The sequence below is a fragment of the Mediannikoviicoccus vaginalis genome (genome assembly GCF_928097925.1).
Taxonomy (GTDB): Bacteria; Bacillota; Clostridia; order Tissierellales; family Peptoniphilaceae; genus Mediannikoviicoccus; species Mediannikoviicoccus vaginalis.
On sequence record NZ_CAKMRI010000001.1, the window covers coordinates 1,268,770 to 1,326,440 of the forward strand.

At 29.1% G+C, this 57,671-nt stretch carries 38 protein-coding genes and 1 pseudogene (1 of these 39 running past the window's edge); 37 read left to right on the top strand and 2 right to left on the bottom strand.

Annotation, left to right across the window (positions count from 1 at the left end):
- Window positions 1–634: 634 nt before the first annotated feature.
- From L6651_RS09510 to L6651_RS05965, 9 genes are all read left to right on the top strand, one after another.
- Entirely contained in the window at window positions 635–2,026 is a 1,392-nt protein-coding gene (locus L6651_RS09510) for a C40 family peptidase (RefSeq protein WP_465221314.1), read from the top strand.
- 20 nt (window positions 2,027–2,046) lie between these two features.
- Entirely contained in the window at window positions 2,047–2,304 is a 258-nt protein-coding gene (locus L6651_RS05935; protein WP_040397461.1) for a hypothetical protein, read from the top strand.
- Window positions 2,301–4,655 carry a leucine-rich repeat protein gene (locus tag L6651_RS05940; RefSeq protein ID WP_237037061.1) on the top strand — a complete coding sequence of 785 codons (2,355 nt, stop codon included), beginning with the start codon at window positions 2,301–2,303 and terminating at the stop codon, window positions 4,653–4,655. Before L6651_RS05935 ends, L6651_RS05940 begins: the two co-directional genes overlap by 4 nt.
- 15 nt (window positions 4,656–4,670) lie before the next feature.
- Window positions 4,671–5,549: a CD1107 family mobile element protein gene (locus L6651_RS05945; protein ID WP_237037062.1), complete on the top strand. Its 879-nt coding sequence runs from the start codon at window positions 4,671–4,673 to the stop codon at window positions 5,547–5,549.
- A 426-nt stretch (window positions 5,550–5,975) separates the two neighbouring features.
- Complete coding sequence (locus L6651_RS05950) at window positions 5,976–7,682, top strand: DNA topoisomerase 3 (RefSeq protein WP_237037063.1); 1,707 nt, start codon at window positions 5,976–5,978, stop codon at window positions 7,680–7,682.
- 329 nt (window positions 7,683–8,011) lie between these two features.
- The gene (locus L6651_RS05955) at window positions 8,012–8,350 is read left to right on the top strand and encodes a type III toxin-antitoxin system ToxN/AbiQ family toxin (RefSeq protein WP_237037064.1); all 339 of its coding nucleotides are present in this window, start codon (window positions 8,012–8,014) and stop codon (window positions 8,348–8,350) included.
- Between the two features lie 1,179 nt (window positions 8,351–9,529).
- Complete coding sequence (locus L6651_RS09485) at window positions 9,530–9,838, top strand: TnpV protein (RefSeq protein WP_350310033.1); 309 nt, start codon at window positions 9,530–9,532, stop codon at window positions 9,836–9,838.
- A 1,262-nt stretch (window positions 9,839–11,100) separates the two neighbouring features.
- The gene (locus L6651_RS05960; protein ID WP_416389102.1) at window positions 11,101–19,467 is read left to right on the top strand and encodes an SNF2-related protein; all 8,367 of its coding nucleotides are present in this window, start codon (window positions 11,101–11,103) and stop codon (window positions 19,465–19,467) included.
- A gap of 33 nt (window positions 19,468–19,500) precedes the next feature.
- Window positions 19,501–20,643 carry a single-stranded DNA-binding protein gene (locus L6651_RS05965; protein ID WP_237037066.1) on the top strand — a complete coding sequence of 381 codons (1,143 nt, stop codon included), beginning with the start codon at window positions 19,501–19,503 and terminating at the stop codon, window positions 20,641–20,643.
- A gap of 130 nt (window positions 20,644–20,773) precedes the next feature.
- On the opposite strand, the gene L6651_RS05970 is transcribed toward L6651_RS05965, so the two are convergent.
- Together L6651_RS05970 and L6651_RS05975 are read right to left on the bottom strand one after the other, a co-directional pair.
- Window positions 20,774–22,144, bottom strand: a complete 1,371-nt coding sequence (locus tag L6651_RS05970; protein ID WP_237037067.1) for a relaxase/mobilization nuclease domain-containing protein — start codon at window positions 22,142–22,144, stop codon at window positions 20,774–20,776.
- Window positions 22,144–22,512 carry a plasmid mobilization protein gene (locus L6651_RS05975; protein ID WP_060801413.1) on the bottom strand — a complete coding sequence of 123 codons (369 nt, stop codon included), beginning with the start codon at window positions 22,510–22,512 and terminating at the stop codon, window positions 22,144–22,146. The genes L6651_RS05970 and L6651_RS05975 overlap by 1 nt, the downstream gene beginning before the upstream one ends.
- A gap of 799 nt (window positions 22,513–23,311) precedes the next feature.
- Between L6651_RS05975 and L6651_RS05980 the strand changes: the two genes are divergently transcribed.
- The 28 genes and pseudogenes from L6651_RS05980 to L6651_RS09380 form a co-directional block, all read left to right on the top strand.
- Window positions 23,312–23,683, top strand: coding sequence for a metal-dependent transcriptional regulator (locus tag L6651_RS05980; RefSeq protein ID WP_142954987.1), 372 nt, complete (start codon window positions 23,312–23,314; stop codon window positions 23,681–23,683).
- Window positions 23,684–23,845: 162 nt separating this feature from the next.
- Window positions 23,846–24,598 carry a thioesterase II family protein gene (locus tag L6651_RS05985; RefSeq protein ID WP_237037069.1) on the top strand — a complete coding sequence of 251 codons (753 nt, stop codon included), beginning with the start codon at window positions 23,846–23,848 and terminating at the stop codon, window positions 24,596–24,598.
- The gene (locus L6651_RS05990; protein ID WP_237037070.1) at window positions 24,588–25,280 is read left to right on the top strand and encodes a 4'-phosphopantetheinyl transferase family protein; all 693 of its coding nucleotides are present in this window, start codon (window positions 24,588–24,590) and stop codon (window positions 25,278–25,280) included. The genes L6651_RS05985 and L6651_RS05990 overlap by 11 nt, the downstream gene beginning before the upstream one ends.
- Window positions 25,280–26,866: a (2,3-dihydroxybenzoyl)adenylate synthase gene (locus tag L6651_RS05995; RefSeq protein ID WP_237037071.1), complete on the top strand. Its 1,587-nt coding sequence runs from the start codon at window positions 25,280–25,282 to the stop codon at window positions 26,864–26,866. The genes L6651_RS05990 and L6651_RS05995 overlap by 1 nt, the downstream gene beginning before the upstream one ends.
- Window positions 26,867–26,878: 12 nt before the next feature.
- Window positions 26,879–28,819 carry a condensation domain-containing protein gene (locus L6651_RS06000; RefSeq protein WP_237037072.1) on the top strand — a complete coding sequence of 647 codons (1,941 nt, stop codon included), beginning with the start codon at window positions 26,879–26,881 and terminating at the stop codon, window positions 28,817–28,819.
- 20 nt (window positions 28,820–28,839) lie between these two features.
- On the top strand, window positions 28,840–34,359 hold the full coding sequence (locus L6651_RS06005; protein ID WP_237037073.1) for a non-ribosomal peptide synthetase: 5,520 nt from the start codon (window positions 28,840–28,842) through the stop codon (window positions 34,357–34,359).
- 89 nt (window positions 34,360–34,448) lie between these two features.
- Window positions 34,449–35,504, top strand: coding sequence for a saccharopine dehydrogenase family protein (locus tag L6651_RS06010; protein ID WP_048951824.1), 1,056 nt, complete (start codon window positions 34,449–34,451; stop codon window positions 35,502–35,504).
- Window positions 35,505–36,257: a hypothetical protein gene (locus L6651_RS06015; protein WP_048951823.1), complete on the top strand. Its 753-nt coding sequence runs from the start codon at window positions 35,505–35,507 to the stop codon at window positions 36,255–36,257. It abuts the gene before it with no gap.
- An 85-nt stretch (window positions 36,258–36,342) separates the two neighbouring features.
- On the top strand, window positions 36,343–36,915 hold the full coding sequence (locus L6651_RS06020; protein ID WP_080350853.1) for a TetR/AcrR family transcriptional regulator: 573 nt from the start codon (window positions 36,343–36,345) through the stop codon (window positions 36,913–36,915).
- Between the two features lie 44 nt (window positions 36,916–36,959).
- Window positions 36,960–37,538, top strand: a complete 579-nt coding sequence (locus L6651_RS06025) for an MptD family putative ECF transporter S component (RefSeq protein WP_002838928.1) — start codon at window positions 36,960–36,962, stop codon at window positions 37,536–37,538.
- Window positions 37,538–38,218, top strand: a complete 681-nt coding sequence (locus L6651_RS06030) for an energy-coupling factor transporter transmembrane component T family protein (protein WP_237037074.1) — start codon at window positions 37,538–37,540, stop codon at window positions 38,216–38,218. Before L6651_RS06025 ends, L6651_RS06030 begins: the two co-directional genes overlap by 1 nt.
- The gene (locus L6651_RS06035) at window positions 38,215–39,663 is read left to right on the top strand and encodes an ABC transporter ATP-binding protein (protein ID WP_237037075.1); all 1,449 of its coding nucleotides are present in this window, start codon (window positions 38,215–38,217) and stop codon (window positions 39,661–39,663) included. Before L6651_RS06030 ends, L6651_RS06035 begins: the two co-directional genes overlap by 4 nt.
- Before the next feature lie 12 nt (window positions 39,664–39,675).
- Window positions 39,676–41,028, top strand: coding sequence for an MATE family efflux transporter (locus L6651_RS06040; RefSeq protein WP_237037076.1), 1,353 nt, complete (start codon window positions 39,676–39,678; stop codon window positions 41,026–41,028).
- Window positions 41,029–41,065: 37 nt separating this feature from the next.
- Window positions 41,066–42,787 carry an ABC transporter ATP-binding protein gene (locus tag L6651_RS06045; protein ID WP_237037077.1) on the top strand — a complete coding sequence of 574 codons (1,722 nt, stop codon included), beginning with the start codon at window positions 41,066–41,068 and terminating at the stop codon, window positions 42,785–42,787.
- Window positions 42,780–44,516 carry an ABC transporter ATP-binding protein gene (locus L6651_RS06050; RefSeq protein WP_130820200.1) on the top strand — a complete coding sequence of 579 codons (1,737 nt, stop codon included), beginning with the start codon at window positions 42,780–42,782 and terminating at the stop codon, window positions 44,514–44,516. Before L6651_RS06045 ends, L6651_RS06050 begins: the two co-directional genes overlap by 8 nt.
- A 283-nt stretch (window positions 44,517–44,799) precedes the next feature.
- A complete protein-coding gene (locus tag L6651_RS06055; RefSeq protein ID WP_237037078.1) occupies window positions 44,800–45,210 on the top strand; it encodes a sigma factor-like helix-turn-helix DNA-binding protein in 411 nt (136 codons plus the stop codon).
- A 416-nt stretch (window positions 45,211–45,626) separates the two neighbouring features.
- A complete protein-coding gene (locus L6651_RS06060; RefSeq protein WP_004838473.1) occupies window positions 45,627–45,794 on the top strand; it encodes a hypothetical protein in 168 nt (55 codons plus the stop codon).
- 98 nt (window positions 45,795–45,892) lie between these two features.
- On the top strand, window positions 45,893–47,611 hold the full coding sequence (locus tag L6651_RS06065; RefSeq protein WP_237037079.1) for a recombinase family protein: 1,719 nt from the start codon (window positions 45,893–45,895) through the stop codon (window positions 47,609–47,611).
- Window positions 47,604–49,346, top strand: a complete 1,743-nt coding sequence (locus L6651_RS06070; protein WP_022620609.1) for a recombinase family protein — start codon at window positions 47,604–47,606, stop codon at window positions 49,344–49,346. The genes L6651_RS06065 and L6651_RS06070 overlap by 8 nt, the downstream gene beginning before the upstream one ends.
- On the top strand, window positions 49,339–50,859 hold the full coding sequence (locus tag L6651_RS06075) for a recombinase family protein (RefSeq protein ID WP_237037080.1): 1,521 nt from the start codon (window positions 49,339–49,341) through the stop codon (window positions 50,857–50,859). The genes L6651_RS06070 and L6651_RS06075 overlap by 8 nt, the downstream gene beginning before the upstream one ends.
- A 189-nt stretch (window positions 50,860–51,048) precedes the next feature.
- Window positions 51,049–51,852: a KilA-N domain-containing protein gene (locus tag L6651_RS06080; RefSeq protein WP_002842397.1), complete on the top strand. Its 804-nt coding sequence runs from the start codon at window positions 51,049–51,051 to the stop codon at window positions 51,850–51,852.
- Window positions 51,853–51,921: 69 nt separating this feature from the next.
- Window positions 51,922–52,542, top strand: a pseudogene (locus tag L6651_RS06085) (ABC transporter ATP-binding protein); the annotation flags it as partial.
- A 9-nt stretch (window positions 52,543–52,551) separates the two neighbouring features.
- On the top strand, window positions 52,552–53,136 hold the full coding sequence (locus L6651_RS06090; RefSeq protein ID WP_237037081.1) for an MptD family putative ECF transporter S component: 585 nt from the start codon (window positions 52,552–52,554) through the stop codon (window positions 53,134–53,136).
- Window positions 53,136–53,825: an energy-coupling factor transporter transmembrane component T family protein gene (locus L6651_RS06095; RefSeq protein ID WP_237037082.1), complete on the top strand. Its 690-nt coding sequence runs from the start codon at window positions 53,136–53,138 to the stop codon at window positions 53,823–53,825. The genes L6651_RS06090 and L6651_RS06095 overlap by 1 nt, the downstream gene beginning before the upstream one ends.
- Window positions 53,819–55,183: an ABC transporter ATP-binding protein gene (locus tag L6651_RS06100; protein WP_237037083.1), complete on the top strand. Its 1,365-nt coding sequence runs from the start codon at window positions 53,819–53,821 to the stop codon at window positions 55,181–55,183. The genes L6651_RS06095 and L6651_RS06100 overlap by 7 nt, the downstream gene beginning before the upstream one ends.
- A 345-nt stretch (window positions 55,184–55,528) precedes the next feature.
- Window positions 55,529–56,155, top strand: a complete 627-nt coding sequence (locus L6651_RS06105) for a DUF6796 family protein (protein ID WP_237037084.1) — start codon at window positions 55,529–55,531, stop codon at window positions 56,153–56,155.
- Window positions 56,156–56,175: 20 nt separating this feature from the next.
- The gene (locus L6651_RS09375) at window positions 56,176–57,522 is read left to right on the top strand and encodes an MBL fold metallo-hydrolase (protein ID WP_255784658.1); all 1,347 of its coding nucleotides are present in this window, start codon (window positions 56,176–56,178) and stop codon (window positions 57,520–57,522) included.
- A gap of 75 nt (window positions 57,523–57,597) precedes the next feature.
- Window positions 57,598–57,671: the 5' portion of a hypothetical protein gene (locus L6651_RS09380; RefSeq protein WP_255784659.1), read on the top strand. The gene runs 94 nt beyond the window's last position; the window shows 74 of its 168 coding nt (coding positions 1–74); its start codon is at window positions 57,598–57,600; the stop codon falls past the right edge of the window.

Sequence of the window (57,671 nt, forward strand, 5' to 3'; positions counted from 1 at the left end):
AATAATTCAAGACCTGAATACTAATAAAAAACAAAATAGCAAATATTTCAAAGGCAAAGTTAGAAATTTAGAAGAAAAAGATATGCTAATGGGTAAGGTTTCTAGTGGGAAATTTAGACAGGATAGCCTATCTGAAGGATTCAAAAGTGAATCTGAAAAAAATAAAGATAAATATAATATAAATAAAAAGAATCAAGAAAAAATAGGCACGAAAAAAGAAATCTTCAAACAGGAAAAAAACGTAATAAAAAATGAGAATCTTGAAGTAGATGAACTTGATTTAAATCATAGTGGAATTTCTAATAAAAACAAGGGAAAGAAAAGACAAATAAAAGACGCTTTTGATAATACTATAAAGAAAAGCAACTTTGATCCAAAGAAAGAATACACCAGGACAAAAAAAGAAGTACAGGATTCTAAAAATGTATCTGAAGAAAATAAGGTAGATACAAAAAATAAAACTAAATTCCATTCTAAAAAAGATAACAAAAGTGAAAAAGATAAGTTTTATAAAAAGGAAGATAAAATATCAAAACTATATGAGAAAAAGAATAAAAAAGAAAAAGAGTTAATTAAGTATAAGAAAAAGTCAAAAAAAGCGGGTTTAGAAAAACCTATTACTTTTGCGAGTGCTATGACGGCAAACTATCTATATAGTGGGAAAGATGATAATGCAGGTGTTAACGCTGCTTATAAGCTTAGTAGAACTACCGAAGTTGTAGGTAGAGAAATTAGCCATTTTAGAAGAAAAAAACCTTTAAAAACTCAAAGAAAAATAAAATCTTTAGAAGGAAAAATTTATAAGAAAGAAAGTAAACTTCTATTTCAAAGAAATTTTGAAGAATTGAAGAAGACTAAAGCTTATCAAAACTCTAATAAACTGAATCGATTTTTTATGAAAAAGAAGTTTCAGAGAGATTTTAGGAAGAAACACGGGGAAGGTTTAGTAAATAGAGTAAAGAAATCTTTCGCTAATATTGGAAAGAAAACATTGGAAGCTTTAAAAAACAAAGGATATAAGCAAATTTTAATTGCCCTTTGTATTTTAGGACTTTTTTTTATGCTATTTCAAGGAATTAGCAATGTTGGCAGTCTTACTTCAGGATTAACAAGTAATGTTATAGCTACAAGCTATCTATCAAAAGAAGAAGTTTTAATGGATATTAATAATGAATTTACAAGTTATGAATATGCATTACAAGATGAAATAGATAGTATTAAAGAAAATTATCCAAATTATGATGAATATCATATAAAAGGAGATTCTGTTGGTCATGATCTACACGAGCTTTTTAGCTATTTAACAGCAAGATATGGAGAGATTAAGTCAGCTGAAGAGATACAAAAGGAATTAAAAAAACTATTTAATCAAATGTATGAGAAAAAATATACTTCAAAGTCTATTACAAAATATGACAGTGAAGGAAATCCATATACCTATAGAATTCTAACCTTAACTATAAAAAAGAAAAGCATTGATGAAATAGCAAGAGAAGAATTTGCAAACTATGAAACAAATATGGCTCATTATTTAGCTTTACTTGATAGTCAGGGAAATATGAGTGGATATTTTGGATCAAGCTATGGGAACTTGGGAGAGATTATAGACAATCCAAACTTTGGAAATCCCGGTCTTGCTTTTGATTCTGAAACTGCCAAAGCCTTATTTAATGAAGCAGAAAAACACATAGGCAAAAGATATGTGTTTGGAGCAAGCGGACCTAGTAATTTTGACTGTTCAGGATTTGTATGTTGGTCTTATACAAAGTCTGGTGTAAAAAGAATGCCAAGGACAACAGCTTGGCAAATTTATAAAAATTATTGTAATCCAATATCTCCAAGCGAGGCAAAACCTGGGGATATTATTTTCTTTAAAGGCACATATAATTCCGGTACGCCAATTTCTCACGTAGGGATATATGCCGGAAATGGAATGATGCTCCATGCAGGAGATCCTATCCAATATACCAGTATAAACTCAAGATATTGGAAAAATCACTTTTATTCCTTTGGTAGACCAAAATAAGGGGGAAGGAGTAAAAATCTATGAATAAAAAATTAATCAGAAACATAGAAAAACAGAAGAATTTAAGAAAGAAAAAAGAAGAAATTGAAATAGAACTTCAGTTATTAGTAGAGGAACAAGAAGAAATAGAAAATTTAGAGGTCATCAAGGAATTTCGAAGTCGAAAAATATCTCTTGATGAATTTTTATTTATTGTTAGAAAAAATAAGGAAGAAGAAAATAGAGAAAGACAAGAACTTAAAAGAGAAGATACAAATGAAAGTGAGGAAAATTTATGAAAAAAATAACCAGTGGAATTTTAGCTGTGATAATGCTACTTGTAAGTTTAGTGAATATATTGGCTGTAAGTCCTGTATATGCAAGTACAGATTATAAGGTAGAGTGGACGGAAGATGATTTTATGTATTCCTCTGAGGGAAATATAATTGCCTTTAGTGATAAGGGCTTAGAAAAGAAAGAAAAGACAAATATTCTAGTATTTCCTGAAGGAACGGAATCTATAAATGGAAATTATTCTTTAAGTCATTCAAATGATGAACTTAGATATAAAAGAGAATTTGGACGTGGTAAACATTGGGATAAAGTAATTATTCCTGATTCTGTTAAGCATTTAGGTTATGCTGCCTTTTACGAAGCAAGTATAAATGAAGTAAAACTATCAAATAGTCTAACTTATCTTGGTGGTTTAGCATTTTTCAATTGTGGACTTAGAAAAGTGACTTTACCTGATACTTTGGTAAATATTGAACATAATGCTTTTGAAAGAAATAACCTCCAAGAATTAACTATACCTAAGTCTGTGAAGACAATTGAACAATATGCTTTTTCAAGAAATAAATTGCACACTGTAAAAGTATTAGGCAATCCAAATATTAACAGTAAGGGAGTATTCCATAATCAAGAAGTTGAATATAGACCAAAACAGAATCCATTTTACGAAAATCATTTTGGTTTCAATGGAAATCAAGGATTTAAATCTATTCCTAATGGATTAAAATATGAAAATGGAGAGTTTGTCTTTGATAAGAATGTAGATAGTGTAGAACTTGAATTTGATTATAACAATGATATGTATCAAGGGAAGATGACTATATACAATCCGAATAAATATTCCATTGATACTCAAACAGATTTAACAGGGCAAGATATTGATGAAAAGGACAATAAGATTGATGATTTAACTAAAACCATTAAGGACTTAGAAAATCAGATCAAAGACTTAAATGATAAGAAACAAGAAGATCAATCAAAGATAGATGAGTTAAAGGAAAAGTTAGAATCTTGCAAAGATAATGGAGAGAAACTAAAACAAGAAAAAGCTAGGCTAGAAGAAGAAATTAGAGATAAAGACAATAAGATTGCTCAATTGAATAAAGAAATTGAGGATCTTAAAAATTCTAACAATGATGAACTAATAGCAGAAATTACTCAGCTTAAAGATGAACTAAAAAGATTACAAGATGAAAATGCAAAACTAAAAGAAGATTATTCATCTACAAAATGGGAGTTAGAAGCTGAGAAAGAAAAGACCGATAAAAACGAAAATAAAATCAAAGAAATGCAAGAAAAGCTCGAGTCTTTAGAAGGAGAACTAGCAAAGAAGACTAAAGAAATTGAGGATAAAGATAATAAAATTAAGGACTTAGAAAAAGCTCTTGATGAAAAAGATACTAAGATAAAAGACCTCGAGTCTAAAAAGAAAGAAACAGAAAATTCTAAGTCAGAATGTTGTAAGAAAATTGAAGAGCTTCAAAAGGCTATTGATAGTTTAAAAGAATCTTCTGAAAATACAAAAAAAGAATTAGAAGAGAAGATTAAAGGGTTAGAAGAAAAACAAAAAGCTTCTGAAGAAGAAATTAAAAAGCTAAAAGAAGAGTTAGATAAGAAAATTGAAGAAGCAAAGAAGTTAATCGAGGAAGCAAATAAAAAAGCAAAAGAAGAACTTGAGAAACAAGCTAAAGATGAAAAAGACAAAAATTTAAACCAAGACTTATCCAAGAAATTAGATGAAATTCTAAAACTCCAAAAAGAAAATAAAGAGAAGAAAGAAGACAAGAAATCTCAAGATAAAAAGTTGGACGAACTTTTGAAAGCTGATGACAAGAATATCCTAAATCAATTTGATCTTAACAAAATGAAAGAGCAAGAAAACCAACAAGGCAAAAAACAAGTTAAAGATGAAAAAGAATTTGCAGTTTTCCAAGTAGACAAAAACTTTTATAACATTATAAAAGATGGAAAGAAAACTACTGTGTATATGGATGTAAAAGCATATATTAAGGATAATCGCATTATGCTACCTGTTAGATATGCAGCTTATACTCTTGGGTTTAATGTAGAATATGATGATAGTAAGAGAGAGGCTATCTTTTCAAATAAAGAAAATACAGCCTTACCTAAAAAAACTCTAAGATTAAATATAGATACTGGTGTTATGAAAGATAGTCAAGGAAACATTTATCATTCTGACACTAAACCTGTAATTATAAATGGAAGAATTCACGCATCTATTTCCAATATAGCTAAAGCTTTTAATGCAAGCTGTGGGGATATAAGAGATGAAAAAGATCAAAGTATAGAATGGGATAATAGCAGAAAGGCAGTTTATGTCTTCAAGAATATAAAGTAAGAAAAGGAGAGAATTATGAAGAAAAAAAGATTAGGGGTAGCCTTAGTGCTACTCCTTTTACTATTCAGTATGCCAAGCATATCCATAGCTAAGAGCAATGAAAATGAAATAAAAAATCAGTCAAATGATATTTATTTGCCAGAAAAAAGTAAAGAATTAGAAAGCTTATTTGATGAAGATGTATATGAACCATCTAATGAGAGTCAAAAAATTCCTTATCAGGAAGTGCCGAAAATACAAGAAAATAACATAAAAAATGAGCAAGTAGATAAAAAAGAAAAGCCATCTAAACTTGTTAAAGGTGGCAATACTAAAGCAATTAATCCATTAGCTACAAAAGAAAATAAGGCAAGAGGAACAGTTATAGAAAATGTAGATAAAAATGGACAGGATATTACACCGAAAGTAGAAGATCAAACATCAAGAGATGAAAAAAAGGAAAATCCAATAGATGTTAGACAATTTTTAACCTTTCAAACAAAGAGTGGAAAAACTATGCACCTCATTGTAGATCATTCGGAAAATCAAGAAAATGTACAATTACTAACAGAAGTTGGAGAACAAGATCTACTAAATATGATTGAAGGAGAAAGTGAAGTAAAGCCAAAAGAAGAAGTAGTGAAAAAAGAAGAACCGGTGGAGGAAAAACCGAAGAAAGAGGAGAAAGAAGAAAAGAAATCAGGAGTAGGACTTTATTTATTTATGGGTTTAATTATTGTTGGTGTAATGGGTGCAGGATATTACTTCAAAATCTATAAAAAAAATGAAGAAGAAAGTTTTGAAGAGGAGCAAGATTATAATGAATTAGAAGATGATTATGAATCTGAAGGGGAGGATTATGATCTTGAAGATAAGGAAGATACAGAAATTATTCCAGATGAAGATGAATTTTAATCTTCTCAATGATTTAAGCAGTAGATTAAGGACAACAATAAAATTAATTATCGTGTAAATTTATAAACATACGATAGAAAAGGACAATTAGAATTCTGGAACTTTAATAAAAAACGATGAACAAAACGACAGCACAAACTTAATATATAAGGGAAGCTAAGTTGAAATGATTGATTGTATAATTAAGAATTTGATATAGATAAAATCATAAGTTTAATGAGAATGCTAAAAACGGATCAAGCTTTTTTATACAGATGGAATTCTTATTCGAAGAAAAATCTTTATGCTAGAGACATAAAGTTTGAAGATGTAATAGATAATGGAATAAATATTATAGAAAAAATAAAAAATCAGTAGAGCTATAAAAAGATGAGGGATTGAAAATTTAATCTCTCATTTTTTTATTAAAAAATTAAAGGAGGAAAAATGAAATTAGTAATCGCAGAAAAACCAAGTGTTGCAGCATCAATAGCAAAAGTTATAGGAGCAAAAAATAGAAATAATGGATATTATGAGGGGAATGGATACATTGTTTCATGGTGTGTTGGGCATTTAGTACAAATGGCAAATCCTGATGTGTATGATGAAAGATATAAGAAGTGGAGAATTGAAGATTTACCTATTATCCCAAAAGAATACAAGTATGAGGTAACGAAGACAACTAAAAAACAGTTTAATATTCTTAAAAGACTAATGAATAGTAATGAAGTTGACACCATTATTAATGCTTGTGATGCTGGTAGAGAAGGAGAAGCTATCTTTAGACTTGTATATATGATGGCAAATTGTAAGAAGAAAATGAAACGTCTTTGGATTTCCTCAATGGAAGACTCTTCCATAAAAGAAGGATTTAGCAACTTAAAAGATGGAAGTAATTATGATAATCTTTTTGATTCAGCTAAGGCTCGTGCCATAGCTGATTGGCTTGTTGGAATGAACATAAGTAGACTTTACTCCTGTCTATATAATGAAAATTATAGTGTAGGCAGAGTACAAACACCAACTTTATCAATGATTGTGAATAGAGATGATGAGATAAATAGTTTTAAAAAAGAAAAATATTATACAGTGGAGATTTCTATGAATGGATTTACACTGTCGACAGATAGAATTGATGATAAGATAGTGGCAGAACAGCTTAAAAATTTAATCGGAGAAAAAATTGAAATAACCGATGTAATTAAAAAAGAAAAGATTACAAAGCCTAATCTGCCCTTTGATCTAACAACACTTCAAAGAGAATGTAATAAGTATTTTGGATACAGTGCAAAACAAACCCTAGATTATGCCCAAAGCCTGTATGAAAAGAAGTATATTACCTATCCACGAACAGATTCAAGATATTTGACAGTAGACATGATAGAAAGCACTGTAAATAATATTATAGGAAAAAATGATTTTGACACAGAAAGAATTAAGGTAGTTTTTAATTCTGAAAAAGTTACAGATCATCATGCAATAATTCCAACGATAAGTTCATTAAATAAGGATATTTCAAATCTCCCGGAAAGCGAAGCCAAAGTATATAGACTTATAACAAATAAACTCTATGCAAGTTTTGGATATCCACTTGTAGAAAATACAACAAAGATAGTGGCTGAATTTGACGGGTTTGAATTTATAAACACTTATAAAATAATTGCAGAAGAAGGGTTTACAAAATATTTAGAAGAATATACATCAAAGAAGAAAGAAGATATACAACTTCCCGATGTAAAAATAGGAGATCTTTTATATATTGAAAATAAAGATATAAAAGAGAAATATACAAAACCACCTAAACACTTCACTGAAGACACACTCTTAAAAGCTATGGAAATAGCTGGAAATGATGAATTAGTTAAGGATGTCGAAGTTGAAAGAAAAGGACTTGGTACTCCTGCTACAAGAGCGGGAATAATAGAAAATTTGATATACAAAGGTTATATAAAAAGAGAAAAGAAAAACCTAATATCAACTAGGAAGGGATTAAATCTAGTTACTATAGTTATAGATGAGTTTAAATCTCCAAAGACAACAGCAAAATGGGAAATGAGATTAAGTGATATAGCAAAGGGTAAGGAATATAAAGAGAATTTTTTAAAAGAAATTGAAGAAGAAATAGAAAATACTATAGGTAAATATTATAAGTAAATTGATTATAAAAACTTGAATATAATTATAGGAATGAAGAAAGGAATGATTTATGAAAGAAATAGGGTATAATATAAGTGATAAAAGAGTAGGCATTAGGAAATTTGCTTATTTGACATTACTATAAATATACGTTATACTCTTATCAGATAAAGATGGTGTCCCGCTACCGTTAAAGGTGGAGCATTAAAGAAGGTGTATCACTACCTACATCCCAAAGGTAAAATATTAAAGCAAACAGAGAGGTTAAAACCTTTCTATTTTTTTATTCCAATTTCTTCTGCAAAGGAAAACGCAAAAAATGAAAGAATGTTTCTGATGAGCATTTTTTGATTTATGAAGTGATCGATAATAGTATTACTATAGATGGAGATATCTACAAATATTATTCTGATAGAGAAAAAATGCACATATTATCTATATTGGATATTAAGAAAATGATTCCTGTACCGACTGATTGTTATGAAAGAATTGATTTTAACGAACTTGAGGATATTAGATATAAAGACTTATTTCAAAAAGAATATGCTTTTTGTTTGAAAATAAAAACAAAGGTCTTGATAAAGGTGGAAAAAATATACAAAAAGCAAAAGAAAACAGGAATTATAAGAAGAGCAAATTGTAATTTTTCAAAGTTAGAAAAAGCAATGTTGGATTGGAAGCAATAGGATAAAGGCAGTTAAAGCGATTTGAAAAGTAAAAAATTCTAAGCGTTTTTTTATTGCAATAAAAAGATAGAGTAAATGACATGTTAAAGTTATCTTTTGCTTACAGAAATTTAAAAAATAGAAAGAAATAAAGTTTAATAAATAAATATATAAAAATTTAGTTCATTTTTATCACTATAATGAGGAGGGATAAAATGCCAAGATATGATATAGTAGATTTAAGTAGAACAATCTATCTTGCAAAAGAAGAATTTAAGAAAGATATAAAAAAATATGAGGAATATTTAAAGGTATCAGGCAATAACTATAAGTATCCATATATACATCAAATATCTATATACAATATGGATCCAAAAGCAACAGCCTGTGCAGAATTTGATTATTGGAAAAGTATAGGTAGAAGCGTTAAAAGAGGCGAAAAAGGAATACCACTTTTAGATATAGATAGTGGAAGGATAAAATATATCTTCGACATAAGGCAAACAGTAAGTATTAATCATAATATTTCTGAGGTAAAGTTATGGAAATATGATAGCAAAAAGCATTTAAACTTAATAGATGAACTGATAGATAAGTTTAAAGAAAAAGATAGTAAGCTTCTATTAAGCCAAGAAGATAAAATTGATGCCTTAGTAGAAAGTAATGTTAGAGGAAAATTCAATAAAATTTTAGAAAGTCTATCTGATGAAAGTTTAAAAAGCATTCAAAAGGTAGACCTTTTTAATTTGTTAAAAGAATCCGTAAAAATTTCCATAAGCGAGAGAATGGAGGTCTCATATCAGCTAAAAGAAGAAAACTTATCTTTACTTTCTAAAATATCAAGTTCGGACATAGACAAAGTATTAAGTATAAGTGCTAATATAAGTAAAGATATCTTACTTGATTTGGGAAGTGAAATAAAAAGATTAGAAATTTTAGAGAAAATTCAAGAAAGAAAAGATTTGGAGCAGACAAAAGAGCTTAAGGAGCGTTATAATAAATTAAGTTCTGATATAAACGGTGAAATAAATTTTAAAGGAGGCTTGGAAGATGAAAGAGAAATTAACATTGGCAGGCAAGGAATACCTCATGGAGGAGGGGATTTACACACCAATCGTCAAGGAGAATTCCTTCGAGAGACAGGGAGGGACATACAAGATGGAAGAATTGGAGGAAGGCATGGAAGTCCTAATACCCAATATGGCAATTCCCAAGGAAATAGATTTAAAGAAACTCAACAGATGGGGAAGGATGAGATTGAACTTTCTCAAGGAGAACAAAGAAGAGGATTATCAGATAATGTATTTGCAAGGGACATTGATGGATCATCTTCTATCAAAGGAAAAAGAGATAGAGGACTTTATCACGAGGGAAGAAGTCAAAATGATGGAAACTTGGGGTCTGACAGAAGAACTGAAAGAAGAGGACTATCTGAAATATCTGAGATTGAAGAAGAACATGGATATGACCCTACAAGAAATAGGGGAAAGGGAGATAATCCTAATCTAAAAAATGAGGAAGTAGAGTCTACTTCCTTTTTTTCTGCTAAAAATCATGGAGAGCAAATATCCTTCTCAAATCCAATAAGTCAAAGAGAAATAGATACATTTTTAATACATGGAGGAAATCATGAAGATGGAAGATTAGCAGTAATAGCAGAATTTTCTAAGGGTAAATCTTTAGAAGAACAGGCAAACTTTTTGAAAGAAATATATAGGGGAGCCAATGGTCTTGAAATTGAAGGAAGAAAGATATCTGCATGGTTTGGAAAGGAAGGAGCAATTTTTAAAGATGGAGATGAGGCAAGATATAGAGAAGGGCAAATAGTTTCTTGGAAAGATTTAGCTAATAATATTAATAATTTATTAGATAGAGGAGAATTTGCTAGCAATGTTGAGATTGTAGAAAGTGCGACATATGAAAGAGAAAAAATAGCAGAAAAATTATTGTATTTAAAGAGAGATCTTACTGATGAAACTAAGGATAGATATTTAGCGATTCTTAATGATATAAAAGGAAGAGGCTTCCCAGATGAAAAAGAAAATCTCGGGAAAAAACTTGAAGATAAAAATTTTATAAATAAACTCAGAAAAGAATACGAGGTATTTTTAGAAGAATATAAGATTAATCCTGATATTTTAAGATTTCATCATTATAAATTATCTAAAATCTATAATGATATCAATGATTTAGAAATAGAAAGAAAATTATATAGGTCAAATTTAAAGGATATTGCACCTATTCAGAGTTTTATAACACAAGATGAAATAGATGAAAGCCTAAAAAGAGGAAGCGGGTTTTCTGATGGAAAGAAAAGAATATATGAATTTTTTACTGAAAAGCATGATTTAAAAGAACAAGCAGATTTCTTGAAAAATGAATATGGCGTAGGTGGAAGTTCTCATGCACTATCTGCTGCAAGAGAAAGTGGTGAGTGGCACGATGCGAAGGGAATAAAATATAATAAAGGTAATGCAAAAGAAATACTACTATCTTGGTCTAATGTTGCAAGAAGAATTAATGACCTTATTAAAAAGAATAGATATATAGATGAAGAAAGTTTTGAAGAAAATAGGAAGAAAAAAACAGATCAGGAAATAAATAAAACAGAAAAAGAAAGCCAGGAGTATATAAATTATCAAGATGATTTGCCTCCAACTGATAATGATGTATATATAGAAAGAACAAATAATAGTTCTATATATTATTATCAAGGACAGTCTGTAGCAAGTATAGGTGATGATGGAAAACTTATCATTTATGATGAATTTATGCCAAATTTTTTAAAAGAAGAAATATATTCCATAGCCTTTGAAAAACAATTAGATATACCATTAGACCAGTTAGACGATGGAATTATTCTTGAGGGAATACATGACACTTTTTATATTAAAGAAAAGGAAGAAATAGAAGGAAGAGAATATTACCTTTTAGAAAGTCAAAGTCGATATGATGATATTCCAAATATTGTAGTTAATTCTAACAAAGAAGTTATAGATGATGATATAGTAAATGGTTTTGAAGAATTTAAGGAATTTTATCCTAATAAAAATAAAGAGAATATAGGTTTTGATTTAGATAGCCATAGAAAAGATGATTATTGGATAATTGAGTTTAATGAGGGTTCAAGTCTAATAGAAAAAGATTATGCAGGACAAAGGCTGACTAAAGAACTATTAGATGAAATAAGGGAAATAGATGAAAAGATAAGACTTCATAATAAGACCTTAGGAGAAGATGAATATGGGCAGATGACTGATAAGTGGGAGGGGTATTCCAAATTCTATTTTAACCATATAGTAGATGGGAAAATAGTTGATCACTATAAGATAGACATAGGTGATGGAAATGAGATCAACCAAAGAGACTTTGAATTTCTTTATGAACAAATAGGAAAAAGTCAGATAGAACTTAATCAAACTATAGAAGGAAATAAGATAGATGAAAAAATAATTTCAATAAATCAAATTGAAGATAGAATTTTTGATGTATTAGTTAAGGATAAAGTTTTAGAAAATGAAATTATAAAGGCAAGAGAAAACTTAGGAAATAATACCTTAGCAAGTTTTAACTCTGTATTCCAAAGAGAATATGTAAAAATCATGAGAGAAGTTGCCGATAAACAGGGAAATCTTCCGGATGATATGAAGGCAATAGATAAGGTTAAAGAATTAGCTATTAGAATAGAAAATAGATATAGAGAATATTTAAATAATTCACATGAAAACAATATAGAAGATGATAAGGAGATACTCTCTATAAAAGTGGGAGATATAGTTAGAACAGAGGATAATAAATATTTAAAAATAAAAGATATTTCCAGTGGATATGATAATAACCATAATCAAATAATATATTATTCATATGATGCCTATTTTGATAAGGACTTAAAACTATTCTCACATTCCTTTAAAGAAAGCGATTTAAAAGCTTTAGAAGTATTAAGAAATGAAGTAGAAGAAAAATTAACAAAAGAGATTGTAGAAGATAAAATAGCAGTAAAAGTAGGATTTTATTATGCTTTAGTAGATAAAGAGAAAACAAAGGATATAGAACTAGAAGAAACAGGAATTAGAGTTTATCCAAGAAAGGAAAACTCACAAGGAAAGATCTACAATTTATATAAAGGGAAATCTTTTGAGGATAGCAGAAAAATAGACAGTTTGTTTGATGAAATTACTGTCAAAATGAAAGAAGTAAACCTTACAAATTTAAATGATGTATTAGAATTGGAAAGGGAAGGTTTATTTGAAATTACTGATGATAAAGTTACAAAATTTGAGGAAGGCTATGATATAGATGTTCAAAGCTTTAATCAGCAATTTCCAGATTACTATAATGATATATATGTTTTTAATAAAAATCTTGAAATCAGTGGAGCATATCAAAATTTAGCACAAATAAATGAAGAAAATAAAATTACTTTTAATATAAATTTATCTCAAGAAGAAAAATCAAAAATTGAAGAAATAAGAGATAAAAAAGAAGTTCTTTCCAAGTTAATAGATAAGGATATCAAAGAAAAAAGAGAATACTATTTTGATCCTCAAAATGAAGAATACTTACTACTGTCAAAGAAAATAGAAGATGGATTATTAAAAAAACCAGAAAATATTATAGATGGAAAAGAAGGGTATAAGGTAGAGCTAATCTTAGATGTTAAGGGGAAATCTCTTAAACAAAATTTACGATACAATGGGTATATTTTAAATTCTAATCAAGCTATAAAATATAAAAGTTATAAGGACATATTAAGTAACTTACCTTATTTACTTGATGACAAACATAGAGAAGTGCTTTTAAATGGATATTTAAATCAGCAAATAGAAAATGATAGAACAAGGCAAGAAGAAAATCCATTTAAAGAAGGTATGAGTGTTAGATACAAAGGAAAAGAATACACTATAACCGCCATTAACGATACTACAAGTCCTAAAACTATAGAATTAGAAGATAGCACAGGACTAATGAATGGTTTTATTACCGGAAACGAAATAATTCTTTTTAATGACTACAAAGATCTTGATTTGGAAGTTATAAAAAAAGAGGAATTAATTCCGTTAGAAATAGAAGATTATAGTCTTTTAGGATTACCAGTTCAATTTAGAAATAAGGAATATTTAATTAAAGAAAATGAATTTAATGAAGCTGGAATGGGTAGATTAGCTTTAAGTACAATAGATAAGAGTGTTATTACTGAAGTAATATATAGTAGAGAAAGACCTGTTTCTAATATTTTTGTAAGAAAGGAAGATTTAGAAGAATATAAATCTAGTGAAAAAGATATATTAAGTAAAAAACAATCTATCGATAAAGAGGAATTAGTAGAACAAATTAGCTTTGAAGATATTGACAATAATAACGAAGAAAAAGTTAAAAAAGACAATTCAAGGCTTTTACATAAAAGCCTTGATGTAATAAATAATAAATCTTCTCTTGTTGCTGATCAGTTTATAGTAAGAGTTGATAATGAAAAGGAAGAATTTTTAGTATATAGTTCGTCTAATCCAAAAAATTATAGGGAATTTACTCTACCTTTTTCTTACCTCAAAGGAATCGACAAAATTGACGGAGATGGTAATTCATTGAAATTAACCACTCATAGAAAAGAAACTATTGATAAGAAGTTAGAAGAATATAAGGAATGGAAAGAAAATAATAATTTAATAAGGACTGATAGAGAAAATATAGAAGGGATTTCTGAAGTTTCTTTAGAAAACTATAAAATTATTAATGAAGAAGAAAACCTACCACCTTCACAGAGATTAAAAAACAACATTGAAGCTATAAATGTCTTAAAGGCTTTAGAAAAAGAAAATAGAAGTGCAAGAAAAGATGAACAGGAAATTTTGGCAAAATATATTGGCTGGGGAGGACTTTCCGATGTATTTGATGAAGAAAAGGAAGGTCAATGGCTTGATGCAAGAAATTTTTTAAAAGAAAATCTAACTGGGGAAGAATATAATAGGGCAAGAGGATCAACCCTAACAGCTTTTTATACGCCGAAAGTAGTTATAGACGCTATCTATGAAAGTCTTTCTAATCTTGGCTTTGAAAAAGGAAATATATTAGAACCAAGTGCTGGGACAGGGAGATTTATAGGAAATCTACCTGAAGAAATGAAAGAGTCAAACTTTTATGGAGTTGAATTAGATAGCATTAGTGGACAAATTGCCAAAGAACTTTACCCTAATTCCAATATACAAATAAAAGGATTTGAAGAAACCAATTTTTCTAATAACCTATTTGATGTAGCCATAGGAAATATTCCTTTTGGAGAATTTAAAGTAGCAGATCGTGAGTATGAAAGAAATAACTTTCTAATTCACGATTATTTTTTTGCTAAAACTTTAGATAAGGTTAGAGATGGAGGCATAATTGCTTTTATAACATCTTCAGGAACAATGGATAAAAAAAGTGAAGATGTTAGAAGATATATATCGGAAAGAGCAGAGTTCTTAGGAGCAATAAGACTACCAAATACTACATTTAAAGGGGTAGCTGGAACAGAAGTAACTTCAGATATAATCTTTTTAAAAAAGAGAGATAGGCTATTAAAGATAGATGAAGACTGGATAAAGCTAGACAAAGATGCAAAAGGACTAATATATAATAAATACTTTGTAGATAATCCTCAGATGGTAATAGGGACTATTGAAGAAATACCGTCAAGATTTGGGACAAGCCTTGCATGTATTGAAAATAAAGATATTTCTTTAGAAGAAGGACTAAAAAAAGCTATTAAAAATATCCAAGGTATGTATGAAGAAGCTCAAATAAATGATGATTTAGGAGAAGAAACAATACCAGCTGATGATAGTGTTAAAAACTATTCTTTTGCTTTAGTGGATGATGAAATATATTTTAGAGAAAATTCAATTATGCAAAAAATATCCTTAAACGAAAAGGATAAAGATAAGGTAAAAGAATATTTAAGATTAAATGAAAGTCTAAGGAAAGTTATAACCTATCAAAAAGAAGACTATTCAGATGAAGAGATAAAAAAAGAACAAGAAAATCTAAATAAATTCTACGATGATTTCAATAGCAAACATGGAAGACTAAATTCAAAAACCAATAAAAAGTTATTTAGAGAAGATGCCAATTTTTCTTTAATTTCAACTTTGGAGAAATTAGATAAAGAAGGCAACTTTATAGGAAAATCTGACATCTTTAACAAGAGAACTATAAAAAAAGCTGTAATAATAGATCATACAGATAGGGCAATAGATGCTCTGGTACTCTCCATTAGTCAAAAAGGTAAAATAAATTTTGATTATATGGAAGAATTGACAGGAAAAACAAGAGATAAATTAATAGAAGAATTAAAGGGAGAAATATTTTTAAATTTAGATTCCTTTGAACCTAATGATATAAATCCATTTAAGTCTGCTAATGAGCTAGGAGATTTTTCAAGACCTTACGTAAGTGCTGATGAATACTTGTCAGGAAATATAAGAGATAAAATTAAAGTTGTAGACTCTTATATTAAAAATATTGAAAGAGAATTAGAAAAGGAAGAAAATTCAGCAGATAGAGAGGTGTTAGAAGAAGAGTTAAAAAAGTTACATTTTCAAAAAGCAAAACTAATGGAAGTAATGCCTAAAGCACTAGATGCAAGTGAGATTACAGTTAGAATGGGTGCAACATGGATACCGGAACAAGATTACAAAAAATTTATGTTTGATTTGTTGAAAACACCAGTTTCATCAAGGTGGAATATAGATATTAAGTATTCTGACTTTACAGGAGAATATAGAGTTGAAGGAAAAAGCTCTGATAGGGACAATGACCTTGCTTCTTTTACCTATGGTACAAATAGGGTAAATGCCTACAAATTGATAGAAGATACTTTAAATTTAAGAGATACTAAGGTATTTGACCAAGTAGAAGACAGTGATGGAAAGAAAAAATCTGTGCTTAATCAAAAAGAAACAATGCTTGCAAGAAGTAAGCAAGAGATGATAAAAGAAGAATTTAAAAGCTGGATATTTGATGATGTGGAAAGAAGAAATAGATTAGTAGAAGATTATAACGAAAGATTCAATTCCATAAGACAAAGGGAATATGATGGATCTAATCTTACTTTTGAAGGAATGAATCCTGAAATAGAATTAAGAGCACATCAAAAAGATGCAATAGCAAGAGGGTTGTTTGGTGGAAATACTTTACTTGCCCATGAAGTAGGAGCAGGAAAAACCTTTGAAATGATAGGTATAGCCATGGAGTCAAAAAGACTTGGGATGAGTAATAAGTCAATGTTTGTTGTTCCTAACCACATCGTAGAGCAATTTGGAAGAGAATTTAATGAACTCTATCCAGGAGCTAATGTATTATGTGCTACAGAAAAAGACTTCACACCAGATAAACGAAAAAGATTTTGTAGTCGTATTGCTACAGGAAGTTTTGATGCTGTTATTATAGGGCACAGTCAATTTGAAAAAATTCCTATATCAAAAGAAAGACAAGAATATGAATTGCAAGGTCAAATTGATGAAATAATTGACTATATAGATGAATACAAAAGAGAAAGGGATCAAAGATTTACTGTAAAGCAATTAGAAAAAACAAAGAAAAAATTAGAGACAAAGTTAGAAAAACTAAATGCTGATTATAAGAAAGATGACGTTGTAACCTTTGAGGAACTGGGAGTAGATAAGTTATTTGTAGATGAAGCCCACGCATACAAAAACCTCTATCTATTTTCTAAAATGAGGAATGTAGCAGGAATTACTTCTACAGATTCACAAAAATCATCAGATATGCTTATGAAATGCCGCTATATGGATGAAATTACTAATAATAAAGGATTAGTATTTGCCACAGGTACACCAGTAAGCAACAGTATGGCTGAACTTTATACCATGCAGAGATATTTACAGTATGATGAATTAAAAAAGATGAAATTGCAACATTTCGATTCTTGGGCGTCTACTTTTGGAGAAACAATAACGGCAATAGAATTAAATCCTGAGGGTAATGGTTATAGGAGCAAAACCAGATTTGCAAAATTTTATAATCTTCCTGAACTTATGAATACTGTAAAAGGATTTATGGATATTAAAACAGCTGATGTTTTAAATCTTCCTACACCAATTGCCCATTATGAAACTATAAAAACAAAGCCTACCGAAGAACAAAAAGAAATTCTTGAAACTTTTTCCGAGAGAGCAGATAAGGTTAGAAATAAGGAAGTGGACGCAAGCGTTGATAATATGCTTTTGATTACAAATGATGGGAAGAAGATGGCATTAGATCAAAGATTAATCAATCCTTTACTTCCTGATGATCCTAATAGTAAGGTGAATACCTGTATAAAAAATGTATTTAGCATTTGGGATAAATATAAAGATAAAAAATCTGCTCAATTAATATTTTGTGATATGTCTACACCAAGTAATGATTTTAATATCTATGATGATATTAAAACAAAACTTATAGATATGGGAGTACCTGAAAATGAAATAGAATTTATTCATAAGGCAAAAAACAATATGGAAAAAGACGCTATCTTTGATAAGGTAAGAAAGGGAGAAATAAGAGTCTTACTTGGTTCAACACAGAAAATGGGAGCAGGTACTAATGCCCAAGACAAACTAATTGCAATTCACGATCTTGATATACCATGGAGACCTGCTGATCTTTCTCAAAGGGCAGGCAGGATTGTGAGGCAGGGAAATGAGAATAAGGAAGTCCATATATTTAGATATGTAACAGAAAATACTTTTGATGCCTACCTATTCCAAACCTTAGAGAATAAACAAAAATATATTTCCCAAATTATGACGTCAAAGACTCCTGTAAGAGTTGCAGAAGATGTAGACGAAGCCACATTAAACTATGCCGAAATAAAAACTCTTGCAACAGGAAATCCATTAATAAAGGAGAAGATGGACCTTGATGTTGAAGTTTCTAAACTTAAAATGCTAGAGTCCAATTTTAAATCAAATCTTTACAAGCTGGAAGATAAAGTAGTTAAATTTTATCCAAAGGAAATAGAAAGATTAAAAGAAAGGATAGAGAACTTAAAGGAAGATATTAAAAATGTTGAGCCTTATAGAGAATTGGATAAAAATTTAAAAGAAGATAATAAATTTACCTCTCTAATTATTGACGGAAAGAAGTATATAGATAAGAAAATAGCTGGAGAGTTTTTGTTGAACAAAATTAAGGGAGTTAAAATATATAGGGAAATGGATAAAGATGGAGAAAAAATAGGTGAATATAGAAATTTTGATTTATCCATAAAATATGATTCTTTTTTCAATAAATATAACTTTATATTAAAAGGTAAGGGAGAATATAGAGGAGAGTTTGGAACAGATGAAATAGGTAATATAACAAGAATGGATAATGTATTGGATAAATTACCAGAAAGATTAGAAAATACAATTTCAAAACTAAAAGATACAGAAGAGCAATTTCAAACAGCTAAAATTGAAATACAAAAGACATTTCCACAAGCTGAACTTTTAAAGGATAAGACACTAAGACTTGCAGAAGTAAATAATTTACTAGATATGGGAAAAAGTGAAGATATAAGCCAAGATAATCCATTACTAGAAGAAGTAAAGGAAGAATTGATAGACTTCCTTAACAGAGAATATGATGAAGAAAACAGGTTAGAGGACTTTGATACTATATTTCCTGACTTAACAGATATAGGAATAGCTTATACAACTACACCAGATGAAAAACATGAAATACAAGTAAGTTTAGATTTAATAAATTACAAGATGAACACCTATGTAGATAAGAATCTAATTGACAGCTTTCAATACACCTATGATCCCTTAGATGCAAGTGATTTAAAAGAGCTAGTACAGATAAAGACATCTATTGGCTTTTGGGATTTTAGTGAGCTTGTATCAGTAAATGAAGAAAAACTGAGAGAAGTAATGGGATTTGAAATAGATGATGATGGCAACTTCTATGACCCATTATCTAAAGATATGGATTTAGATGGAATAATAGATAGAAATGATGCTGACTTTAGAGATAGTAAAGTGCAGGAAATAGGAGATTTTGAAAGGAAAGAAAAAACATCTATTATGGATAGATTAAAGGAATATAAGGGGAATTTAGCAGTAAATAATAATATAAAAGAAATAAATAATAGTGAACCATGTGGCAGATAAAACTTTAAATGAGATTATTAGAGGACAAAGAATATGGAATTTGATAGAGATAGATTTAATGAATTTATTCGAGAAAATTTTTCTTTTGATGGTGCTACTCAGAGAATAATTAACAATATAGTTGAATATGGAATTAAAAATTTTGCCGATTCAGAAGATAAATTAGTTGAATTTATTCAGACTACAATTGATGATCCAACAGTTGAAGAAATAAAACATTTTATTATTAGTGATGGAAAGGAAGAAGAAATAAAAGATTTAACAGATAAGAAAGATAAAAATAGAAATGGAGGAATAAAAATGAATATAAAAAAGGGAAATGTAATTGAAACTGAATTTGGAGACACTATGGTATTGGATGTGAAAGATAATCAAGCTACCTTATTTGACGGGAAGCAATTTATTTTAGCCACAGGAGTAGAGTTTAACAAAGAAAGTGGAAAGTATGAATGGGATTCTGTTAGATACGCAAGTGATATAAAAACAATAGCAAATATGGAAAATACAAATTTTGAAAGCATGAAAAATACAATAGATTTTTTAGCAGAATATAATCATAAAGAATTTGTAAAAGGTATTATATCTCTTGAAACAGGAGTAGAAAATGAAAATGTTCTTAATAATGCCTATGATAATTATATGAACGATTCAGTTATGGGGCTTATTGATGAAAAGTTTATTGAATATATAGACGAAGAAGAGTTAAAAGAAAATTTAGAAGTTAATCAAGAACAAGGAGATAAAGAAATGAAAGATATAGATAATAAAGAAAAGGATACATTAAATATAGATGGAAATATAGCAACTGATATAGAAATTAAAGATTTAAAATCAAAAGATGGGAGGGACTTTAAAGTAGCCTCCTTTTCTATTGCTGAAAATGACAAGAAAGGAAATGCAAAATTCATCAGCTGCTACGCCTATAATGACAAAATCAATCAAGTAAAAAATTTGAAAAAAGGAGATTTTGTACACCTATTTGGCAAAGAAAAGAAAAGTATGGGGAAGGATAATAAGGAATACACAAGTCTAAAAGTATACTCTGCAAAGTTATTAAAAGCTAAAGAGCATACTAAAGCAAAAGCATCAACACTAGGGAAATTAAAGGAATTTAAGACTAAAGGGGATATGAAAGTGGATGAAAAGAAGAAAAATGATAAAAGCATAGAAAGGTAAAAGATTATAGGGGGCAGGTTTTAGTCTGCCTCCTGTATTTTTTTATTGGTTGTCTTTAAGGAAAAATGATGGGTTATATTGAAAAAATATCAGCTCAAAATCTATCCGAAGAAGCTGATTCACCAGATCCTTACTTATACAATTCATTATAAATATACTTATCAGTATTCTTTCTTAGTTGAGTCAATTCATTTATCAATATATTCTCGTTGGCGTAGTCATCCATAAGAATATCTTTTTTATTTTTGTATTCATCATATAATTTTGACAACTCTTTTATACTTAGATTTTTATATTGACACTTTTCTAAAGTATTTATTGCTTTTTTATATGCGATAATTTGAGGCTTATATTCACTATAAAAATCTTTATCATTTGTGTTTTCTTTATAGGTTTTATAGATAACCTCATTTATTTTTATAGTGTTAATGTCTTCAATAGCTGTGTAAATTTCGCTCATAACTTTTTCTATATCCTTAATTTCATTTAGGATTTCTTGCCTATTAATAGCCTCCTCTTGGAGTTTATTTTCCAAATCCATACTAGATGATAGCCCGTATTTTCTAAGCTGATTTAAGGTCTTCGCCATAGTATTCATATTATGTTTTCTAGCCCATATTTCATAACCTTTAGAAGATTTAACCTTTTCATTGCTTTCTATGTCTATTATATTATCAAATTTCTTGTAAGATTTTTTAGAATAATGTACTTCACTATTTTTGTAATTTTCATTTACCTTATTTTCAATTCTCTCTTTTATTTTCTCTTTTGTATAATCTTTTCCAAGAGTAGTTTCCCTCGAACGAATGAATCGCCCTTTTTCTCCTTGTTTTTTATGTCTGAAAGAAAGATATTTTCCAAGTTTAATTTCATAGCCATATTCTTCCATAAGCTTTAAGAAATTCTCATAGCTATTTGCTTTAATAATAGTATGATCAATAGCGATTTGAAGTTTATGTTTCCAAGATTTTCCTTTCTTAAATTCAATATATTCTTTGTAGGATTTACCATTGGTTTTATACTTTTCCTTAAATTTTACATAATCTTCATCTATAACTGATAGCTTATACTTTCTACATAAATCATCACTATGATTTCTAATTTGGTGGTAAGTTTTTTTGTTACTTTGATATGCTTTACCAGTTTCAAAAGAAACGTTATTAAATAGTATATGGTTGTGAATATGCCCCTTATCTATATGGGTAGTAAGAACATATTCATACTTTCCTTTTAAGATTTTATCGCATAGTTCTAAACCTATTTGATGAGCCTCTTCAGCAGTAGTTTCTCCGGGGAAAAAAGATTGAATTAAATGTCTTGCAAAAACTTTTGCTTTAGAATTACATTCTATTTTTGTTTGTTCAAATTCTAAATGAGCAGTTATAGGGTTACAGTTTAGGGAGGAAATTAGAATTTTTCCATCTGTTTTATCACTATTCATAATATAATCAAGTGCTGCTTTTAAAGTGGATTTTATAGGATGAATTTTAGTGATTGCCATTATTCTTTCTCAGTATTTATGCTATTAGAATTAGTAAGAGAGTATATTTTTTTACGTATAGAGAAAATATCTTTTGCCTGATTTTCTAATAAGCTTTTTAAATCTTCTACATCATCTTTATATATAATTGATGTAGTATTTACCCTTTTAGTAATTTGATTTATATTATTTGAAGTACGACTTATATTTGTTGACATTTCACGAAAGACATCCATATCTAATACATAAATATCTTTTTCTAAAATACATTTCATAATAAATTGCCTAAGAGTTTTACACTTAGATGCTTTATATTTTTCATTTAGCAATTCTAACTCCTCATCAGATAACATTAAATAGATTCCGTTATTTCTAAATCTACTTGTCATAATTTAACCTCCTCGTATATTGTAGTTGTAATAATAAATACTACATTTTGTTCTCAATCCCTCTTTATTATGTGATAATAATTATATAGATAGAGCTCGTAGTAAACTTCCTTGAAGCTCCTCTTCCTAATAAATTTATTAATCGAAATAAAAAAGAAAAACCTGTAAATTCAAGTAGGATAACTTGACTTACAGGTTTAATTTATTCTATATATTTCGTTTGGGAATCTCCTGATTTAAATTTTTATTATTGATATTTTATCACTTTTTGAGATAATATTCAAGTTTACGTTTAAGCTATTATAAGCGTTTGTTGCTGAATTTAATTATTATAAATTTAGGGGTTTGGGGATATTCCCCAACAAGTAAAATGGAAAAAATAAGCGATATATTCGTAGTATTTTTATTCCATTTTTAGTAAGTGCATATGCACTTACTGTGCTTGCTCATATACTAATAGTATAAGAACAGCTTTAAGCATAGTTCTTAAAAATGAACCTAATCATCTATGATAAAATTATAGATATTAGGGATGAAATGGATTCTTTTATGTGCTTGGTCTATTAGAGTTATAAGCGTTAAGTGTTTATTAAATTTTATTAAGTTACCGCATCTATTGAAGTTAATAAACAATATATGACAAACCTAGAGGAATATTGCAAAATTTACTTTTAAATAGGGATTTTTATAAGTATAATGAGATAGTATAAAAATTAAGGAAATCATTTTTTAAGTTCTTTAATTTCGTATTTACTAAATTTGGATGTAATTATTTTTATTTTTAAGGGAGGGGTAATCCATTCTACACAGAGAATTTGCAGAGGAAAATTATTTAGAAGCTATATATATTTTATCTTTGGGAAAAGATGAAGTAAGAAACATGGATCTTGCTAATTACTTAGAGTATAAAAGACCTACTGTTACAAGAATGTTAAAAAAACTTGAAAATAAAGGGCTGATTATTTATGGTGAAGATAAAATAATTCGTTTAACAGAGGAGTCAAAAACATTTTGCAAAAAAATGTATACAAGGCATAAATATTTGACGGATGTATTTATAAGACTTGGAATAGATGCAGAAAAATCTGAAAATGAAGCTTGTCTTATAGAGCATGTTATTTCTGATGAAACTTTTGAAAAATTAAAAAAACATTTTGATTACAATTTATAATAAATAGCATAGATGGCTCGCATAATGAGATATCTATGCTATTTTTATCTTTAAAATTATTTTTTCAAAAGCATCTTAAAGCTATTGATAAAAGCTATCAAATAGTATATAATAATTTTGAGTTAGCCGATACTAACAGAAAACAAATAAAAAGGTGAATTTATGTCAAAAAACTTTGAAATACTAAATAAAGAAATTAATGAAAATAATATAATAGCAAATCTTTTTATATTTCCATTTGCAGGTGGTGGAGTGTCTGCCTTTAGAAAATGGAAAGATGAGTTTGAAGATATAAAATTATTTGTTGCCCAGTATCCAGGAAGAGAAAACAGGTTTTCTGAAAAGGCTATAAGTGACATTAACATCTTAGTGGATAGTTTATTTGAAGACATGAAAGAAAATTTTGATTTTAGAAAACCTTATCATTTATTTGGACACAGTATGGGAACAAAAATAGTCTATGAATTAGCATTAAGAATTAAAAATTCGGATTACATAAATCCAAGAGGAATAATTATATCAGGAGGGCGTGCTCCATTATATAAAGAACCTCATCCAATTTATCATCTTGACGATGACGGATTTATAGAAGGCTTGAGAAGATATGAAGGAACACCAAAAGAAATTCTAGCTAATAAGGATTTAATTTCCATTTTCTTACCAACGCTTAGGGCAGATTTTGTAATAGATGAAGACTATCAAGACACAAAGTTTGAGAAATTAGAATCACCTATACTAGGTTTTATGGGAGATAAAGATCAAGAAATGACCTTAGATGAACTTATAAAATGGCAAGATTATACCACAAAAGAATTCGCTTATAGATATATCGATGGCAAGCATATGTTTGTCAATACATCTCCTGAAAGTGTCATTAAAGAGATAAAAGAGTTTATAAAAGTAAATGAAAATTGAAGAATATGAGACAAGAAATACTAAAGATTTTCTTACTTTAGAAAATTTAAAAGCTAAATTATCTAATAATGATTTAATACTAATTAAGGCTTATACAGACAAATTATTAGAAGAAAAATTACTTTCTTATTTAACTGAAGAGGAGATAATAAAATCAAAGGATTATAAATCAGAAATAGCAAAAATTAATTATCTAGTATCAAGGGCAATACTTAATTTATCCCTAAAAGGTTTACTAGAAAAAGGAATTAATGATTTAATAGTCAAACGAGATAAAAACAATAAGCCTTACCTAGAAAACACTATAGGATTAAAGTTTAACATCTCACACACTGAAGGATTAGTCTTGTTAGCTTTTTCTAAAAGAGAAGTAGGGATAGATGTTGAAAAAATAAATTTTAAATTTGAGTTTAAAGATATATTAGAAAACTGTTTTACTAGAGATGAAATTATAAATATAGATAACAATATAATAAGTTTCTATAGATATTGGACTGCAAAAGAAGCCTATCTTAAATGTGATGGTATTGGTCTTATAAGAAATTTAAAAGAGATTGAAATAATTTCTTTGGAAAATGAATTTATAAAAATTAATGATAGTAAAAGGAATACAATAAGCAGATTAAAGTCATTGAACCATGACGACAAATATGTCGGGGCAATATGCTTGGAGGAGAATTAATGAACATTGAATTAAAAGAAAAATTGGAAAAATTTTATGATGAACAAGTATGGCCGCATATGACTTTAGGAGAATTTATTGAAGATTGTGCTAAAAAATATAGGGATAAGATTGCCTTAGTAGATGGAGTCGTTGAACTTTCATATCAAGAATTAAATAGAAAAGCTTGCCATTATGCCAATGGTTTATTGAAAGCTGGATTTAAAAAGGGGGATAGAATCGTTCTTCAACTTCCTAATTGTCACGAATTTGTTATTATCCTTTTTGCCATGTTTAAGATTGGTGTGATTCCAGTATTATCACTTCCAGCTCATAGGAAAAATGAAATAAAGGGAATATTAGAAAAATCAGGGGCAAAAGCATATATAGCTAAGGATAAATATCTTGGCTTTTCATATGTGGATATGATTAGAGAAGTAAGAGAAGAATTAAATATAGATTTTGAAGTTTATATTCTTGGGGATAATCAAGGATATAAAAATTTTTACAATCTCAATGATAAAGATTATATATATCAACATATAGATGTTGACTATAAAGAAATAGGATTATTACTTTTATCAGGAGGCACAACTGGTATACCCAAATTGATACCAAGGAGACACTGCGATTATATCTATGTAGCAAAAGAAACTGCAAAGAGATGTAAAATGGATCAAGACAGTATTTATCTAGCCTCTCTTCCTATTGCTCACAACTTTCCTTTATGTTGCCCAGGGATATTAGGAACATTTTTTATAGGCGGCAAAGTTGTTTTATGCCCAGTAACAAGCCCAGATGAAATCTTGCCTTTAATTGAAGAAGAAAAGGTTACTATAACGGGCTTAGTTCCTGCTATGGCAAATATATGTATAGATTTTATAAAGGTAGATGATTATGACATATCATCATTAAAGGTTCTTCAAGTTGGAGGTTCGGTTTTAGAAGAAAAGCTTGCAGAAAAAATAGAAAAAGAATTTGGTTGCAAACTACAACAAATTTTCGGAATAGCTGAAGGTCTGATTATGACAACTTCTTTAGATGATGATAGTAAAACTATATTTACAACTCAAGGTAAACCTATAAGTGAGTTTGATGAATTGTTAATAGTTGATGAAGATGGAGAAGAAGTCAAAGATGAAGATTACGGAGAACTTATAGTTAGAGGCTCTTACACAATTTATGGCTATTATAAGCTCCCAGAAGTAAATAAAAGATGTATAGAAAAAGATTTATATTTCAAAACTGGAGATAAGGCAAGGAAACTAAAAGATGGGAATTATCAGGTAGTTGGAAGAATTTCAGAAACAATAAATAGGGCTGGAGAAAAAATCACCCCTTCTGAAATTGAAGATATTTTACTATCTAATGAGAATATAGGGGATGTTCAAGTTGTAGGAGTACCTGATGAACTTTTGGGAGAAAAAATAGGAGTATTCATATTAAAAGATGAGAAGGACGAACTCTCATTAGAAGATATCAGGACATTTCTAGCGAATAAGAATGTAGCGGAATTTAAATTACCAGATTCTATAAAATATATAGATTCATGGCCGCTAACTGCTTTGGGGAAAATTGATAGAAATAAATTAAAAAGAATAGAGTGAAAGGAGCAGAACATGGAATTTGATGCGAGAAAAGAAATTAAACTAATAATTGAAAAATGGTTAAAAGATACCTTGAAGAAATCAGACATAAAAGAAAATGACAATTTAATAGAAAAAGGCTTAAGTTCCATGCAAGTAATGCAACTTTCAGGAATTCTTAAAAAAGAAGGACTTAGAATATCCTTCGCAAAGCTCATTGAGAAGCCTACACTTAATTCATGGTTTGACCTAGTAGCTAATTCGAAAACTATTAAGAAGCATTCAAAAGATAATAAGAAATCAAATGATGGCAAAGATTCATTCAATCTTACAGATGTTCAATATTCTTATTTTATAGGCAGAAGTGATGATCAAACTCTAGGTGGAGTGGGTTGTCATGCCTATATTGAAATAGATGGAAAAGATATAGATTATAAAAGATTGAATGATGCGTGGAATAAACTTCAATATAGACATCCAATGCTCAGAGCAAGATTCACAGAAGATGGAAAGCAAGAAATATTAGATAAACCTTTTAGTGAAGAAATTGAAGTTTTTGACTTATCTAATTTAGATGAAAAAGAAAGAAAAATCAGATTAGATGAAATACGAGAAAATTTATCACATAGAAAACTTAGAGTGGAAATGGGAGAAGTCGCAGGATTAAAACTTGCAAACTTGTCACATAATAGAAATAAAATTTTCTTTGATTTAGATTTACTTGTTGCCGATGTTATGAGCATGAGTATTCTTTTAAAAGAATTAGGGGAAATTTATTTAGGAAAAGAATTAGATAATCTGATTAATTATACATTTAAAGACTATATAAACAATCTTGAAGTAGACTCTGAAATTTATAAAAAAGACCAAGAGTTTTGGAAAGAAAAAATAGACTCATTTGAGATAGAAAGACCTAATTTACCATTAAAGAAAGCTCCTGAACAAATTAAAGAAACGAGATTTACTAGAAGGAAACGAGTTATTGAAAAAGATAAATGGAGCAAAATAAAAGAGCTTGCAGCAAGTTATAAATCTACACCATCAATGGTTTTATTAACTGCATATGCTTTAATTCTAGAAAGATGGACTAACCAAGATAAGTTTTTTATAAACTTACCATTATTTAATAGAGATCTTTCAAACGAAAACTTAAAAGCCATGGTAGCAGACTTTACAAATATCTTATTAGTAGAGCATGAAAGAAAAAATGATACTTCTTTCCTAGAAACTTTGAATAGAATAAGCAAAACCTTTATAGACAATGCTAGTCATTCATCTTATAGTGGAGTTCAAGTTCAAAGAGATATATCAAAATCACAGGGTACAAGCATTAATGTAGCACCTGTAATTTTTGCGTGCAACATAGACTATCCACTAGAGACTGAAATGTCAAAGAAAGCTTTGGGCAAAATTACATATATGGTTTCACAAACTCCAGGAGTATGGTTAGATTTCCAATCTTATATAAAAGATGGAGATTTGATTTTATGTTGGGACAGTGTAGATGAAATTTTCCCTGAAAAAATGTTAGATGACATGTTAAATTCTTTAGAAGAACAACTTTTAAGACTAACTAAATATGATGATTGGATTGCAACAAATGAAAATTCAAATAATTATTTACAATATAGAGAGTATAAAAAGTGTAATTTTAATTATAATAAGCTTCAAAGCATGGATGTACCTTTAGGTGAAAAGTCGAGAGTTTACACAACAAATCTAACAGTAACACAAAACAAAATGATTGATATATGGAAAAAGCATCTAGATATAAGAGAAATATCTATTTATGATAATTATTTTAAAATTGGAGGTGATAGCTTAAAAGCTATGGGTATAATCAATGAAATTAAAAGAGTTTTTAAATTAGAAAACCAAATTTCAATGAACTTAATATTTACAAATCTAACAATAGAAAGAATATCGGATAAGATTGATGAAATTCTTGAAGATATAGAAGTTTATTCAATTTAGTAAAAGAAAGGATGGATCTAATGAGTATAACAGAATTACTAGATATTTTAAACAATAAAAATATAGTTGTTTGGAAAGAGGGTAGTAACGTAAAATTTAGAGCACCAAAGGGAAGCTTAACAGATGAATTAAAAAAACAACTTAAGATTAATAAATCAATGCTTTTAGAATATTTGGATAAAGAAAAAAACATATATTTTAAAAGAGACGAAATAAATCGTTATGAGGAATTTGATTTAACAGAAATACAGAGTTCATATTTATTGGGAAGGAATACAGCATTTGAATTGGGTGGTGTGGGTTGCCATGGGTATATGGAAATTGAATATAACGAGCTTTTAGATAAGGACAAAATAGAGATAGCATGGAATAAAGTCATAAAAAAGCATGATATGCTTAGAGCAATCATATATAAGAATGGTAAACAAAAAGTGCAAAAGGATGTACCATTTGTTGAAATTGAAGAGAATTTTTCAATAGATGAAAAAGAATTAGATTTGAGGGAGAAATTAGCTAACAAACAGTATAAAATTGGTGAATGGCCAATGTGTGATATTGCAATAACTAAAATAAATGAAAAAACGTTGCTTCACTTTTCTGTTGATATGATAGTTGCTGACTATATAAGCATGAATATCATATTGAAAGATTTAGAAGATTTTTATTATAACCCCGAAAAAGAAGCGTGTAATTCTAGTAGCTATAGAGATATCGTTATATATGAAAAAGAGAGAAAACAAAATAAAAGTGCTAATAGCCAAGAAGATAAAAAATATTGGGAAAATAAGATAGAAAATATGGGAAACTCACCATTCTTACCGACACTGAAGACTGTAGATATAGAAGATAGCTCTTTTATTCAAAAAAGTATTTTTTTAAATGAAGACATGTGGAGTAAACTCTGTGATTTGTCAAAAAATATCGGTGTAACTGTGTCGGCTGTGGTTATGTCAGTATTGTCAGAAATAGTATATTACTGGTCAGGTACAAATAAATTTTGCATAAACACCACTTTATTTAAGAGGAGTTCTTTAAATATAAAAGATATTAATGAAATAGTGGGAGATTTTACGGATGTGAATGTATCGGCAATAGATATAGACAGTAAATTAACATTTAAAGATAGAATAATAAATCTGCAAAAGAATTTATGGATGGATATGGAGCATAACTCATTTTCTGGAGTTGAAGTTCTAAGAATGCTTAGCAGATTAAAAGGTGAGAGTGTTGTAGTGCCATTAGTTTTTACAAGCACAGTCGGTCTGTCAAATGAAAATGACGTATTGTTAAAGCGAAAAGTCAATTATAAAATCAGCCAAACACCTCAAGTTTATATTGATTGTCAGTTAGCAGAAGAAAAGACAGGAGCTAGGATAAATTGGGATATTAGAAAATTTGTGTTTGATCAAGTTGTTATGGATGAAATGTTTGCAGGTTTTGTAAATATAATTAAGGAACTATGTAAAAATCCGTATAAAATCCTAGATTTGAAAAATCCAGTGGAATTACCTGAAAATATTCTGCAAGTTAGACATGATATTAATTCAACACAAAGAAAATTTCCAAAAAGAACTTTAGGAGATGGATTTTTAAAAATGCTAAATAAAAATCCAGAGAAAACAGCTCTAATTTTCAAGGGAAATACTTATTCTTATAGAAAATTAAGCTTGTATGTTAGTTCGATAATGGAAGCTTTAAAAAACAATAAAATAAAATCTGGAGATAGAATAGCAGTTAATATTGAAAAAAATGAGTGGCAGATTGCATCTGTACTAGCTATTGTATTAAGCGGCGCTGTATATGTTCCAATAGACGTAGACCAGCCAATTAATAGAAAAAACAAGATTCTAAAAAAGTCAGATGTTAAAGTGGTTCTATCATGTGATGAAGAGCTGAGTAATTCTGAATTTAAAAATATAAATTTACACAATATTTCTTTAAGTGAATTTAATAGCATGAAAGATTTAAATTTAGAAAAATATTACATGGATGATGCTTATATAATCTTTACTTCTGGGACTACTGGTGAACCTAAGGGTGTAAGAATAACGCATGATGCAGTTATGAATACAATAATTGATGTCAATGAAAGATATAGGATAAAAGAAGCAGACGTGTTTTTGGGATTAGCAAAATTATCCTTTGATTTATCGGTATATGATATATTTGGGTGTTTTGATATTGGGGGAACATTAGTACTACCAGAATCAGAGAAGACAAATGATTCAAAGTATATTTATGATTTAATGTTGCTTCATAGAGTAACTATTTGGAACTCTGTGCCAGCTCAAATGCAACTGATAGTTAATTATTTAGAGGCATCTGAAAAAATAAAAAAGAGTGAATATTTAAGACTATGTATGTTGTCGGGAGATTGGATTCCAACAAATTTACCAAGTAGAGTATACAATATTTTTGAAAATGTGAAGCTTGTTAGCATGGGTGGAGCTACAGAAGCATCAATTTGGTCTATCTATTATGATATAGGTAAAAATGAGAAATTTGATATTAGTGTTCCATATGGATACCCTATGTCAAATCAAAAATTTTTCGTTTTAAACAGAGATTTAAATCCTTGTCCCGACTATGTTAAAGGTGGATTGTATATTGGCGGTAAGGGAATATCCAAGGGATACATCGGAGATGAAAAATTAAATAAAGAACAATTTATAAGAACAAGAGATGGAGAAATTATATATAAAACAGGTGATACAGGTTATTATTTAAAAAATGGTTTAATTATTTTTACTGGTAGAGAGTCTGGAGATGGACAAATAAAAATTCATGGATATAGAATAGAATTATCAGAAATAGAGGATGCAATTGCTTCTTATAACAAAGTAGATTCTGCACAAGTTGTATATACAAAAGGGAAATCTTTAGATGGTAAAATAAATGCTGTGGTTACTCCTAAAATTAAAAGTTATATATCTAATGATTTTTATTTGAGTTGCGATGAAATTGAGTTTTTAAAAGAGTTAGAATCAAGTGTTTTAGAGAATATGAATCTTGATTTATTAATAAAATGGGGAGATTGTGCTGACAAGGTATCATTGAAGTCTATTTTAGGAACATTTCAACATTTTGGAATTTTTACTGACCAAAAAAGCAAATATAATATTCAAGAGATTAAAAAAATAATAAACGTACCTGAAAAGTTAGACAAGTTATTAAAGAGATGGCTAAATGTATTGGTTAAAGAAAAAATATTACAATTAGATGAGGAACAATACCAATATTTAGGTGAAGAGAATGGAGAAACACTTGAACAATTATGGAATGATTTTTATAAAGTAGAAAATGAATTTAATTACAGTAAGGATTTTTTAGCTTATCTGAAAAGATCTAATGATTCTTTACCTGAACTAATAACAGGAATCGAAGATCCGTTAAATTTACTTTTTCCAAAAGGGGATTTAAAACCTGCTTTGGCATCATATCACGACAATAAAATAAATAGAATCAATAATGGTTTTATAGCTAATGAAATACATTATTTATATAATGAAAAAATGAAAAATAGCAATAAACCATTTAGAGTTTTAGAAGTTGGAGCAGGAGTAGGTGGAACAACTATTGATGTGATTACTAAATTGAAAGATTCAAAAGTTGAATATTATTTCACTGATGTTTCTGAATTCTTTTTTAACAATGCAAAAAACATATTTCATGAATATGATTGGATAAAATACAAAATATTTGATATAAATGAAGATTTTTATAAGCAGGGTCTAGATGCGTTCTCATTTGATTTAATACTATGTGCAAATGTATTACACAATTCTAGAAATATAGATTTCGTTATAAAAAACTTAAAAAATCTATTAGTAGATTCTGGGACATTGATTATATTAGAGGAAACAAAAATGAGTTATATGTTATTAACATCAATGGAATTCAAGGATGGATTGATAGGATTTGAAGATGAAAGAAAAGAAAGTGAACAAACATTTTTCTCAAAAAAGCAATGGGAAGATATTATAGATAGAAATGATGGCAACATAACTTATGCATTTCCAAGTAGTCAGTTACTAGAAGTATCAGGACAAAATGTTTTTGTAACGAGATTTAAAAATGAATATTATAACATTGACAAAACAGAATTATTTGAGCATTTAAATGATTCTTTGCCAAACTATATGATTCCATCTGATATAAAAATATTACAAAGTTTACCCAAAACAAGCAATGGGAAAATTAACAAAGAGGCAATATCAAGTTTATTCAAAGTAGAAGATGATGATATTAGTATTGATAAATCGCAAATGACAGAGATAGAAAAAAAGATTGAACATATATGGTGTAAAGAGCTAAATAAGTCTTTTATTGGATTAGATGAAAACTTTTATAGTGTAGGCGGAGACTCTCTTTTAATAGCACAAATTATAAGTGAAATTTTGGAAAAAGTAGAAGAAGCAAAAGATTGGGACTGGAGTTCTTTGCTTACTGAAATGATGCAAACGCCGACAATCAGAGAAATTTCCAAAAAAATTCAAAACAGGTTTGATAAGATTGATAAAAAGATTGATAAGTCTTTATCAGTATTAAAAAAATCCAATTTAGATAATGATAAGAAAACTGCTAAAGTTTTGTTTCACGCAGGGACAGGCACATTATCTGCATATACAGAATTATTAGATTATATTATAAAAGATAGTAATGATGTCGAAGATGTATTGGGCTTTTCTTTTGGAGATGAGGCAGAATATGTTTCTATGAAAACTGAGGATACATTTAAAAATCTTGGAGAAAAATATGGAGAGGTATTATGTAAACTCGGGTATTCCAAGTATATCCTTATTGGACATTGCGTTGGTGGCTTGATAGCTATTGAGACTGCGAATTATATAACCAATAAAAATATGAATGTATCAGATGTAACTTTATTGAGTACGACTATTCCAAGAGAACAAAACAGAACAGTTTTCAATTGTTTATCAAGAAAGAAATATGATATAGCACTAAGGACCAGTTTAGAAAATGAATTACTGCTAGAAAGAACATTTTCTAGGCTAATAAATGCTGATATTTTTAAAGCTGGTCATACTGTAAGTGATGAAAGACTCGATGATTGTATAAAATATATGGTAAAAAATCTAGATGGTGACTTGAAAATAGAGTCATTTGAGAGGCTTGTTGGAGAGTATGAGGATATAGGACTTGAGTTTAAAAGACTTTCTTCAATTCCAATTTCCGAAAGACTAAATAATCTTTATAATTCAATAAATAGAGATAAGGTAAATTTATTAGACAATGAAATAAAAATGTTAAATACACTATTTAACATCTTTTCTCAAAATTTTGGATGTGTATCAACTTATAAACCCCCAAAATATAGCGGGAATGTAAGAGTTTTCTCTTGTGAAGAAACAGAAAAAAGTTTTTATGGAGAATTTTTTGGAGAAGATAAAGAAACTTGGGAGAAGTATTTAGCTGGGAATATAGTGTACAGCAGTATATCAGGACAACATTTTGATTGTTTAATTGGAGAAAATCTAAAACAAAACAGCACGAAGATATTAAAATTCATTAATGAATAGGGAATATTCAAGATGATAAAATTATTTAATGATTCAAGCTAAAAATTGAAGTCATATTGGTTTTTATTTACTAAAAGAGAGGTGAATATATGAAAAGTCCGATAATTGGAATATTGGGTGGAAGTGGAAATATTGGTTCAAAATGTGTAGAAATTATAAGTGAGATATATCCTTTATATGCTACCTACAAGAACAATAAAAAACAAGATACAGAAAATTGCACCTATGTACAGATGGACATAAAAGATTTGGGTAAAGTCACTGAATTTTGTAATCAAGTCGATATTTTGATAAATTGTGCTGGAGCATCATATAAAAATGGAGAAAAGATAGCTAAAATAGCAAGTGAATGCAATATTCCATATATAGATCCATCAGGTGAATCATTTTTAGAGGATAAAATAAAAGAAGAACTAGATAACAACATATTTGTTTTATCTTCGGGATATTTCCCTGGATTAAGTGGAATTATGGCAAGTTATGCTTGTAGTTGTTTAAAAAATGTTGATTCTATTTCAGGTTTTAATGTAAGTGAAGAAATTCCCAGTAAATCAGCAATTGAAGACTTTGTTTTAACAAATTTATCTGGGTTTGGAAAAGCGTTATATTATTACAAAAATGGTGAGCTTGTATATGAAGATGGAATTAAATTTGTAAATGTTAATGGTGATATTTATAAGCTATCAAACTATATTACCAAAGAATTTTTAAGAGTAGCAGAAAAATTTAATGTTAACACTGCAAATTGGTTTAATCAAATTTATGACGATAAAGTTATTCGAAAAATGCAGGAAATAGTATTAAAATCTGATAAATTTGAGGGTAGTTATAGTAAAGATATAGATAATATAATTTCATTTTTTAAAGCAAATGTTTCTAAAAATAATTTTAACAAGCTAATAATTTCTGCGAAAAATTCTATGGAAAACATTGAGATTGAAGTAGAAAGTAAAGAAAGCAGTACAATGAGTGCTGTAATTTGTTCTAATCTTGTTAAGAAAATCCTGGAGAAAAATTATAAAAATGGGCTATATTATTCAATGGATATTTTAGACTTTAAAGATATAGAAAGGGATTTGATATTGAAAAATGTTAAAGTAAATATCAAAAAAGAAAAAAAGGAATATGAGGAGGGTGTGTTATAAATGAAGATAGTGGGTGATTTAAACAATCCTAAAATTATGCTAGTTCATGGTGCTGGCTTTTATTGGGAAAATTGTTTTAGGGAAATAATAGAATCTTTAAAATCAAGTTATTGCATTCTATTACCTGTTTTACCAGGTCATAGTAATATCAATGAAGAACCAATTAAATCTGTAGAACAAGTTGCTGCAATGATAATAAAAGAAATTAAAGATTTAAGAGTTGATAATATTGAACTAGCATATGGTATATCTTTAGGAGCCAGTATTGTTCTTGAAACGATATTGTGTGGAGAAGTTAACATAAAAAAAGTAATCCTAGATGGTGGTCAATATATAAATATGGGAGAAAATATTGAATTATTTTCAAATATAATGTCAAAACAATTTATTGGATTATTAGAAAATAATCATCTTCAAAAAGAAATCAGAGATAACATGGGATATGATGAAAACGACATTGAAGTATTAAAACCAATGTTATTTAAGTCCATAAGTAATGAAACTTTATACAGTACCTTTAAAGCTGCATATAGTTATGATATAACAAATAAAAATTCTGACAAATTAGCTACGAAAGACATATCTGTTTCTTTTGGAAGTAGAGAAATATACGCAAAAGATTCTTTAAATTATTTAGAAAATTTAATAAAAAAAGAATTAGAAGTAGAAGAAATAAAAGATATGGGGCATTCAGAAGCTTTAAGTAAGCATCCAGAAATAATAATTGAGATGATAAAGAGTAGAATTAAATGAGTTGATTATCATAAAAATATGGTATAATATTCAAAGATACCGACATAGATGTCTTTAAGGAGGTGGTAGTATTTCTAGAGTGCGAATGAATGTTAAAGATAGATTGGATCAAATAAAAAAAGCATCAATAGCTGTATTTTTAAAAAAAGGATTTAGAAATACAGTTATGAATGACATTATGGAAGCTACTGGGCTTTCTAGAGGTGGTTTGTATCATCATTATGGTTCTACCTATGAAATTTTATACGACATTATGTTAGAAGGAAATAAATACAGAGAGAAGATAATCTATGATGAGATGAATAAAACAAGTCAGGATTTTAGCGAAGTTTTATCTGAGATTATTTTAGAAAAAATGCTATATCAGAGTGACTATGTTTCAATTTATGCAATGTTTTTGCAGGAATTAAATCATGACGATAAGTTAAAAGACTTATATAAGAAACTAAAAAAATCATCATCTGATAGTATTCTAATGTTATTTGATGAAGATGTAAGGGGTGAATTAAGTGAAGCTATCGAATTAATAACTGATTTGATTAACACATTTATTCTAGGTTGTGAAGTTCTAAATGCAAGAGAAAATTTTGTGAAGAACAAACTTGCATTAAAAAAAATGATAGGAATTATCTTAGATAATAATCTAAGTAAATCTTAGGGTTTACTCAGAAAGAAAAAACATATCTTAAATTGGAGGTTTATATGAAATTAAAAGATATCGTACAAGTTACAATTTTTACAGTAGTGGCGTTTATATTAAACATGGCTGTATCAACAGCTACAGGAATGTTAGGAACTTTATCCTTATATATAGCGGCAGGATTTTCTTCCTTTGTAGTAGCTCCGCCATTTATAATTATGGCTAAAAAATTACAAAAAAGAGGAATAGCTTTTATATTTTTCATGTTGCTGGGTGTATTTTATGCATTAAGTGGATATTGGCCAATGCTTATAGTAAATGCCATCGCAGCTATTGTAGCAGAATTAATTATAGGTAACTATAAAAATGATAATAGAGTTGCCTTAGCAGTATCTGCTGGAATGTTTGTTATTTCAATGCATGCAATGACATTTGTAAGACTACTTGGACCAGAAAAAATTGTTGAAGTTTTTAGCGTATTTACTAAAGAACAGGCTGCCTTTATGGATGCCTTTTTTACACCAAAGGCAATGCTAATCTCAATAGGCATTAATATCGTCTTGGTATTAATAGCAGGAAGATTTGGATTATATATAAATAATAAGTTTTTTAAAAAGAGTAAAAAATCAGGAATATTGTAATGGAAAACATAAGGAGAGATGACAACTGTCTTGTAAATCCTATAATCTTATTTGTTTTAATTTTAGCGTTTTCGATTATATTATTTATAACAGATGATATTGGCTACTATATTATGATAGGAATATCAATGTTTCTAACCTTAACTTTTTCCTTAAAACAATTTATTAAACAACTAGCAACAGTTCTTATCTTGTTAATTGTTGGCAAAACATTAACTATTATAGACTTAGGAATAGGTGGAAATGCAATTTTGGGTCTTGTAGAAATCGTATTAAAACTCTTTCCGATATTTATTATTGGCGGTATTCTTGTGAATACATCACCACTTAAAATGATGAGTTCACTTAAGTTTTTACACATTCCAAATGTGTTTGCTCTAAGCATAGTGATAGGAATGAAGTTTATATCAGAGATGGGGTTAAGGATTAAAGAAATAAAGAATGGCATGAAGGTAAGGGGACTAAGATTAAGTCCCCTCCATCCTATTATGTCTTTTGAACTTTACTTCATCCCTCTTATCTATAAATGTTTGCAAGTGAGTGAAACTTTGACTTCATCTATTATATCTAAAGGAGCAGAATATAGAGGGGAAAGGACTAATTATCATAAAATAACTTTTAATTTTTTTGATATCGTATTCTTACTTTTAGCTATTTTCTTATTGTGGAGGTCAATATGAATGTAATAGAAGCAGATATTAAAAAATTCTCTTATGACGGAAATGATAAGGTAATTTTAAAAGATATAGAGCTAAATATTAAAGAAGGGGAACTTGTTGTTATAAGTGGTTTATCTGGTTGTGGAAAAACTACGCTAACAAGAATATTAAATGGTTTAATTCCGAATCATTATCAAGGACAATTATATGGACAAGTATCTATTTTAGGAAAAAATATTTCGCAATATAACAATGGAGAATTGGCAAAATATATAGGAAATGTATTTCAAAATCCAACAGATCAGTTTTTCGCAAATATTGTTGAGGATGAGCTTGCCTTTGTTGGAGAAAATTTAGGAATGGATCTTTCAGAATTAAAGAAAAGAGTTGATGACTCTTTGAGTGTGATGGGAATTGAAAATTTAAAATATAGAAATATCAATTCTTTATCAGGTGGACAAAAGCAAAAAGTTGCTATCTCATCTACTCTTGTTTATGATACTAAAATAATTTTCTTTGATGAACCATCATCAAATTTAGACTATAGGGGAATAGTCGAACTTAAGAATATTCTTGAAAAATTAAAATCCTTAGGAAAAACGATAATAATATCTGAGCATAGATTGTTCTATTTAAATGATTTATATGATCGTTTTTTGTATATGAAAGATGGTAAAATCGAAAAAGTTTTTAAAAAAGATGAATTAACAGAAGAGGATTGTAAAAATTACTCTTTAAGAACAACTAACTATAATTTTTTGCTATCTGAAAATATTGATAATTGCAAAAATGTAGTTGAGGATATAAGAGGAGTTGGTATTTCTATTGGTAAAAAAGAATTAATAAAAAATTTAAATATAAGCTTATATGAAAATGAGATAATGGCGATTATAGGTAAAAATGGAGTAGGTAAAACGACTCTTGCAAGATCTTTAGCTGGTTTATTAAACTTTAAAGGCAAGACAAGCTTTGGGAGAAATAAAAAAGAAAGATTAAGAAACTCTTATTATATGATGCAAGATGTAGAATACCAAATATTTTTTGATACGGTGGAAAATGAGCTTTTACAAAAAGATAGAATTAATGACGTTGAATATTTAAATAGACTTAGAAACGAATTAAAACATATTGACCTTTGGGAAAATAGGTATGACCATCCACAAAATCTATCTGGTGGACAAAAACAAAGACTTGCTCTATTAACTGCTTGTTTAAGTGGTAGAAAACTAATAATTCTAGATGAACCTACGTCAGGTTTAGATTACAAAAGAATGAATGATATTTCTGAAATAATAAAAAGATATTCAAAAATATATCCTTTTGCCATAATAACTCATGATATAGAACTTATTTTTAAAGTTTGTAATTCTGTGTTAATGCTTGAAGAAGATGGATATAAGAAAGTATATGTTCAGGGACATGAAAAAGAAATTTTGAAATTTATTAAAGATGGACTGATTGTGTAAGGAGTTGATTTTTTGAAACAAGATATGAAAGAACAATTATTAAGCAAAAGACCTATAGACCTACTTTTTCAATTATCTATTCCTGCTGTAATAGGAATGATAGTAATAGGTCTTTATCCATTAATGGATGGAATTTTTGCAGGAAATATTATAGGACAAACTGCAATGACAGCTTGTGGTGTAGCTATGCCACTTACATTTTTCAATAGTGGTGTATCTACACTTATAGGCGTAGGTTCAGCATCGGTTTTATCAAGAGCTATAGGAAAGGGCGACAAAAAAACAGTTGATAAAATTATGGGGAATTTAATCTTTTGGGTTATTTTATTCTCATCAATTATTACAATAGGTGGAATTTTACTTGCACCACATTTTTTAGATATGGTTGGAGCAAGTGGAGAAATTAAAGAATATGGTATTAGATATTTACGCGTGATTTTCATTGGTTCATTATTTGTAAACTTTACTCAATCAGCAAACATGGTTATGCGTGGAGAAGGATTAATGAAAAAAGCCATGCTTATTATGGGGTTAGGAGCTTTCTTAAACATAATTCTTGATCCTATTCTAATGAAATTAATGGGGAAATATGCAATCGAAGGAGCAGCACTTGCAACTATTACAGCACAATTGGTTCAAGCAATAATAACACTCCATTACTTCAAATACAAAAGTAAATCTGTAAAAATAAATAAAATCAAATCTGATCAGGAGATAAAAAAAGAAATGTTTGGCGTAGGGTCATCTGCTATGATGATGCAAATTTTATTTATGATTCAACAAACAATGCTATATAAAATGTCATTTAAATATGGAGGAGATACAAATGCTATCTTAATGGCAGCAACTTTAAGAATATATGCCTTTTCCTTTATTCCACTTTGGGGAATGAGTCAAGGCTTGCAACCTGTTGTTGGTACAAACTTTGGAGCAAAAAGATATGACAGGGTAAAGGAGGCAATGAAGGTATTCTCCATTGGAGGACTTGTTCTTGCAGCCATATTTTGGCTACCAGTCTTATTATTTTCAAAAAACATCCTTTCCCTATTTGGAGTAGAAGAAAGTATTATAACTCAGGGAGTAGGAAACTTTAGACTATTTTATTCTATATTTATCTTATATGGAGTAATGGTTATGTCTATAACATTCTTCCAAGCAATAGGAAATGCTAAAAAGGCAGGCATAATCGTCATGCTAAGACAATTATTTTTATTCGTTCCTGCCATGATTATTCTACCAATGACATTTGGAGTTAAGGCAGTATGGTTTGCTGAACCTCTTGTAGATTTAATTATGATTTTAGCTGGAATAGCAATGATGATTGGAGAGCTTAATAGAATGCCCTCTGAAATAAAAAAAATATAATAAACTATTTAAAAATATTACTAAAGGAGGTTTTAAAGTGAATTTAGTAAAAGAATATGTAAATAAAAGAAAAGGCTCATATTTTATGTCAATCTTACTGGCAATAATTGGAGTAGTGGCTGGGCTTTTTTCTTATATATACATGGCGAAAATTATTGTGAATTTGATTAATGGCATAAGGGATATTAGCTTATATACTCCACTATGCATAAATATTTTAATAACATTTGTTATTAAAGAAGTGGCAGCAGGAATATCAACAAGTATTTCCCATACCGCAACTTTTAACTCATTAGGAGAAATCAGAAATGATATTTCTAAGAAACTTTTCAAGATGCCATTGGGAGATGTACTATCAAGATCATCTGGAGAATTAAAAAATATTATAGTTGAGCAAGTTGATTCTATGGAAACATCCCTTGCCCACTTAGTGCCAGAATTTACGGCAAATTTAGTAGGACCTATTCTATTGTTTATTTACATGTTTACACTAGATTGGCGTTTAACTTTATTATCACTAATTCCATTTGTGGTAGGAATGTCTATTATGATGTCTGTTATGAATGCTCATTATAAGGAAATGTTTGGAAAGTCAGTTGCAATTGGTCAACATATGAATAATTCCATTGTTGAGTATATAAATGGGATAGAAGTAATAAAGACCTTTAATCAAAGCGAATCATCTTATAAAAAATATGCTGATGCAGTTTATGACAATGCAAGCTTTTATTATAACTGGATGGGTGAATCTATGAATAGGGTTGCCATAGGTAGATTACTTTCTCCTATGGGAATTATTACCATCATACCCTTTGGGATTTTATTTTATATAAATGGAAGTATTGATTTAGGAAATTTAATTACCTTAATCGTCTTATCCTTTGCTACGGTTTCTAGCATTTTAAAAATCATGAACTATATGGACGACATGTCAAGAATATCAACTATAACTTCTGAAATAGGGAAGATTTTAGATTCAAGAGAGTTAGAAAATATCGACAAGGGAGAAAAAATAGAATCCTATAATATAGAACTTCAAGACGTAGACTTTTCTTACGATGGAAAAAATAAGGTTATAGATAATCTTTCTATGGAAATAAAAGAATCTTCTGTTTCAGCCCTCGTTGGTCCTTCTGGGTCAGGCAAGTCCACAATAGCAAAACTTATTGCTGGGTTTTGGAATGTAGATAATGGATCTATTAAAATTGGCGGAGTAGAAACAAAAGATGTGTCGCTCGAAAACTTGTCTTCACTTATTTCTTTTGTATCCCAAGACAATTTCCTCTTTGATATGACTATAAAGGAAAATATTAGGCTTGGAAATAAGAATGCCTCTGACGAAGAAATTATAGATGTATGTAAAAAATCTGCCTGCCATGATTTTATTATGAATCTATCTAATGGTTATGATACAAGAGTTGGCGAAGGTGGAGGTCATCTATCTGGAGGAGAAAGACAAAGAATATCTATTGCTCGTGCCATGCTAAAAAATGCACCAATCGTAATTTTAGATGAAGCAACTTCTTATATAGATCCTGAAAATGAAGCTCTCATACAAAACGCCTTGGCAAATCTAGTTAAGGGTAAAACTTTAATCATAATTGCTCATAGGTTAAAGACAATTGTTGATGCAGATAGGATATTTGTTATTAAAGATGGTAAATTGGATTCTTATGGAAATCATAAAGAACTATTAAAGTCATCAGAGCTTTATAAGGAAATGGTTGATGCCAATGTAAGGGGTGATGAAAATGCTTAAGGTGTTTAAAAAGATATGGAATTTTTCTAAGGAAGAACAAGCAAATATTAAAAAATCTATTCTGGCTGGATTCTTTCATGCAGTATTTAATGCTCTACAATTTGGTGCAATTTACTATATGTTGGTAAATATACTCTCTAAAACTTTAGACTATAAGGCTATCTTTATTTGTCTTGGAATATTAGTTATATCCCTTGTTGGAAAGATAATGACACAAAAATCATCACAAATGGCACAAACACACGCTGGATATTTTATGGCAGCCCATAAGAGAATAGAAATAGGAGAAAAAATAAAAAGAGTTCCTATGGGTTTCTTTTCAAGCTTTTCACTAGGAAGATTAACTACTATTGCTACATCTTCACTTTCCCAAGCAGAAATGTGGGTGCCTATGCTTTTGGTTCTTGTACTTGGTGGAGTTTTAAATACTTTAGTCTTTGTCCTTGGAACTTTAATTTTTAACGTAAAGGTAGGACTGGTTGCTGTAGCAGGTGTGATAGTATTTTTCATCGTTACATCAATGATGGAGAAAAAATCATCAGCTAATGCAGACAAAATGACAGAAACACAAACAAGACTTACAAAAGAAGTATTAGCAACTTTACAAGGAATGCAGGTTATAAAATCCTATAATCTTGGTGGAGAAAATAACAGAGCTTTAAGAAAGTCTATAAAAGATACATCAAGAATACTCTTAGACCTAGAAAAATCTGTAGCACCATACACAGTTATTCAAAGAATTGTAATGGGAATAACAACAGTAGCTATGGTCTATGTATCATTAAAATTAAATTTATCTGGTGAACTTCCACTTGCTGAAACAATTCTTATGATTATAGCATCATTTATTATCTTTGAAGGCTTAATCGGGGCAGGATCAAACATGGCAATCCTAAGAGCTTGCGAAAATGCCATAGATTCTGTAGGTTTTATAGACTCAATGCCTGATATGAGAGAAGGAAGTATTACAGAGTCTATAAAAAATCACAACATAGACTTTAAAAATGTATCATTTTCCTATGATGATAGACCAATTTTAAAAAATGTATCAGCAGAGATAAAAGAAAATACCATGACTGCCATAGTTGGTCCATCTGGATCTGGTAAGACTACATTTTGTAATCTCATAGCAAGATTTTGGGATGTAAATTCTGGCGAGATTTTAATTGGTGGAAAAAATATAAAGGACTATAAGATAGAAAATCTTATGAATTCAATTTCCATGGTATTTCAAGATGTATATCTCTTTGAAGATACAATTGAAAACAATATAAAATTTGGAAAACAAAATGCAAGCCATGAAGAAGTTGTAGAAGCTGCAAAAAAAGCAAGATGTCATGAATTTATAGAAGCTTTACCAGAAGGCTATGACACTATCATCGGAGAAGGTGGAGCAAGTCTATCTGGTGGAGAAAAACAAAGAATTTCCATTGCAAGAGCTATGCTAAAAGATGCAGACATAATTATCTTTGATGAGGCAACTGCAAATATAGATCCAGAAAATGAAGATAAACTTAAAGAAGCAATAGAATCATTAACAAAAAATAAGACGGTAATTATGATTGCCCACAGACTAAAGACAATTAGAAATGCTGACCAGATTTTAGTCTTAAAAGATGGAGAAATAGTAGAACGTGGAAATCATGAAGAACTGATTAAAAATAATGGACTTTATTCTGACCTTATAAATGCAAAAGCTAAGGCAGAATCATGGAAGTTAAATAATTAATAGAAAGAAATATTTAAAGTCTTTGAACAGGAAAATTTTTAATAGTAAGAGCTTTAACTAAGAGAATGGAGGTAAAATATGCAAAAAAATATTATTAAAATAAATTTACCTTTTTTCTTTGGCTTACGCTGTTTACAAGCTAGATAACTCAGTTAAAAATTTAAATACAATTACTATTAGAAAGAGTTTCTTTCATTCTAGAGGACTAACCATGCCCAAGAGCAGGAGTCCTCCTTTTTTTGTCTGAAAACATAAAGACAAAAAAAGAATGGAGGAAACATAAATGACAAAAGAATATTACCTTTATGTCGGTGGACAAAAAATCAAAGTAAGTGAGCAGATATACAAAGCCTACTGGCAAGAAAGAGAACATGAAAAATATTTAGAGCAGGTGGACAAGAAAAACCACTTGCTATTTTTTTCGTCTCTAAATCACGATGGGAATTTTGAAAATAATCTAGAAGATAAAAATGTTGATGTAGAAAAAGTTGTCGCAACACAAATGATGATTGAAGCACTAAGAAATGCTATGTTAAAGTTAAATGAGGAGGAACGGGAAATAATTGAAAGATTATATTTCAATGATGAAACACTTCGTGCAGTAGCGAAGACTCAAAATATCTCACATCCAACTTTAATTAAAAGACGAGATAAAATTTTAGAAAAACTAAAGAAATTTATAGAAGAACTATAAATTATGGTTACCAAAGAGGGCAAATTTTCCTTTATAAAGTGAAGGGGAATTTTGTCCTCTTTTATATAAAAAAAGAAATTAATAGAAATTTGAACCTTGACAACTGAATAGACCAAGACAGGACATTAACCATTTGTGGAGCTTTATAATTTCTTCGCCATGACTTTTCTGCTGATAAGGATTTCGGTTTAAATAAATACTCTAGTTAAAAGAAGGATAAAAGAAAACGAGCGACAAAAAGAAATTATATATTCAGCCTAGGAAACTGATGCACTGAAGCAAATGGGGATAATGATACTTCTACAGTTGTTGCCGGCTCATCTTGAAAAGGGGCGGTGGTGAAATTCCAATGTCGTGACCTACACGCCTGTTAATGTCAAAAAACTTAAAAAAATTAAAGATAAGGAGAAAATATTATGTGTGATGAACATAATATAAATACAGAAATGAAAACAGATAAAAAAGATAAACAGATGATAAATCAAATTGATGGTTGGAATATAGAAGTTAAATTTAATGAAAATGGATTTAGTTTAGAAAATTTAGTAGAGGAATACATCAAAGAAAAAATTTCTGTCTATTAAGGGATGACAAAAAATATAAGGAGCGTTATAATATTTTTGTGGAAGCCTAACCTTGGTTTGATTTATTGTATGTAAATTGAATTAAAGGAGGCTTTTTTATGTTTAAAAACAATTTAGCAAAAGAAAATTTGGCAGTTATGTATTTAAGATTATCAAAAGAAGATGGCGAAAAAACAGAAAGTAACTCTATATCCAATCAAAGAGAAATTATAAACTCTTATGCAAGAAAAAATCAAATTACAATTGTCAAAGAGTATGTGGATGATGGGTATTCAGGTGCAAATTTTGATCGTCCCAATTTTAAAGAAATGATAAAGGCTGCCTATGATAGAAAGTTCAATACAATTATTGTAAAGGACTTATCAAGATTCGGAAGAGATTATATAGAAGCTGGAAAATATATTCAAAGAATATTTCCGGAAAACGGTATAAGATTTATATCAGTAAATGACAATTACGATAGTAAAAGTGCAGATATAAACGATACACACCTTATACTTCCTATAAAAAACTTCATCAATGACAGTTATTGCCGAGATATTTCCAATAAGGTAAAAAGCTCTCAAAAGATAAAAAGAGAAAAAGGAGACTTTATCAGTGCTTTTGCACCTTATGGATATAAAAAGTCTGAGGAGAATAAAAACAAGTTAGTGATTGATAAAGAGATATCGGATATTATCAAAAATATATTTGATATGAAACTCTTGGGATATTCCTCAAAGGCAATTGCAGATGAACTAAATCATTTAGGAGTTTTAACTCCAAGAAAATATAAAGAAAGTCAAGGATTTAAGTGTAATGGATTTCAAAACACAAAAGGTGGAACCTGGTCAGCAAAGACAGTAAATAGAATTATAGAAAATGAAGTATATATTGGAAATACCTTACAAGGAAAGAGTGTTACTTTAAGTTACAAAAATAAAAAGCAGATAGAAAAAGAGAAAGAAGAATGGATAAGAGTAGAAAATACCCATGAAGCAATTATAAGTAAAGAAGTTTTTACTATTGCAAATACTATGTTAAAAAGAGATTTGAATAATTCTCGTGGAAAGGACAAAATTGATATTTTTACAGGAATGCTTTTTTGTAAAGAATGTGGAAGTTCTTTGATTAGAAGGACTGTAAAGTATAAAAAAAGAGAAGAGATATTCTATATCTGTTCAAAGTACAACAAGGAAAAATCTTGCACAAGACACAGCATAAAAGAAGAAACCTTGATAAAAGCAGTATCTAAAATAATGAAGTCCTACATTGAATTTAATGAAAATCTATATTCTAAAGTTCAGCGTATAGATATAAATAAAAATTTGAAAGACAATCAAATTCCCATACTAAAACGAGAAAAAGCAATGACAGAAGAACTCTTATCTTCCCTATACCTTGACCTAAAAGAAGATGTTATTAGTAAAGAAGAATATCAACTTTTTAGAAAAAACTATACAGAGAAATTGACTAAATTAGATGAAAGTATCAAGTATAGATTGAAAAAACAGGAAGATACTAAGGAGAAGATTGACAAAAATAAGAGTTGGATCATCGACATTAACAAGTATAAAAATTTATCTGAAATAGATAGATTGTCTGTTGTGATGCTTATTGATAAAATTTTTATTTCTGAAGATAAGACGATAGATGTTAGGTTTAATCATACTGAAGAATTGTCTTTACTTGAAGAAATGACAAAAATGGATAAGTCTGACATTAAAGCCAACACTATAAAAAAGAAAAGTATCGATAAAAGCAGGAAGTCAAAAACTATACCCACTGTTATGAATAAAAGTCTTGTAAGCGCTGAAAGTGAGGTATGCTGTGGCTAGAACAAAAAATAGGCATATATCACAATCAGGAACAGAAGTTGGAAAAGTGATTGAAAAAATATACATTGCCGGTATTTATGCTAGATTATCACAGGAAAGAAAGGAAGCTTACAGGGATAAAAGTAATTCACTTGAAATGCAGGAAGAACTCTGTATAAATGCTGCAAAAGAAAAAGATATAAAGATTTTAAGAGTATACAAGGACTATGAGTATTCTGGAACAAATTTTAAAAGACCTGCATTTATTGAAATGATGGAAGATATCCGAACAGGTAGGATAAATTGTATCATAGTAAAAGATATGTCAAGGTTTGGTAGAGAGTATTTAGAAATCGCAAACTATATCGAAAAAGTATTTCCATTTTTGGGAGTTCGATTTATTTCCGTAAATGATAATCTTGATACTAAAGACGGTATAAAATCAGATCAGAGTTATGAAATAGCAATAAAAAATATCTTCAATGATTTATACGCAAAAGATATTTCAAAGAAAATAAAAGCATCTAAAGAAATAAAAATGAAACAAGGGTCTTTTATAGGAGCGATGGCTCCGTATGGCTATAAGGTTGATAAAATTGATGGAAAAAGAGTTCTGGTGATGGACGAAAAGGCAGCAGATGTAGTAAGACTTATCTTTTATATGGCAAGTCAAGGTAAATCCAATATGCAAATAGCAAGAGAATTGACTAAAACATATACGACACCTGATGAATATAAAAGAACAGGTAAAATTTTTAAGGATAAAGAAGATACAAAACAATGGGATATTTCTTATATATCAAAAATGCTTTCTGATGAAGTATATATTGGGAATTTGATTCAAAGAGTATACTCAAATAGACATGATCCAAGTAGGAAAAGTAAGTTTCGTGATAAAGAAGAGTGGATTATAACAGAGAACACCCACGAAGGTTTAATAGACAAAACTACATTTGAAAATATCAGAGAGATAAAGGAGAAAAAACAAAACTATCTACCTTACCATTCACTGAAAAACATAATAAAAGACGGAAAAGAAAATGTTGGAGTAAAAATTCAAAGAGATCATAAAAAAGAAGGAAAGTATGACGACCTCATACAGTGCAGTGTTTGTGGCAGATATTTGAAAAAACAATATGGACCACGAGGACTGAAATATCATGATGAGATTTGCTATTGTTATTATTGTAAAGGTGGAGATAGATTAAACTTAGAAAAATCTCATGTAAGAATATACGAAACAGACCTAGATAAAATTTTAGTAGATACCTTAAAAAGACTGGTTTCAAGCTTTTATAAAAAGGATAAAAGATTACGACTAAAAATATATTTAGAAAATATAAGTACTGAAAAGATAAATCAAGTTTCTCTAAAAACAGATGTAAATAATAAAAAGATTGCTTCTCTTAGGATCAATCTACAAGAACAATATGAAAACTATGTTAAAGGAGAGGTTCTTTTAAGTGATTTTAAAATAGAAAGTAAAAAAATAAATAATCAAATAAAAACCTTAAAAAATGAATTAAAAGTTTTTGCTGAAAGAATAAGAAATATAAAAAAGAAAAAAAGAGAAATTATAGAATTTATAGATGTACTATTTTGCTGCTTGGATGCTAAAAGCATAGAAGTTGATAAAGAATTGGTCGATACATTAATTAGTCATATAGAAATATCAGAGTATAAGCAGGTTACCATATATTTTAAGTTTAAACTTGATAAAGATGTGGGAAAGCAGTTGGAGGTAGAGCATGAATAAGATAGCTATATATTTAAGACTTTCTGAAGAAGATTATCACAAAGTGGATGAAAGTGAAAGTATAGCAAATCAAAGAGATTATATAAAAAGCTACATTGAAAATGAAACATCTTTAAAAAGTTGTGAAATAGAAGAATATGTAGATGATGGATATTCTGCTACTAATACAAATAGACCTTCCTTTTTAAGGCTTATTGAGGATATAAAGAGTGGTAAAGTGGGAACTATAATTGTAAAAGATATGTCTAGGTTTTCAAGAGATTATATTCTACTTGGGGATTATTTGAGCAATATATTTCCATTTTTAAAAATACGATTTATAGCTATCAATGATTGTTATGATTCCATAAACGAAAATGGAAATGGATTAGATATGGATACACAGTTTAAGACATTGTATTATGATTTATTCAGTAAGGAATTATCTGAAAAGGTAAGAAGTTCTATTAGGCAAATTAAATCGCAGGGGAAAAATATAAATTGGGCAGCACCTTTTGGATATATTAAAGATCCTAAAGATAAACATAGTATCATCATTGATGAAAAAACAGCTTTTATAGTTAAAGAAGCTTTTGATTTATTGCTAAAAGGATATTCCTGTATTCAAGTGGCTAATATATTTAATGAAAAAGGTTATATTACACGCTCTGAACGAAAAGAAGAACTGAAACTTTCTGATTATACTGGAAATTTAATTACTGGAAGTGAAGTAAAGAAAAGAGTTTGGACAAACGCAGCTATCTCACAGATTACAAGGAACGAACTATATACAGGAGATTATGTATATAATAAATTCAAAGAAACAAAAATAGGTGGAAGAAAAAGAATTTTACTTCCTGAAGAGGAGTGGAAAATACTTCCAAATACCCATGAAGCTATTATTTCCAGAAAAGTGTTTGATAAGGTTAAGAAAATAAAAGAAAAACGAAGTTTTGGGGGATATACAGGAAACAAAAATCGTTCTATTTTTTCTGATAAGATTTTTTGTAAAGAATGTGGTAGACATATGAGTTTACGATGTGACAGTAGACAAAAGAAGAATTCAGATAAAATATACAAGTATAAAAGTTATTATTGTAATTTATGTAAAGCTGAGAAAACACCAAACAATATCAAAGAGAAAGATATTATTGAACTTATAAAACCAAAATTAAAAGATTTTAAGATTCAAAATACATTAAATGAAGAGAAAGTTATAGAACACAAAAATGTAAAAGAAGAGATTCTAAAGGAAATATCCATATTAAACAGCAATTTACAAATCATCTATGAAAACTATAAAAAGAAAAATATTTCAAAAGAGGAGTATCTAAAGGAAAAAACTTTTATCCAAGATAAAAAGATATTATTAGAGAGTAAATTGGAAGAATTGAAGTCAGAGAAGATTGATCCAAGGAAAGAAACGGATATTACAGTCTTAGACGAAGAAAGTTTATTGAAGGCTTATTTAGACAATAAAATTGATAAGATAATTGTATCAAGAAGTGGAGAAATAGAAATTGTAGAAATATAGATGGATAGTATTAAAAGTAACTTCTAATCTCGCCAACTTTAATTTTAATACGCCAAAATGAAAATAATGACGAGAAAATTCGAGAAAATAAATAGTACTGTTTATTATGAGACGATAGGGTAAATATTTAGGAACAAACAAAAAAATGATATAATTATAGTTAAAATGAGATATTGTGAGGTGATTTTTGTGTCTAAAATAAATGTAGAAGGATCAGAAATTAGCATTATTGCCATAGATAATAGAGATTATATTTCTTTAACCGACATGGTTAGAAATGTTGAAAATGGTGTGGCACTAATAGAAAAATGGCTAAGGAATAAAAATACAATTGAATTTTTAGGAATATGGGAAGAAATGTATAATGCGAATTTTAATTCCACCGAATTCGAGGGAATTAAAAATGAAGCAGGTTTTAATCGTTTTATTTTATCGGTTAAACAATGGGTCAATAAGACGAATTCTATCGGAATTGTTGCCAAAGCAGGAAGATATGGTGGAACATATGCACATAAAGACATAGCTTTTGAATTTGCGTCTTGGGTATCACCTTATTTTAAGCTCTATCTTATTAAAGAGTTTGAGCGCTTAAAAGAAGAAGAACAAAAACAATTAGGTTGGGATATCAAGAGGAATTTAGCTAAGATAAATTACAAAATTCATACAGATGCAATTAAGAATAAACTTGTCCCTGAGAAATTATCAAAGGAAAGAATAAACTATATCTATGCAAGTGAAGCAGATATATTAAATGTAGCTTTGTTTGGAATGACAGCAAAAGAATGGCGTGAAAATAATCCGGAGTTAAAAGGAAATATGAGAGACTATGCTGATATATCACAATTAGTGTGTTTATCAAATCTTGAGAACTTAAATGCTGTTTTTATAAATGAGGGAATGGATGCAACTGAAAGGATAGAAAAATTAAATGCAATTGCTATTGAGCAAATGAGGATTCTAACAGAAAGTGAACGTATAAAAAAGTTAAAATAAAAGTTTTGTTTATAAATTAGGCGATAGAAATATCGTCTAATTTTATGTAACAATTGCTTGACATTGTAGGGTAAAACAACTATCTTGAAACTTATATCAAGACTTTATGATTATGACGATGGACAAATCTTAATTGATGGTAAAGACATAAAAGAAATATCAACAGAATCCCTTTTTGACAAGGTATCAATAGTTTTCCAAGATGTAGTTCTCTTTAATCAAAGCGTTATGGAAAATATTAGACTTGGTAAGCAAGATGCAAGTGACGAAGAAGTTAAAAGAGCAGCAAAACTTGCAAACTGCACAGACTTTATAGAAAAAATGGATAAGGGTTTCGATACAGTTATCGGTGAAAACGGTGCTGAGCTATCAGGGGGAGAAAGACAAAGGTTATCTATCGCCAGAGCATTCTTAAAAGATGCACCAATACTAATATTAGATGAGATAGCAGCAAGCCTTGATGTTGACAATGAGAAAAAAATTCAAGAGTCTTTAAATAATTTAATTAAAGATAAAACTGTTGTCATCATTTCACATAGAATGAAATCCATAGAAAATGCAGATAAGATAGTAGTTCTTCAAAACGGAATAGTAGAAAGTGAAGGCAAACATGAAGAGCTTTTACAAAAATCAAAAGTTTACAAGAATTTAATAGAAAAGACAAAAATGGCAGAAGAATTTATTTATTAGGAGGTTAAAATGGATAATAAAAAATTAAAAGTAAAAGATTTAGTAACTATCGGTGTTTTTGGCGTAATTTATTTTGCCTTGATGTTTGGAGTTGGTATGATGGGAATGATTCCAATATTGTTTTTAGTTTACCCAACAGTTTTAGCCATAGTTGCAGGAACTGTAGTTATGTTATTTATGGCTAAGGTTCAAAAACCATGGGCACTATTTATATTTGGTATGATATCACCGCTTGTGATGTTTGCTATGGGACATACTTATGTAGTTGCAGTCTTATCACTTATAGTAATGACAATAGCAGAATTAATTAGAAAGATTGGTAATTACAATTCATTTAAATACAATATGCTTTCTTATGCAATCTTCAGCACATGGATATGTAGCTCTTTAATGCAAATGCTTTTAGCAAAAGAAAAATATATGGAGATGTCTTTGATGATGATGGGAAAAGATTATGTTGATGTATTAGAAAAGTTAATAACTTATCCTCACATGGCTTTAGTAGCCTTAGGTGCTTTCCTAGGAGGAATTCTTGGAGCATATATAGGCAAGGCTCTATTGAAGAAACACTTTGAAAAAGCAGGCATTTTATAATGCCTAACTTTTCTTCAAATGCTCCCTTTAATCCCAACCCCATTAGTAAGATATTAGTTGTATTCATCACAGGCTTAACAGTTGTGCATAGCATAAATATCCGTTTTGAGCTAGCGATTGTATGTCTTATTGGTATTTTATTTTATTTGAATGGGTACAAAAAAACACTTTTCAAATGGATAGTTTTATGTGGAATACTTTATTCGCTACCAAATTTTATGGTTCTATCTACACTAAACCCAATAATTAAGATGTTTTTGAGTATACCTATTGTAATTAGAATGTTTATTTTACCATTTATGGCTGCTAGTTTCATGATAAAGACCTCTGATGTAGGTACAATAATTTCGTCAATGGATAAGCTTAAGATCTCAAAGAATGTATCCATACCTATTGCGGTTATGTTTAGATTTTTTCCATCATTTAAAGAAGAGAAGAAAAACATCAAAATGGCTATGAGAGTAAGAGGAATAAATTTTAAAAACCCAATCGAATATTTTGAATATGTTTCAGTGCCACTACTAATTATATCTTCAAACATTGCAGATGATATTGCAAAAGCGGCAGAAACAAAGGCAATAGAAAATCCAATTACTAAGACTAGATATATTCCTGTAAAGGTACAGCCTATAGATTTTGTATATGTTTTAATCATTATGGGGCTTGTTGTAGGAGGCTTAATATGGTAGAAGTTAAAAATTTAAGCCTTGATTATGGTGAAGAACATATATTAGATGGTATATCACTATCCGTAGCCGAGGGAGAGTGCGTGCTATTTACAGGAAAAAGTGGAAGTGGTAAGTCATCTTTAATAAACTCTATAAATGGACTAGCTATAAGGTATGATAACGCAAAGACAAAGGGCGAAATAATTATTGATGGTAAGAATATAAAAGATTTGGAGCTTTATCAAATCTCAATGCTTGTTTCAACTGTTTTTCAAAATCCTAAGACATATTTCTTTAATGTAAATACGACATTAGAATTATTATTTTATTTGGAAAATATCGGTCTTGCGAGAGAAGAGATGGACAGGCGTTTAAAGGATATGCTTGAAATATTCCCGATAAAAAATCTTTTGAACAGAAATATATTTAATCTATCCGGCGGTGAGAAACAAATACTTTGCATTGCCGCTTCTTATATAGCAGGCACAAAGATAATAGTTATGGATGAACCTTCATCAAATTTGGATATTAAAAGCATAGATGTTTTGACGAAGATGCTTAAAATTCTAAAAGAGAGAGGAATAAACATAATTGCAGCTGAGCATAGAATTTATTATTTGATGGACATAGTTGATCGTGTCTTTATAATTGACAAAGGTAAGATTAAAAAAATTTATACAATAAATGAATTTTTAAAGCTAGATAAAAATGAATTGAACGCTTTAAGTTTAAGAGATAAAGAATTAAGTAAATTAGAAGTTCCTTATTTAAAAGAAGGCGGAGAGTATCAGATAAAAAATCTTAGCTATAAATTTAATGATGATGAGTGTTTAAGCTTAAAAGACATTTCGTTTAAGCTTGGTAAAATATATGGCATAATAGGATTCAATGGACAAGGAAAGTCAACGCTCTTAAGATGTTTAATAGGTCTTGAGAAAAAATCAAAAGAAGAAATTTATTTTAAAGGAGAGAAACTATCTAAAAAAGAAAGACTAAAAAACTCTTCGCTTGTTATGCAAGACGTAAATTATCAATTATTTACAGATGAAGTATTCAACGAGCTTAGCTTAGGAGTAAAGAATTTTGACGAGGAAAAAGCAAAAATCATATTAAAAGATTTAGGTCTAGATGAATTTATTGAAAGGCATCCGATGAGTTTATCGGGAGGACAAAAGCAAAGACTTGCAATAGCATCTGTTATGTGTAAAGATTCTCGGTTTGTCTATTTCGACGAACCTACAAGTGGTATGGATTATTCAAATATGATAAAAATATCGGAATTAATCAAAAAATATAGAAATAAAGATAAAATAATTTTTGTAGTCTCCCATGATATAGAATTTTTGAACGAAGTTGCAGATGAAATTTTTCAATTGTAAAATAGAGTCTGTTAAACCTGTCTACAGAACTGGGGAATTATTTATAAATTTAAAAGACACTAAGATATGTTGATGTTTATTAGAAAATTATCTTCAGGATTTTTACGGTATTTATAAACTTCATAATATTTATTTATAGTATTAATATTTTCCATACCTTTAGGGAATTTCTTTATTTACTTATCATAATTAAAGAGATGAGGAATAAAAATTGGCAGTCTTCGGGCTGCCTTTATTTTTTTGTTTAGTTTAATGCGGTAAACCATATAATTGAAAGGAATCTATGTTATATGCTATAATTAAATTGATAATTGATATCATCTAAGTGAAAGAAGGTGCTTAACTGTGACTTTATATAAGAGTATACTGATAGGTCTTTTGGGTTCATTCTTGATGTTTTTGGGAGATATGATTTTATATTATGATTCTAATGATTACGATAGCAAGGATACTATAAATAATATTATTGGCATAATGAAAAACGTTAACATAAAAAGATTATATCTTGGTGGTCTGTTAGGTCCAATATGTGCCTTTATTTATTGTAACGGGTTTTACCATATTGTTTTATCATGTCGCGAAAATAATTTAACTTTTGGCTGGATTGTATTTTTAATAAATGTTTTAGGAATGATATTTGGTGGAGCTTATCATATTCAATGTGCCTACTTAGGTCTTTTATCAAGGCACGAAAATAAGGGAGCCCTTGATGAATTTTTAAAATTTTTAAAATTTCAAGCAAAAATAGTTTTTGGGATAATGGCACTTGCAAATATAGGAATAGCATTGTTAATTGTATTTGGACTCACAGTATTTCCAAGCTGGCAAGCCCTATTTACACCTATATTTCTTATAATTCTAACTCCTCTTGTTGGAAGATTGCCAAAGGGCCTACATATGATTATTCGTGGAGGTTGGCTTAACATAATATATTTTATTTACTACTTATCTTTACTTATTAGCCTTAGTTGAAAATTTTTAGGAGAGAAGCTATGAAACTTTTATATTTTTTTGATGACAAAATAAAACCTATTACCATGAGCGGAAAATTTTACTGCAAGCCAGAAGATACCGGTATTTTGTGCGAAGGAATAAGTGCTATTAGAGAATATGATGTCAATTTATGGCTCTATGCGAAAAATGGTAGAACCATTGCTTTTGATAGTGGACACATTAATTATGATTCTATAGATAGCGAGTTTGAGAAAATAAAAATAAACCCGGATGAAATCGAACATTTATTTTTAACACACTTAGATGTTGATCACGCTGGCGGAATTGATATAACAGGCAGAAATATTTTTCCAAATGCTCATGTCTACATGGGTGCTGATGAAGAGAAATATATGACAAGAGAGATTCGACGAAAGGCAATATTTCATAACTGTGTGAAAATTGCTGATGGGTGGACTCCTATCAAAGATATTTTAATCTTTGAGGTTGATGGAATAAAGGTGGAAGCCGTTCCTGTTCCCGGCCACACAGTAGGTCACACTGTTTACGTAGTCGATGACAAGATTTTAATTTCTGGAGATTGCCTTGCCATTAATGAAAATGGTGGCTATGCCTTCTTTGATTTTTTCACTCAAGATCCAAAGAAGAATAAAGACTCTTTAATTAAACTAAGAGATAAATTAAAAGATTATAATTTAGAATATGTTTGTACAGGACATAGTGGAATACATCCTTATTCTGCAAAGATTTTTAAACACATCGATAAGAGTGCAAACTTTGGTAAGAAAACTCCCTTTCATAAAGATGGGGAATACAATCCTTTTGATAAAAAAACAAAGCCTGACTACAAAAACTGGATTCCTAAAAGATTGTTGAAGGCTAAGATTGCTGAAATTATAGTATGTCTTATTTTATTTATCTTATTTGGTGCAAGTGACCTCATTCTTCAAGGAAGGCAAAGGACTATCTGGGGAATTATTTTGGGACTTGCAGTCTTGATACTTTTATTCTTTTCAATCATGCTTTCTCACATGTATCGAACTTTTGATTACAAGGGTAAGAGAAAACTCGCAAAAACTATTATAGAAGGCGTCGCAAAGTATGTAAAGATTCCAGACGGCGGACTTGGACTTGATGTAGGATGTGGTAGTGGTGCACTTACCATAGCCTGTGCAAAAAGAAATCCAAAAGCGACTATGGTGGGTTGTGACATATGGAGTGGGTCTTACAAGAGTGAATTTTCAAAGAAGCTTTGCCTGGACAATGCTAGGTCTGAGGGAGTAGAAAATGTGAGATTTGAAGAAGGAAATGCAGTGAGTCTTCCTTTTGAAGATGAAAGCTTTGATATAGTGACAAGCAACTATGTTTATCACAATATAATTTGACATAATAAGCAGAAACTTCTATTAGAAACTTTACGTGTACTCAAAAAAGGTGGCACATTCGTTATACATGACATAATGAAGAAATCAAATTACGGCAATATACAAAAATTTATTGAAAAATTGAAAGCGGAAGGATACGAAGACATAAA

Excerpts from the sequence above, each read along its gene's own strand:
- L6651_RS05950 (WP_237037063.1), top strand. The coding sequence starts at position 5,976 with ATGAAATTAGTAATCGCAGAAAAACCAAGTGTTGCAGCATCAATAGCA.
- L6651_RS06050 (WP_130820200.1), top strand. The coding sequence starts at position 42,780 with ATGCTTAAGGTGTTTAAAAAGATATGGAATTTTTCTAAGGAAGAACAA.
- L6651_RS05965 (WP_237037066.1), top strand. The coding sequence starts at position 19,501 with ATGGAATTTGATAGAGATAGATTTAATGAATTTATTCGAGAAAATTTT.
- L6651_RS05945 (WP_237037062.1), top strand. The coding sequence starts at position 4,671 with ATGAAGAAAAAAAGATTAGGGGTAGCCTTAGTGCTACTCCTTTTACTA.
- L6651_RS06025 (WP_002838928.1), top strand. The coding sequence starts at position 36,960 with ATGAAATTAAAAGATATCGTACAAGTTACAATTTTTACAGTAGTGGCG.
- L6651_RS06060 (WP_004838473.1), top strand. The coding sequence starts at position 45,627 with ATGTGTGATGAACATAATATAAATACAGAAATGAAAACAGATAAAAAA.
- L6651_RS09510 (WP_465221314.1), top strand. The coding sequence starts at position 635 with ATGACGGCAAACTATCTATATAGTGGGAAAGATGATAATGCAGGTGTT.
- L6651_RS05985 (WP_237037069.1), top strand. The coding sequence starts at position 23,846 with ATGTCAAAAAACTTTGAAATACTAAATAAAGAAATTAATGAAAATAAT.
- L6651_RS06035 (WP_237037075.1), top strand. The coding sequence starts at position 38,215 with ATGAATGTAATAGAAGCAGATATTAAAAAATTCTCTTATGACGGAAAT.
- L6651_RS06000 (WP_237037072.1), top strand. The coding sequence starts at position 26,879 with ATGGAATTTGATGCGAGAAAAGAAATTAAACTAATAATTGAAAAATGG.
- L6651_RS06065 (WP_237037079.1), top strand. The coding sequence starts at position 45,893 with ATGTTTAAAAACAATTTAGCAAAAGAAAATTTGGCAGTTATGTATTTA.
- L6651_RS05970 (WP_237037067.1), bottom strand. The coding sequence starts at position 22,144 with ATGGCAATCACTAAAATTCATCCTATAAAATCCACTTTAAAAGCAGCA.
- L6651_RS09375 (WP_255784658.1), top strand. The coding sequence starts at position 56,176 with ATGAAACTTTTATATTTTTTTGATGACAAAATAAAACCTATTACCATG.
- L6651_RS06095 (WP_237037082.1), top strand. The coding sequence starts at position 53,136 with ATGCCTAACTTTTCTTCAAATGCTCCCTTTAATCCCAACCCCATTAGT.
- L6651_RS05990 (WP_237037070.1), top strand. The coding sequence starts at position 24,588 with ATGAAAATTGAAGAATATGAGACAAGAAATACTAAAGATTTTCTTACT.
- L6651_RS05995 (WP_237037071.1), top strand. The coding sequence starts at position 25,280 with ATGAACATTGAATTAAAAGAAAAATTGGAAAAATTTTATGATGAACAA.
- L6651_RS06030 (WP_237037074.1), top strand. The coding sequence starts at position 37,538 with ATGGAAAACATAAGGAGAGATGACAACTGTCTTGTAAATCCTATAATC.
- L6651_RS06075 (WP_237037080.1), top strand. The coding sequence starts at position 49,339 with ATGAATAAGATAGCTATATATTTAAGACTTTCTGAAGAAGATTATCAC.
- L6651_RS05935 (WP_040397461.1), top strand. The coding sequence starts at position 2,047 with ATGAATAAAAAATTAATCAGAAACATAGAAAAACAGAAGAATTTAAGA.
- L6651_RS06100 (WP_237037083.1), top strand. The coding sequence starts at position 53,819 with ATGGTAGAAGTTAAAAATTTAAGCCTTGATTATGGTGAAGAACATATA.
- L6651_RS05940 (WP_237037061.1), top strand. The coding sequence starts at position 2,301 with ATGAAAAAAATAACCAGTGGAATTTTAGCTGTGATAATGCTACTTGTA.
- L6651_RS06090 (WP_237037081.1), top strand. The coding sequence starts at position 52,552 with ATGGATAATAAAAAATTAAAAGTAAAAGATTTAGTAACTATCGGTGTT.
- L6651_RS06020 (WP_080350853.1), top strand. The coding sequence starts at position 36,343 with ATGAATGTTAAAGATAGATTGGATCAAATAAAAAAAGCATCAATAGCT.
- L6651_RS06015 (WP_048951823.1), top strand. The coding sequence starts at position 35,505 with ATGAAGATAGTGGGTGATTTAAACAATCCTAAAATTATGCTAGTTCAT.
- L6651_RS05975 (WP_060801413.1), bottom strand. The coding sequence starts at position 22,512 with ATGACAAGTAGATTTAGAAATAACGGAATCTATTTAATGTTATCTGAT.
- L6651_RS06055 (WP_237037078.1), top strand. The coding sequence starts at position 44,800 with ATGACAAAAGAATATTACCTTTATGTCGGTGGACAAAAAATCAAAGTA.
- L6651_RS06010 (WP_048951824.1), top strand. The coding sequence starts at position 34,449 with ATGAAAAGTCCGATAATTGGAATATTGGGTGGAAGTGGAAATATTGGT.
- L6651_RS09485 (WP_350310033.1), top strand. The coding sequence starts at position 9,530 with ATGGCAATTCCCAAGGAAATAGATTTAAAGAAACTCAACAGATGGGGA.
- L6651_RS06005 (WP_237037073.1), top strand. The coding sequence starts at position 28,840 with ATGAGTATAACAGAATTACTAGATATTTTAAACAATAAAAATATAGTT.
- L6651_RS05960 (WP_416389102.1), top strand. The coding sequence starts at position 11,101 with ATGCCAAATTTTTTAAAAGAAGAAATATATTCCATAGCCTTTGAAAAA.